This is a genomic window from Pseudomonas sp. ML2-2023-6, assembly GCF_037055265.1.
Taxonomy (GTDB): domain Bacteria; phylum Pseudomonadota; class Gammaproteobacteria; order Pseudomonadales; family Pseudomonadaceae; genus Aquipseudomonas; species Aquipseudomonas kulmbachensis.
In genome coordinates this window covers 2,989,459-3,047,129 of the sequence record NZ_CP146347.1, presented here as the reverse complement: position 1 = coordinate 3,047,129, position 57,671 = coordinate 2,989,459, and the positions used below count along the sequence as shown (strand labels likewise).

The 57,671-nt window shown below is 57.3% G+C and carries 47 protein-coding genes (1 of these 47 running past the window's edge); 26 read left to right on the top strand and 21 right to left on the bottom strand.

Going from position 1 to position 57,671, the window contains the following annotated elements:
- A protein-coding gene (gene dusA / locus V6L79_RS14005) for a tRNA dihydrouridine(20/20a) synthase DusA (protein ID WP_338578992.1) crosses the window boundary here: on the top strand, positions 1-346 show its 3' end. 665 nt of this gene lie to the left of the window's left edge; the window shows 346 of its 1,011 coding nt (coding positions 666-1,011); its start codon lies beyond the left edge, outside the window; the stop codon is at positions 344-346.
- Between the two features lie 69 nt (positions 347-415).
- Here dusA and rssC read toward each other — a convergent pair whose 3' ends face one another.
- The 3 genes from rssC to V6L79_RS13990 all read right to left on the bottom strand — a co-directional run bounded on the left by rssC (position 416) and on the right by V6L79_RS13990 (position 3,111).
- On the bottom strand, positions 416-898 hold the full coding sequence (rssC, locus tag V6L79_RS14000; protein ID WP_010657349.1) for an anti-sigma factor antagonist RssC: 483 nt from the start codon (positions 896-898) through the stop codon (positions 416-418).
- Positions 895-2,079 (bottom strand): two-component system response regulator RssB, encoded by a 1,185-nt coding sequence (rssB, locus tag V6L79_RS13995; protein WP_261742063.1) that lies wholly within the window; start codon positions 2,077-2,079, stop codon positions 895-897. The genes rssC and rssB overlap by 4 nt, the downstream gene beginning before the upstream one ends.
- 342 nt (positions 2,080-2,421) lie before the next feature.
- Entirely contained in the window at positions 2,422-3,111 is a 690-nt protein-coding gene (locus V6L79_RS13990; protein ID WP_261742062.1) for a VacJ family lipoprotein, read from the bottom strand.
- Positions 3,112-3,403: 292 nt separating this feature from the next.
- Here V6L79_RS13990 and V6L79_RS13985 point away from each other — a divergent pair, with 292 nt between their 5' ends.
- Positions 3,404-3,667 (top strand): DUF4404 family protein, encoded by a 264-nt coding sequence (locus tag V6L79_RS13985; RefSeq protein ID WP_261742061.1) that lies wholly within the window; start codon positions 3,404-3,406, stop codon positions 3,665-3,667.
- Between the two features lie 103 nt (positions 3,668-3,770).
- Here V6L79_RS13985 and V6L79_RS13980 read toward each other — a convergent pair whose 3' ends face one another.
- Entirely contained in the window at positions 3,771-8,627 is a 4,857-nt protein-coding gene (locus tag V6L79_RS13980; protein WP_261742060.1) for an NAD-glutamate dehydrogenase, read from the bottom strand.
- Positions 8,628-9,122: 495 nt separating this feature from the next.
- On the opposite strand from V6L79_RS13980, the gene V6L79_RS13975 reads away from it, so the two are divergent.
- Entirely contained in the window at positions 9,123-9,479 is a 357-nt protein-coding gene (locus V6L79_RS13975) for a hypothetical protein (protein ID WP_261742059.1), read from the top strand.
- A 148-nt stretch (positions 9,480-9,627) separates the two neighbouring features.
- On the top strand, positions 9,628-10,371 hold the full coding sequence (locus tag V6L79_RS13970) for an amidohydrolase family protein (protein ID WP_261742058.1): 744 nt from the start codon (positions 9,628-9,630) through the stop codon (positions 10,369-10,371).
- On the opposite strand, the gene V6L79_RS13965 is transcribed toward V6L79_RS13970, so the two are convergent.
- Positions 10,368-11,201, bottom strand: coding sequence for a DMT family transporter (locus V6L79_RS13965; protein ID WP_321836501.1), 834 nt, complete (start codon positions 11,199-11,201; stop codon positions 10,368-10,370). The two genes, V6L79_RS13970 and V6L79_RS13965, sit on opposite strands and share 4 nt — an antisense overlap.
- Before the next feature lie 134 nt (positions 11,202-11,335).
- Between V6L79_RS13965 and V6L79_RS13960 the strand changes: the two genes are divergently transcribed.
- The 10 genes from V6L79_RS13960 (at position 11,336) to V6L79_RS13915 (ending at position 24,966) form a co-directional block, all read left to right on the top strand.
- Complete coding sequence (locus V6L79_RS13960) at positions 11,336-12,214, top strand: LysR family transcriptional regulator (protein WP_261742057.1); 879 nt, start codon at positions 11,336-11,338, stop codon at positions 12,212-12,214.
- Between the two features lie 334 nt (positions 12,215-12,548).
- Positions 12,549-13,508: a MoxR family ATPase gene (locus V6L79_RS13955; RefSeq protein WP_003444726.1), complete on the top strand. Its 960-nt coding sequence runs from the start codon at positions 12,549-12,551 to the stop codon at positions 13,506-13,508.
- A gap of 3 nt (positions 13,509-13,511) precedes the next feature.
- Complete coding sequence (locus V6L79_RS13950; RefSeq protein ID WP_261742056.1) at positions 13,512-14,456, top strand: DUF58 domain-containing protein; 945 nt, start codon at positions 13,512-13,514, stop codon at positions 14,454-14,456.
- Positions 14,453-14,947 carry a DUF4381 domain-containing protein gene (locus V6L79_RS13945; RefSeq protein ID WP_261742055.1) on the top strand — a complete coding sequence of 165 codons (495 nt, stop codon included), beginning with the start codon at positions 14,453-14,455 and terminating at the stop codon, positions 14,945-14,947. The genes V6L79_RS13950 and V6L79_RS13945 overlap by 4 nt, the downstream gene beginning before the upstream one ends.
- A complete protein-coding gene (locus V6L79_RS13940; protein ID WP_338578991.1) occupies positions 14,940-16,013 on the top strand; it encodes a VWA domain-containing protein in 1,074 nt (357 codons plus the stop codon). Before V6L79_RS13945 ends, V6L79_RS13940 begins: the two co-directional genes overlap by 8 nt.
- On the top strand, positions 16,010-17,743 hold the full coding sequence (locus tag V6L79_RS13935) for a VWA domain-containing protein (protein ID WP_338578990.1): 1,734 nt from the start codon (positions 16,010-16,012) through the stop codon (positions 17,741-17,743). Before V6L79_RS13940 ends, V6L79_RS13935 begins: the two co-directional genes overlap by 4 nt.
- Positions 17,740-19,374, top strand: coding sequence for a BatD family protein (locus tag V6L79_RS13930; protein WP_338578989.1), 1,635 nt, complete (start codon positions 17,740-17,742; stop codon positions 19,372-19,374). Before V6L79_RS13935 ends, V6L79_RS13930 begins: the two co-directional genes overlap by 4 nt.
- A gap of 65 nt (positions 19,375-19,439) precedes the next feature.
- Entirely contained in the window at positions 19,440-20,684 is a 1,245-nt protein-coding gene (locus V6L79_RS13925) for an exonuclease SbcCD subunit D C-terminal domain-containing protein (protein ID WP_338578988.1), read from the top strand.
- Positions 20,681-24,322 carry an SbcC/MukB-like Walker B domain-containing protein gene (locus V6L79_RS13920; protein ID WP_338578987.1) on the top strand — a complete coding sequence of 1,214 codons (3,642 nt, stop codon included), beginning with the start codon at positions 20,681-20,683 and terminating at the stop codon, positions 24,320-24,322. The genes V6L79_RS13925 and V6L79_RS13920 overlap by 4 nt, the downstream gene beginning before the upstream one ends.
- Positions 24,319-24,966, top strand: a complete 648-nt coding sequence (locus V6L79_RS13915; RefSeq protein ID WP_338578986.1) for a glutathione S-transferase — start codon at positions 24,319-24,321, stop codon at positions 24,964-24,966. The genes V6L79_RS13920 and V6L79_RS13915 overlap by 4 nt, the downstream gene beginning before the upstream one ends.
- Positions 24,967-25,053: 87 nt before the next feature.
- Here the strand turns inward: V6L79_RS13915 and V6L79_RS13910 are convergent, their stop codons facing one another.
- Together V6L79_RS13910 and V6L79_RS13905 are read right to left on the bottom strand one after the other, a co-directional pair.
- A complete protein-coding gene (locus tag V6L79_RS13910) occupies positions 25,054-25,593 on the bottom strand; it encodes a cytochrome b (protein WP_338578985.1) in 540 nt (179 codons plus the stop codon).
- Entirely contained in the window at positions 25,590-26,672 is a 1,083-nt protein-coding gene (locus V6L79_RS13905; RefSeq protein WP_338578984.1) for a catalase family peroxidase, read from the bottom strand. Before V6L79_RS13905 ends, V6L79_RS13910 begins: the two co-directional genes overlap by 4 nt.
- A 171-nt stretch (positions 26,673-26,843) precedes the next feature.
- On the opposite strand from V6L79_RS13905, the gene V6L79_RS13900 reads away from it, so the two are divergent.
- Together V6L79_RS13900 and V6L79_RS13895 are read left to right on the top strand one after the other, a co-directional pair.
- The gene (locus V6L79_RS13900; RefSeq protein WP_261742046.1) at positions 26,844-27,350 is read left to right on the top strand and encodes an RNA polymerase sigma factor; all 507 of its coding nucleotides are present in this window, start codon (positions 26,844-26,846) and stop codon (positions 27,348-27,350) included.
- Positions 27,347-28,096, top strand: a complete 750-nt coding sequence (locus V6L79_RS13895; RefSeq protein ID WP_321837741.1) for an anti-sigma factor — start codon at positions 27,347-27,349, stop codon at positions 28,094-28,096. Before V6L79_RS13900 ends, V6L79_RS13895 begins: the two co-directional genes overlap by 4 nt.
- Positions 28,097-28,274: 178 nt before the next feature.
- Here V6L79_RS13895 and V6L79_RS13890 read toward each other — a convergent pair whose 3' ends face one another.
- The 6 genes from V6L79_RS13890 to V6L79_RS13865 all read right to left on the bottom strand — a co-directional run bounded on the left by V6L79_RS13890 (position 28,275) and on the right by V6L79_RS13865 (position 34,111).
- Complete coding sequence (locus tag V6L79_RS13890) at positions 28,275-28,448, bottom strand: hypothetical protein (protein WP_321837740.1); 174 nt, start codon at positions 28,446-28,448, stop codon at positions 28,275-28,277.
- Positions 28,449-28,590: 142 nt separating this feature from the next.
- Positions 28,591-29,763, bottom strand: coding sequence for a lactonase family protein (locus V6L79_RS13885; protein ID WP_338578983.1), 1,173 nt, complete (start codon positions 29,761-29,763; stop codon positions 28,591-28,593).
- Positions 29,753-30,052 carry a DUF5629 family protein gene (locus V6L79_RS13880; RefSeq protein WP_261742042.1) on the bottom strand — a complete coding sequence of 100 codons (300 nt, stop codon included), beginning with the start codon at positions 30,050-30,052 and terminating at the stop codon, positions 29,753-29,755. The genes V6L79_RS13885 and V6L79_RS13880 overlap by 11 nt, the downstream gene beginning before the upstream one ends.
- A gap of 135 nt (positions 30,053-30,187) precedes the next feature.
- Positions 30,188-31,711, bottom strand: a complete 1,524-nt coding sequence (locus tag V6L79_RS13875) for an aldehyde dehydrogenase (NADP(+)) (protein WP_395247871.1) — start codon at positions 31,709-31,711, stop codon at positions 30,188-30,190.
- 73 nt (positions 31,712-31,784) lie between these two features.
- On the bottom strand, positions 31,785-32,777 hold the full coding sequence (gene araD1, locus V6L79_RS13870; RefSeq protein WP_338578981.1) for an AraD1 family protein: 993 nt from the start codon (positions 32,775-32,777) through the stop codon (positions 31,785-31,787).
- Positions 32,778-32,788: 11 nt separating this feature from the next.
- A complete protein-coding gene (locus tag V6L79_RS13865; RefSeq protein ID WP_261742039.1) occupies positions 32,789-34,111 on the bottom strand; it encodes an MFS transporter in 1,323 nt (440 codons plus the stop codon).
- Positions 34,112-34,300: 189 nt separating this feature from the next.
- On the opposite strand from V6L79_RS13865, the gene V6L79_RS13860 reads away from it, so the two are divergent.
- Positions 34,301-36,037, top strand: coding sequence for an IlvD/Edd family dehydratase (locus V6L79_RS13860; RefSeq protein ID WP_261742038.1), 1,737 nt, complete (start codon positions 34,301-34,303; stop codon positions 36,035-36,037).
- A 96-nt stretch (positions 36,038-36,133) separates the two neighbouring features.
- Here the strand turns inward: V6L79_RS13860 and metC are convergent, their stop codons facing one another.
- Genes metC through V6L79_RS13830 form a run of 6 tightly spaced genes read right to left on the bottom strand, consistent with a single transcriptional unit; the run spans position 36,134 to position 42,638 of the window.
- Positions 36,134-38,905 (bottom strand): cystathionine beta-lyase, encoded by a 2,772-nt coding sequence (gene metC / locus V6L79_RS13855; protein ID WP_338578980.1) that lies wholly within the window; start codon positions 38,903-38,905, stop codon positions 36,134-36,136.
- Positions 38,906-38,949: 44 nt separating this feature from the next.
- Positions 38,950-39,543 carry a cysteine dioxygenase gene (locus V6L79_RS13850; protein WP_338578978.1) on the bottom strand — a complete coding sequence of 198 codons (594 nt, stop codon included), beginning with the start codon at positions 39,541-39,543 and terminating at the stop codon, positions 38,950-38,952.
- A 17-nt stretch (positions 39,544-39,560) separates the two neighbouring features.
- On the bottom strand, positions 39,561-40,397 hold the full coding sequence (locus tag V6L79_RS13845; RefSeq protein ID WP_338578977.1) for an amino acid ABC transporter ATP-binding protein: 837 nt from the start codon (positions 40,395-40,397) through the stop codon (positions 39,561-39,563).
- On the bottom strand, positions 40,384-41,070 hold the full coding sequence (locus V6L79_RS13840) for an amino acid ABC transporter permease (protein ID WP_261742034.1): 687 nt from the start codon (positions 41,068-41,070) through the stop codon (positions 40,384-40,386). The genes V6L79_RS13845 and V6L79_RS13840 overlap by 14 nt, the downstream gene beginning before the upstream one ends.
- On the bottom strand, positions 41,060-41,794 hold the full coding sequence (locus tag V6L79_RS13835) for an amino acid ABC transporter permease (RefSeq protein ID WP_338578976.1): 735 nt from the start codon (positions 41,792-41,794) through the stop codon (positions 41,060-41,062). Before V6L79_RS13835 ends, V6L79_RS13840 begins: the two co-directional genes overlap by 11 nt.
- A 4-nt stretch (positions 41,795-41,798) precedes the next feature.
- Positions 41,799-42,638 carry a transporter substrate-binding domain-containing protein gene (locus V6L79_RS13830; protein WP_338578975.1) on the bottom strand — a complete coding sequence of 280 codons (840 nt, stop codon included), beginning with the start codon at positions 42,636-42,638 and terminating at the stop codon, positions 41,799-41,801.
- A gap of 250 nt (positions 42,639-42,888) precedes the next feature.
- Here V6L79_RS13830 and V6L79_RS13825 point away from each other — a divergent pair, with 250 nt between their 5' ends.
- Complete coding sequence (locus V6L79_RS13825) at positions 42,889-43,740, top strand: LysR substrate-binding domain-containing protein (protein WP_261742031.1); 852 nt, start codon at positions 42,889-42,891, stop codon at positions 43,738-43,740.
- 7 nt (positions 43,741-43,747) lie between these two features.
- On the opposite strand, the gene V6L79_RS13820 is transcribed toward V6L79_RS13825, so the two are convergent.
- Positions 43,748-44,200 carry a carboxymuconolactone decarboxylase family protein gene (locus tag V6L79_RS13820; RefSeq protein WP_261742030.1) on the bottom strand — a complete coding sequence of 151 codons (453 nt, stop codon included), beginning with the start codon at positions 44,198-44,200 and terminating at the stop codon, positions 43,748-43,750.
- A 132-nt stretch (positions 44,201-44,332) separates the two neighbouring features.
- On the opposite strand from V6L79_RS13820, the gene V6L79_RS13815 reads away from it, so the two are divergent.
- Positions 44,333-45,736, top strand: coding sequence for a PLP-dependent aminotransferase family protein (locus tag V6L79_RS13815; protein ID WP_338578974.1), 1,404 nt, complete (start codon positions 44,333-44,335; stop codon positions 45,734-45,736).
- Positions 45,737-45,899: 163 nt separating this feature from the next.
- Here V6L79_RS13815 and V6L79_RS13810 read toward each other — a convergent pair whose 3' ends face one another.
- Positions 45,900-47,690 carry an EAL domain-containing protein gene (locus tag V6L79_RS13810; protein ID WP_321837730.1) on the bottom strand — a complete coding sequence of 597 codons (1,791 nt, stop codon included), beginning with the start codon at positions 47,688-47,690 and terminating at the stop codon, positions 45,900-45,902.
- Between the two features lie 925 nt (positions 47,691-48,615).
- Here V6L79_RS13810 and V6L79_RS13805 point away from each other — a divergent pair.
- The 7 genes from V6L79_RS13805 (at position 48,616) to V6L79_RS13775 (ending at position 57,626) form a co-directional block, all read left to right on the top strand.
- Positions 48,616-49,056, top strand: coding sequence for a low molecular weight protein-tyrosine-phosphatase (locus V6L79_RS13805; protein WP_338578973.1), 441 nt, complete (start codon positions 48,616-48,618; stop codon positions 49,054-49,056).
- A 39-nt stretch (positions 49,057-49,095) separates the two neighbouring features.
- Positions 49,096-51,324, top strand: a complete 2,229-nt coding sequence (locus V6L79_RS13800; protein WP_338578972.1) for a polysaccharide biosynthesis tyrosine autokinase — start codon at positions 49,096-49,098, stop codon at positions 51,322-51,324.
- Positions 51,325-52,099: 775 nt separating this feature from the next.
- Complete coding sequence (locus tag V6L79_RS13795) at positions 52,100-53,275, top strand: hypothetical protein (protein WP_338578971.1); 1,176 nt, start codon at positions 52,100-52,102, stop codon at positions 53,273-53,275.
- A complete protein-coding gene (locus V6L79_RS13790) occupies positions 53,272-54,432 on the top strand; it encodes a polysaccharide pyruvyl transferase family protein (protein WP_338578970.1) in 1,161 nt (386 codons plus the stop codon). Before V6L79_RS13795 ends, V6L79_RS13790 begins: the two co-directional genes overlap by 4 nt.
- Positions 54,433-54,438: 6 nt before the next feature.
- The gene (locus tag V6L79_RS13785; protein ID WP_338578969.1) at positions 54,439-55,473 is read left to right on the top strand and encodes a hypothetical protein; all 1,035 of its coding nucleotides are present in this window, start codon (positions 54,439-54,441) and stop codon (positions 55,471-55,473) included.
- 141 nt (positions 55,474-55,614) lie between these two features.
- Positions 55,615-56,691: a glycosyltransferase gene (locus V6L79_RS13780; protein ID WP_338578968.1), complete on the top strand. Its 1,077-nt coding sequence runs from the start codon at positions 55,615-55,617 to the stop codon at positions 56,689-56,691.
- A 674-nt stretch (positions 56,692-57,365) separates the two neighbouring features.
- Positions 57,366-57,626 (top strand): hypothetical protein, encoded by a 261-nt coding sequence (locus tag V6L79_RS13775; RefSeq protein WP_338578967.1) that lies wholly within the window; start codon positions 57,366-57,368, stop codon positions 57,624-57,626.
- The last annotated feature ends 45 nt before the right edge of the window (positions 57,627-57,671 follow it).

Genomic DNA, 57,671 nt, shown 5'->3' with positions numbered 1-57,671 from the left:
GACGCTTGAGCAATGCCAGGAGCATTTGCAGGTGTTCGATGGTGTGATGCTGGGCCGTGAGGCCTACCACAACCCGTACATTTTGGCCGAGGTCGATCAACTGTTGTTTGGCAGCACTGCACCTGTGATTTCACGGGCCCAGGCGCTGGCGTTGTTACGGCCCTATATCGCAGCGCATATTGCTGCGGGCGGCTCGATGCATCACATCACGCGGCACATTCTGGGGCTGGGCCAAGGGTTCCCAGGCGCCCGACGCTTCCGCCAGTTGCTGTCGGTGGATATCCATAAGGCCAAGGATCCACTGGCCCTTCTGGATCAAGCTGGGGAGCTGCTGGAAGGCCGCTAAACCGAGCGCAATCAAAAAGGGGCCGTTCCTGCACAGGACGGCCCCTTTTTTTATGCTGCCGCTTTTGGATCAGTGACGCTCGAGCGCATTCACCAGGTCGTGGAACGCTTCACGGTTGGAGTCGTTTAGCCCCATCAGGATCTTGTGGGCTTCAAGCACCTTGACCCGAACCACTTCTTCGGACTGGTCCTGCGAAGGCAAGTCTGTCAGGCACTCAGGGCATGGGATTGGCTTGCCGATGATGTTGAACACCTGATCAAAGCCCATCGATTGCAGCAGACGGGTGATGTCTTCGTGGGTGGTGACCACCGTTGGCAACAGGCCTATTTTTTGACGCGACAAAATCGACAGTTTCGCCAGCAAACCCAGTGTGGTGCTGTCGATACTGCGGGTTTCGGTGAGGTCGATCACGATGGCGTTAAAATTCAGCGCCGTGAAAATCCTCTCGATTGTCGCATCCAGTGCCGAACACAACGTCAGACGCACTTCACCCACAAACTTCAGGACGAAGGTGCCATCCTGTTCGGCGAACTGAATTCTACCGGTACTCATTTAAGATTCCTGCTCAACACCAACAAGGCGATATCATCCGGCATCTCCCCTAGCGTAGCTAATCCAAAAACCTGGCGCAGACCATCCAGGCTGCCGCCTGCTGTTTTCACCAATTGCGGTAAAGCAGCTTCTTTCTCTTTGAGCGTAGGCTCGGTCAAAAGATCCAGTATCCCGTCTGACATCAGCGTAAGGCTGAAGGTTTCAGGCAGTTTCAGCACATGATCCTCGTACGTGGCTTCGTTGAACAAGCCAACGGGCAGCCCTCGCCCTTCGAGATAACTAACGCTGTCAGGAGTGTAGAGCACCGGCAGTGGCAGGTGTCCGCCAATGCTGTAGGTCAGCAAGCCGGTTTCTTCATCAATCACCCCACCCACCATGGTTACGTGCTTGCCCAGCTTGCAGTTGATCAGGCCACGGTTGATGTGCCCAAGCACTTCGGAAGGCTTGAACTCCGGCAGGCTGCCATTGCGCTTGGATTCAAACAGCAGGCGTGTGGTCATGAACTTGAGCAGCACTGTGACAAACGCTGAAGACGCGCCGTGACCGGAAACGTCAGCCAGATAGAACGCTACCCGACGCTCGTCGACTCGGAAGTAGTCAACAAAATCACCGGACAGGTACAGCGACGGAATGATCTGATGAGCGAAGTTGAATTCATCAATGGACCAAGGGCTGACCGGCAGCATGTTCATCTGCACCTGCCTGCCCGCGTTCTGGTCTTCCTGCAGTAAATGCAGGCTGGCCTCGAGCTCGCGGTTGGCAGACTCAAGCTTGTCGCGATAACGCTGATTCTCAAGTACTAAACGCGCACGATCCAGCGCCCGGTGTACGGAGTGCTCCAGAACGGCGAGATCTTCGAGCGGCTTGATCAGATAGTCGGCAGCGCCAAGACGCAACGCCTCGACCACATCACTCATCACACCTGCGCCCGAGATGACGATCACAGGCGTTTGCGACGAGCGCAGGGTGACCTGGCGAATCAGCTCCAGACCACTCATTTGCGGCATGCGCAGGTCACAGATGATTAAATCTGGCTGCTCTAGCTCGAACACCTGAAGGCCTTGCAAGCCATTACTGGCCTGAAGGACGCTGAAGCCGCTGTCTTCCAAGTAGGCCGCCAGGCTGGCGCGCACTACGTCGTCGTCATCAATGATCAGCAGCGTGGCACTGGTTTTTTGCATGTGGGCAAACGGCGCCAGAATTAGGTTGTCGTGGAGGCTCGATTACGTCGAGCTCAGCGACTGAATTGGCTTGTGAACATCCCTGATTCAAATCGACTGTGTTGCTCGATCCTACAAAGGTGCCCGTGTAAGGCGCAGACGGTACTCCCATCCGCGGGGGGTTTCAAGCTCAGGCCGATGGTGGCTTGAGGTGTTCGTCACGTTAAATTCCCGCGGGTTATAAGAACCACCAATACGGCAACTAAAACCAAGGTCAGAAGTGTTCTAAAGCAGATTATTTCTCATCTGCAACAATGCAAAAAACGGCCACCCGGGCCGTTTTTTGCGCACACGCAGAGCGACTTAAAAGTCGTCGACAACCTGCCCGTCCTTGACTTTGAATTCGCGGTTTTGCAGATACGCATTGCGGATAAAGATGTACTTGTCGCCGGTGATCAGTTTTTCGGCCGACAACAAGCTAGCGCGGGTATCGATCAAGTCCATGCCGATGGTCATGTTACGTGCCGGGATATCATTGATGTAGCGGTACGGTTCGGTGAAGGAGTCAGGGTAAATGCCGACCGCATCACGCACGGTGCTCGGGCCCAGTAACGGCAGCACGACGTAAGGACCGCTTTCAACGCCCCAACGGCCCAAGGTCTGACCGAAGTCTTCGCTGTTGCGATGCAGGCCCATTTTGGTGCCCAGGTCAAAGAAACCGGCTACACCCAGGGTGGTATTGAGCAACAAACGAGCGGTGTCTACACCGGCGGCGTGAGGCTTGGCTTGCAAGACATCGTTGGCCAGGTTTCGAATATCACCGATATTGCGGTACATGTTGTGGATGCCATCCTCCAAAAATTGCGGAGTGATGTACTGATAGCCTTGAGCAAGCGGCTTCAAGGCGTAGGTATCAATCGTGTCGTTGAATTTGAAAACCACACGGTTGACCCCTTCCCACGGGTCATCTTCGGAGGCTGCATTGGCAGCAAATGGCAGCATGGCCACACCGGCACAGACACATAATTGAGCAAGACGATCGGTCCAGCGCATAGCAAAACTCCCTGAAGTTACTTGATACTTGGGCGCTATGCCCTGAGTCAGGCCCGTAGTATAACGGTAAATCTGTTTTAGGCAGCCCCCAAGCAAGCCTCAAAACAGACTTGTATTAACGATAGACGTTCCGCCCTCCGCAATTCTTTTATCCCGCTGGGCAATGTACCCAAGTGATTTTGATAGAGATCATGCACTCTGGACACGAGTGGATTAATCTAGAAGTTCACTTGCAGACCTTTTGTTCACTGCCAAGGTCTACATCAGAGCCTATCAATAAAGGATGAATGCTATGCCTGCCCGCGAACTGCAAGAACAACTCGACACCCTGCGCGAGCAACTGGAACAGAATCCACCGCTCACCCAAGAAGAGCGTGATCATTTGAACCAGCTCTCAACCCAAATCCAGGCTCAGATCGACATCGAAAAGGCCACCAACGATTCCAGCCTCGCCGACAGCGTCAACCTCGCGGTAGAACGCTTCGAGGTCGAGCACCCTACCCTGGCCGTGACGCTGCGCAATATCGTGCAAACCCTGGGTAATATCGGGATCTGACCTGCCCGCTACAGCCCATACACTCGCTCCCACAGTTGATCAATTGCAAAAAAGCCCCGACTCACTTCACATGAGCCGGGGCTTCGTTTTGCTACTCAGGCTGTCAGAGCCCTGATTGACCGCTCAACGCCAGGTCAAGCAGCTCGCGGTTGGCCACCGCGTACATCGCGTAGTCGTTGCCGGTTGCAGCCCGCAGATCGACCAGCATCGCGCGCCAGCGCTCAACCATCGAGTTATTCTGCTCAAGCCACAGCGCCAGGCGCGCTTCGATACTTTCGCCAGCATCCGTCATCTGCAATACCGAGACGGTAATTGCACGCTGCTGCCAGTCGATATCGTCGCGGAACGCTTCGCGGGCCAGCGCCTGCCAGTTGTTTTCAACCGGCAAGTTGCTGATCTGCTGCAGGTACCAGGTCAGGTCCAGTGCGCTGCCAACGGCGAAGTACGCCTTGGCCACATCAGCGGCATTTTGACCGGTCACATCCGACGCTTCGATGATCGGCAGCAAGGTGTACAGGTGCGTAGTACCGGCCACCATCCGCGCCAGCAACTCCGGCACGCCAGCCTCGACGTACGCCTGGTAGCGGGTCTGCCAGCCTTCGCGGGTAGGACCTTCCAGCAATTCGTCGAGCTTGAGGCCCAACGCTGCCAGATGCGGACCGAAGTGCGCCACATCGCGCGCCGCGTCCAGTTCGTTGCGACGGCTGCGCAGGAACCAGCGTGTAGCACGGCGGCCCAGACGCATCAGCTCGTCCATCAGCGCCAGCTGGATTTCAGCCGGCACCTGATAGTCCAGCGCTTCGATCTGACGGAACCAGTGCGGGAGGTGGAAAATGTCGCGCACGATCACGTAAGCACCAGCCACGTTGGCTGCACTCATGCCGGTCGACTCTTTCAAGCGTTCGACAAAGGTGATGCCCATGTGGTTGACCAGATCGTTGGCAATCTGGGTGCTGACGATTTCGCGCTTCAGACGGTGACGACGCATGGCTTCGGCAAACTTGCTGACCAGCATCGGCGGGAACGCGGTTTCCATGTCGCGGGTCAGGTAGACGTCGTCAGGCACCTGGGAGTTTAGCAAGGCCTCCTTGAGGTCGATCTTGCTGTACGAGATCAGCACCGACAGCTCGGCACGAGTCAGGCCATGACCGGCCGCGACACGCTCGTTGAGCTGCTCTTCTGACGGCAGGAACTCAATGGCACGGTCCAGCTTGCCACGGGCTTCCAGATCGTTCATCAGGCGCTTGTATTCGGCAATCCGCTCATAGGCACGACGGGCCGCCAGCGAGATGGCCTGGGTCTGCTTGTAGTTGTTGCCCAGCACCAGACCGCCCACTTCGTCGGTCATGCTGCCCAGCAACTGGTTGCGCTGCTTCTCGGTCATATCGCCAGCCTGCACCACTTCATTGAGCAGGATTTTGATATTCACTTCGTGGTCAGAGCAGTCCACGCCGCCAGCGTTGTCGATAAAGTCGGTGTTGGAGCCACCGCCATTAAGGTTGAACTCGACACGACCCAACTGGGTCATGCCCAGGTTGCCGCCCTCGCCCACTACCTTGCAGCGCAATTCGTTGCCATTGACGCGCAACGCATCGTTGGCCTTGTCGCCAACATCGGCGTGGCTTTCGCTGCTGGCTTTGACGTAAGTACCGATACCGCCGTTCCACAGCAGATCTACTGGCGCCTTGAGCAAGGCGTTGAGCAGTTCGGTCGGGGTCAGCTTGTCGGCACTGATTGCGAAGCGCTCTTTCATCTCGGGCGAGATAGCAATGCTTTTCGCGCTACGGGAGAAGATCCCGCCGCCCGCCGACATGATGCTGGTGTCGTAATCCGACCAAGCCGAACGCGGCAGGTCGAACAGGCGCTGACGCTCAACGAAGCTGTTCGCAGGCTCTGGGTTCGGATCGATAAAGATATGCAGATGGTTGAAAGCCGCGACCAGTTGCAGCTTGTCGGACATCAACAAGCCGTTACCGAACACGTCACCGGCCATATCGCCGACACCGACCACGCTGATGCTGTCTTGCTGAACGTTGATCCCGCGCTCTTTGAAGTGGCGCTGCACGCCGACCCAGGCGCCCTTGGCGGTAATGCCCATTTTTTTATGGTCATAACCGGCCGAGCCGCCCGACGCGAACGCATCACCCAGCCAGAAGCCGTAATCGATGGCGATGCCGTTGGCGATGTCGGAGAACGTTGCAGTGCCCTTGTCGGCGGCAACCACCAGGTACGGGTCATCATCGTCGTGACGAACGACGTTCAATGGCGGCACCAGTGCGCCGTCCTTGAGGTTATCGGTGATGTCCAGCAGGCCGGAAATAAAGATCCGGTAGCAGGCAATCGCCTCAGCCTGGATCTCGTCACGGCCGCCACCCAATGGCAGGCGACGCGGCACGAAACCGCCCTTGGCGCCCACCGGCACGATGACCGAGTTCTTCACTTGCTGGGCTTTTACCAGGCCCAGCACTTCGGTACGGAAGTCTTCTTCACGGTCCGACCAGCGCAAGCCGCCACGCGCCACGTTACCGAAACGCAAGTGCACGCCTTCGACCCGAGGCGAGTACACGAAGATTTCAAATTTCGGTACAGGTTTTGGCAGCTCTGGAATCAGGTGCGGATTGAACTTGAAGCTGAAGTACGAACGGTTATGACCGTTGGCATCCGGCTGGTAGAAGTTGGTGCGCAGAGTGGCTTTGATCAGGTCCAGGTAACGACGCAGGATGCGGTCTTCGTTGAGCACCTGAACATCGTCCAGTGCCGTCAGAATCGCCTGTTCCAGACGCAGTTGCTTGTCTTCCAGGTCTTCGGCCGTGAGTTTGCGCGCCAGATAGAAACGGGTCTTGAACAACCGGGTCAACTCGCGGGCGATGTCGGTGTGGTTGTTCAGGGTGCTGGCGATATAACCCAGGTCAAAGCCCAGGCGGATCTGCTTCAGGTAACGGGCGTAAGCACGCAGCAACGCCACATCACGCCACGGCAAACCGGCAGTCAGTACCAGGCGGTTGAAGGCATCGTTCTCGGCGTCGCCGCTGACGATATGCACGAATGCATCCTGCAGCGTGTCGTTGAGTTGCTGGATATCCAGATTCAAGCCTTCGCCAGCAGTAAAGGCGAAGTCATGAATCCAGAACTCACGACCATTGGCATGACGCAGACGGTACGGGAACTCGCCCAGTACGCGCAGGCCAAGATTTTCCAGAATCGGCAGCACGTCCGACAGCGCCAGCGGTGTATCAGCGTGATACAGCTTGCAATGCAGCTCCTGACCGGCACTCTGGCCCAGGGGCTGATAGAAGCTCATAACCAGCGGGTTTTTCTCGCTGAGGCTCATCAGGTGCTGCATGTCGACCACGGCTGAGTGCGCGGCAAAACGCTCGCGGTAACCTGCCGGAAAGCCCTTGGGGAAGTCCGCCAGCACTTTGGTGCCATTGGCCTCGCCGAAGCTTTCAACCACCAGGCTGGCGTAGTCGTCCTGCCAGCTGCGACAGGCCTGGATCACTTCTTTTTCCAGCAACAGCGGGTCGATATCGATCCGGTTTTTCGGATCAACCCGCAGAATCAGCTGCACACGGGCCAGCACCGACTCAGAGAAGAAGGTCCAGAACTCGCAATCCGACGCTTGCAGACGCTCCATCAGCACCTGCTGGATTTTCTGCCGAACTTCGGTGGAGTACACATCACGCGGCACGTAAGCCAGGCAGTAGCAGAAACGGCCATACGGGTCTTTACGCAGGAACACGCGAATCTTGTTGCGCTCCTGGATTTGTACAATCGACATCACGGTGGTGAACAGCTCATCCACAGGTGTCTGGAACAGGTCATCGCGGGGCAGTACTTCAACTACCTGAGCCAGTTCCTTGCCCAGGTGAGCCTTGGGCTGGAAGCCGGAGCGGCGCTCGATTTCTGCAACCTTGCGACGGATATAAGGGATTTCCCGCACGCTTTCGCCGTACACCGAAGAGGTATACAGGCCCATAAAGCGGCATTCCTTGATCACCTTGCCGTCGGCATCGATCTGACGGATCGACACATAGTCAGGGTAAGCCGGGCGATGCACGCGGCTTGGGTGCGCAGCCTTGGCAAACGACAGCAGGGTCGGCATGCGCAGGTAGCTGACGGCGTAATCTTCAATCCGCAAGTCTTCGGCGGTCAGGCCGGAGCGCAGCAGCTTGGTCAGACCGAGGAAAGAGTCGGCGTCATATTCGATATGCCCGCCATCTGCCTCGTCACGTACCACAAATTCTTCGTAGCCCAGGAAGGTGAAGTGGTTACCCACCAGCCATTCCAGGAAGCTCTTGACCTCGGCCTTTTCACCGGCATCAACCACGTACTGGCAGTTGTCGACACTCGCCAGCAACTCCTGAACCTTGGCCTTCATTGGCTCAAAATCAGCCACGGCAATACGCACTTCGCCCAGAACCTGCTCCAGTTCCTTGCTCAGCACATTCAGTTCAGCGGCATTGGCGCAGCGATCGATTTCCAGATACATCAGCGACTCTTGCGAGATGCCTTCACCGGTAGTGCCCTTGGGCAGGATTTCCAGCAACTCGCCCTTGCTGCCACGGCGTACGCTCAATACCGTGGTTTGCAGGGTGTGGATGCTGTAACCGCGACGGTTCAGCTCGGTACGCACCGAGTCCACCAGGAACGGCAGGTCGTGATGCAGTACTTCGACCGCAGTGTGCGTCGACTGCCAGCCGTGACGTTCGTAATCAGGGTTAAAGACCCGCACTTGCGGCTGGGCCGGGTCGAAACGCTCCAGCAAACGCCAGGCCGACAGCGTGCAGCCTGCCAGGTCGGACATCCGACGTTGAGTGAGTTCATCCAGAGAAATGATGCCGAAGAATTGCTCAGCGAACAGCGCCACTTGTGGCAGTGCCTGTTCACTGATGTGCTGCGCCAGTGCTGCTTGCAGTTGATGCTGGAAGTCGGCTTTGCTGGCTGCGGTGAAGAACGCCATCTGTGGTACTCCGCTTGGGCTTGTTATTGAGAGAAGCGTCGCGTGTTATTCCCGCGTGGGGAGCTGCCAATACTGTGCAAGGCCGGACTTGGCAATTCACCTGCAAAACACAGCATGACAGGGAGGTGAAGCTGGCCGTGACCCGCGGGTCACATTCACGTTCCAGGATGGGTATCTACAAAAACGACTGCCGGATAAACAGGCTGTGCCTTTAGAGATAACTATCACCGCGCAGCTTAACGATTGAGCCGTACAGCCTGCTTACGGTGCGGCGACATATTCGGTCATCGGCACGCAACCTCAAGCGCGGTTACTGAACAACCCTAGCATTCACACGCGAAAAACCTTCATAAAAGCCCCGTAGTTTCTGTAGCGCATATTAGAAAAGACTGAGCTTTTAGCCCATTGCACCATTCAAACCAGCACAAATCGGTTCAGGCTGGCAAAATTGGCTTCTGTTCGACCTACCCGCGCCCAGAGCGCCAGGAATTTCCCATGCAAATGACCACCGACCACCTGCTCGCCAACCCGTGCGATGACGAAGAAGACAACATGGCCATGCTGTGCTGCCACACGGATCAGGGCGAAATGTTCCTGATGACCCGTTACCCGGACGAAGACGAGCTGGAAATCACCCTTGAAGACGAGCCCTCGACACTGGACGGGATCAAAGTCACCTTGAGCCCGACCCGCCTGCTGATTGAAATCAGCGCTGGCGATGCTGACGTGCTCAAGGGCGACGACCATCTGGAAATCCTTCACAACACCGCGGCCGCAGACCTGGCCGAAGTCGAAGAGACCTTGCAGAACATCCTCAAAGGCACCGGCACCTATATCAGCGAGCTGAATTAACTCTCGAGCCTTGCAGGGACCATTGTGGGAGCGAGCTTGCTCGCGATGCAGGCGAAGCGGTGTATCTGGCACACTGCACTAATACCATCGCGAGCAAGCCCGCTCCCACAGTTATGCACCTCCACTGAAGCTCACAGGTAGCACCGCCATGCCCCCGATCTTCGATGCCCACTGCCATATTATCGACAGCGCTTACCCGTTGATTCCCAACAATGGCTATCTACCCGACTTTTTCAGTGTCGATGATTACCTGTCGCGGGCAGAACCGCTGGGCATCGTCGGTGGCGCCGTGGTTTCCGGCTCATTTCAAGGCTTTGATCAGACTTACCTGATCGCTGCCTTGAAGCGGCTGGGGCCAGGCTTTGTGGGGGTCACGCAACTTCCTGCCAGTGTCACCGACGCCGAGTTGCAAACCCTGCACCAGCACGGCGTACGCGCCCTGCGTTTTAACCTCAAGCGCGGTGGCTCAGAGCAACTCGATCAACTCGAAACACTGGCCAGGCGCGTATATGAGCAGGTGGGTTGGCACTCGGAGCTGTATATCGATTCACGCGAGCTGGAGGCCATAGAAACCCGCCTGCGACGCTTGCCTGCGTTGAGCATCGACCATCTGGGGTTAAGCCATGAAGGCCTGCCCTGCCTGCTGCGTTTGGCCGAGCACGGCGTACGCGTCAAGGCCTGTGGCTTTGGTCGGGTCGACTTTGCCGTACCGCACGTGTTGCAACAGATCCATAGCGCCAACCCCAACGTCCTGATGTTTGGCACCGACCTGCCGTCAACCCGTGCTCCCCGCCCCTTTGCCGACAACGACATCCCACTGTTGATTGATGCCCTGGGTGAAGACGGCGCGCGCAGGGCCCTGTGGCAGAACGCAAGAGCGTTTTACTTTTAGCCCTTGAGCCGACTCATCACAATCACGCTACCCACCACGATTGCAGCACCCACAACCACCCCGGCCGAGACGGGGCTGCCCAGAACAACCGCCGCCATCACCATGGCCACCGGCGGGATCAGATACATCACCCCTACCGAGCGGCTGACCTCGGTATGCGCCAGCACATAGGCCCACAACAGATACGCCAGGGCACTGGGGAACAGGCCTAGCAGCAATATCGCCCAATTGACTCGAGCCGGAGCATTGCGCACTTCATCTACAAGCCCAGGCCAATAGGCACACAACATCAGCGTCCCGGCCCAGACCATGTAACAGACGATGGTCAGCGGGCTATAGCGATTGCCATAGTGCTTTTGCAAGGCGAAGTAGATGCTCCACGACAGCGCAGCCACTAGCAGCAGTAACCCTTGAGGGCGAAACTCACCAACACCCTTGTCCGCCCAGATCACCAGCACCACACCAACCAGCCCCACCGCCACCCATAGCCAGCGCCAGCGGCTCACCGATTCCTTGAGAAAAATGGCGGCAATTAGTGTGCTGAACAACGGCGCCGTCTGCGCCAGTACACTCGAAGCCCCCGGGCTGACCCAGCGCTGGCCCATATTCAACACCACGTGATGCAACACCACCGCAAAAAAACCCAGCAACATCAGCCATGGCACATCACGCAGCCGGGGCAGGCCAATCCCGGCAAACAGCGCAATTACAGCCATAAAGGCCGATGCAATCAGAAACCGGAGCAAAGCCAGATGCCCCGGCGTATAGCTCTCCAGGCCAATATGAATGCCGATCGGTGAATATGCCCAACACAGCACAACGGCGGCCATGGCCGCGACAAGCTTCAGAGAAAACGACACGTTGACGACCTGTACACCCGAATGAAGTAGCGAGCAGTGTTTATCGCGCTCGCAAGCGGCCACAAGTGAGATATAAAGAGCCCAGAATTCATCAGGAGTGAACAATGGAGCTCAGCCAGTTGCGCATGGTCAAGGCCGTGGCAGAGTGCGGCAGCATTGCACTGGCCGCCCGGCAGTTGCATTGCGTGCCGTCCAACATCACCACCCGTATCAAACAGCTCGAAAGCGAGTTGGGGACTGCGCTGTTTACCCGCGCAGGTCGGGGGCTGTGCATCAGTGCGGCGGGCCAGGTGTTTCTGGGTTACAGCGAACAGATCCTGGCCTTGGTCGATCAGGCCAAACGCGCCGTAACGCCCCACGCCGTGCCCACCGGCAAGCTGCGCATCGGTGCTATCGAGTCTTGCGCCACGGCCCGACTACCACCCTTACTGGCGATATTTCATCAGCGCTACCCGCAGGTATCGCTGGAACTGGTGACAGGCAAGTCGCAGCAATTGCTTGAAGACGTAAAACACCACCGCCTTGACGGCGTACTGGTCGCAGGCCAGATCAACCTGCCCAAACTGTCCAAAACAACGCTGTATCACGAACAACTGGTGTTGATTGCCAGCCCCGAACTTGAGCCTCTCGCACAACTGGGCGATGTGCATCAACACACCGTGTTCATGTGGCCTGTGGGTTGCCCGTACCGTGCGGCACTGGAGAACTGGGTGGCTGAGCACCGTCTGCAAATCAACAGCGTCGATTACGCCAACTGGGGCAGCATTATTGGTTGCGTCAGCGCAGGCGCAGGTCTGGCACTGGTGCCGGAGAGCATCCTGCAGCGCTTTGGCGGGACCGCGCACCTGACTACCTATCGCTTTGCCGAACTGGCGCCCATGCCCAACCTGTTTTTCTGGCACAGCGAAACCGGCCTGCACGGGCCGCGAGATGCCTTTGCGGCGCTGTTGACGGAGCATTTTCAGGCGGACCTGCCTGCGTAGCAGCTGCCGAGGAACGAAGGCTGCGTTCGGCGACGCAGTCGTCGCAAATCAGGCGCCTCGGTGTGTCAGCGATATTGAGTACTCAGGTTTTACGACGACTGCGTCGCCGAACGCAGCCTCGTTCCTTCGGCAGCTGCTACGGGATGCCCGTCAGCTTTCACACCTCCCAAACCCCATGCAGATGAGCACCATTCTCAACAACCCTGCGCATTTCAGATTTTTCCATAAAAAGCCCCCCGCCATTAGTCCGCAGCACCCTCAATGGATTAAAGTAACGCCCCCAGCCCCGGCGTAACTCTTGCGCCGCCGGTGTCCTTTTCAGGAACAGTCATCGATGGAACATCGTGAAGCGCTGCTTGCGCTGCGAACCTTTCTCTCAACGCAGATCCTCGGTCAGGAAAAACTCATCGACCGCTTGCTGATCGCGTTGCTCGCTGACGGCCATATGCTCGTCGAAGGCGCACCCGGTCTGGCCAAGACCAAGGCCATCAAAGAACTGGCTGAAGGCATTGAAGCGCAGTTCCATCGAATTCAGTTCACCCCCGATCTGCTGCCCGCCGACATCACCGGTACCGAGATCTATCGCCCCGAAACCGGCAGCTTCGTGTTTCAGCAAGGCCCAATCTTCCACAACCTGGTGCTGGCGGACGAAATCAACCGTGCCCCGGCCAAGGTCCAATCCGCCTTGCTTGAAGCCATGGCCGAGCGCCAGGTCAGTGTCGGGCGCAGCACGTACGAGCTGTCACCGCTGTTTCTGGTGATGGCCACGCAAAACCCCATCGAGCAGGAAGGCACCTACCCGTTGCCCGAAGCCCAGCTCGACCGCTTTCTGATGCATGTCAAAATCGGCTTCCCGGACGCTGCCGTCGAACGGCGCATCCTGCAACAGGCCCGTGGCGAAGCCCTCAACGGCGAAACCAAGCCAGAGCGCAGGGTCAGCCAGCAGGCGATTTTTGCCGCACGCAAGGAAATCCTCGGGCTGTACATGGCCGATGCCGTGGAGGAATACCTGGTGCAACTGGTGATGGCGACCCGTACCCCAGGCAAGTTCGACCCCGAGATGGCCGACTGGATCGCCTACGGCGCCAGCCCTCGAGGCTCAATTGCGCTGGATCGTTGCGCGCGGGCCCACGCCTGGCTGGCCGGGCGCGACTTCGTCAGCCCCGAAGACATCCAGGCCGTGCTGTTTGATGTGTTGCGTCACCGCATCATCCTGTCGTTCGAAGCCGAAGCCGCCGGTATCGACCAGGACCGCGTGGTGCAGCGCATCCTCGACGTCGTTGCCGTTGCCTGACCGATGAACAACCCTCTGCCCGCCGAACCCGGAATCCGCGTCACCCTCGCCGAGCTGATCGAGATGCGCCATCGGGTGCGCGAAGTGCAACTGTTCTCCTCCCCCAGCCAGCGCAGCCCGCTGGTGGGGTTGCATCACTCGAAATTGCGCGGGCGCGGGGTCGACTTCGACCAGGTACGGGTCTATCAGGCCGGTGACGATGTACGCACCATCGACTGGCGCGTTACGGCACGCACCCAGGAGCCGCACACCAAGATGTTCCATGAGGAACGCGAGCGGCCGATTTTCATCCTCGCAGAACAAAGCCGACGGCTGTTTTTCGGCTCGGGGCTGATGTTCAAATCAGTGCTTGCCGCCCAGGCCGCCAGCCTGATTGGCTGGGCCGCACTGGGGCACAACGACCGCGTCGGCGGGCTGGTGTTTGGCGACCACGAACACTACGAAATCAAACCCAGACGCAGCAAGCAAAGCCTGTTGCAGTTGCTTAACCGGCTGGTGCGGGTCAATCAGTCATTGCACACCGAGGTGCAATCGGACCGCGATGCCTTGGGCATGGCGCTGATCCGCGCCCGCGAAGTACTGCGCCCCGGCAGCCTGGTGATCGTGATCTGCGATGAACGCGCCCTCACCGACGCCGCCGAGCAGCAACTGAGTCTGCTGTCGCGCCACTGCGACCTGATTCTCCTGCCGCTGTCCGACCCGCTGGACCACGCCCTCCCCGCTGCCGGGCTGTTACGCTTTGCCGAGCGCGGCGCCCAGCTGGAACTCGATACGCTCAACTATGATTTGCGTCAGGCCTACCGCGCCCAGGCCGAAGCCCGGATCGCCCGCTGGGAACTGCTGGCGCAAAAACTGCGGGTGTTGCTTATGCCGCTGAGCACCCAAAGTGAAATGATCGAACAACTGCGCGAATACCTGAACGCCAAGCGTCCCGGCAAAGCCTCATGAAAGAACTCGAACAGCTGCAACCCCTGATCACGCCCCCGGCGATTGGCCTGTGGCCACCAGCGCCAGGCTGGTGGGTGCTGCTGATTGTGCTGCCCGCGCTGGGTTGGGGGCTGTGGTGGCTGCGCCGCTACCTGCCCGCCAAACGCCAGCCAGGTCGCACCGAGCAGCCACTGGACCCGGTTCGCCTGGCGGCCCTCGAAGAACTGGCACGCTTTCAAAAGCCCTACGACGGCGCGCCCGCTGGTGCCTGGCTGCAACAGCTTAACGGCCTGCTCAAACGCCTGTGCCGCAACCACTACCCGTACAGCCAGAGCCATACGCTCAATGGCCGCAAGTGGCTGGCCTTCCTCGATAACCGCTGCCCTGCAGCCGGGTTGACCCGCTGGATGGTGCTGGTTGAAGGTGCCTACAAGCCCGAATGCAAGCTCGATGACAAAGCCATCGCCGGGCTTAATCAGGCGGTGGAAACCTGGATTCGCAAACATGTTTGAATTTGCCTGGCCGTGGCTCTTCGCCCTGCTGCCTCTGCCCTGGCTGATGCGCCTGGTGCTGCCGCCTGCCGACAGCGGCGAAGCGGCGCTGCAGGTCAGCTTTCTCGGCGACCTCGAGCAACTGGTGCAACGCAAGGCACGAGCCAGCATGCCCTCCTGGCGCCAGCAAATTCCCTATGTGCTGCTATGGCTACTGCTGTTGACGGCAGCCGCCCGCCCACAGTGGCTGGGTGAGCCGCTGCCGATAGCCGCCAGTGGCCGTGATTTGCTGGTGGCGGTGGATGTATCGGGCTCGATGGACTACCCGGATATGCAATGGCAGGGCGAAGACGTCAGCCGCCTCGACCTGGTCAAAAGCCTGCTCGGGGACTTTCTGGAAAACCGCGAAGGTGACCGCGTCGGGCTGATCCTGTTCGGTAGCCAGGCTTACCTGCAAGCGCCACTGACTTTCGACCGCCACACCGTTCACACCTGGCTCAACGAAGCGCGGATCGGCATTGCCGGTAAAAACACTGCCATCGGCGACGCCATTGGCCTGGCGCTCAAGCGCTTGCGCCAACGCCCGGCACAGAGCCGGGTGCTGATTTTGATCACCGACGGCGCCAACAACGGCGGCCAGATCGACCCGTTGACGGCAGCACGCCTGGCTGGCGATGAAGGCATAAAAATCTATCCGATCGGGATTGGCGCCGACCCGCAGGAAAGCAGCAAGGGCATGTTCAGCATCAACCCAGGGGTCGATCTTGATGAACCGGCCCTCGAAGAAATCGCCAAAATAACCGGTGGCCAATATTTCCGTGCCCGCGATGGCGGTGAACTCTCGGCCATCAAGGACACTCTTGACCAACTTGAGCCCGTGGCCCAGCAGCCGACCCAGGCGCGCCCGGCGCATGCACTCTACAGTTGGCCATTGGCCGTTGCCCTGCTGCTGAGCGTACTGCTGGTGATACGCGAACTGTGGCCCAACAACCCCGTGCAACGCTGGCTGAGCAAGGAGCATTTTTTGCAGCAACACCCTGACTGGCGCGCACGGCTCAAACGCCTGCGCCTGCGTAGACGCCGATGAGCGCACTCTGGCCACACTGGTTTCGTCCCGAATGGCTGCTGGTCCTGCCGCTGCTCGGCTGGCTGCTATGGAAGCGCTGGCACCGGGAAAAGCGCGCAGGTCGCTGGCAGATGATCCTGCCGGTCGCCTTCCATCGCGTACTGCTCAGCGGCGGCAATGGCCGCAACAGCAAGTTGCCGTGGATTGCCCTCGGGCTCGGCTGGCTACTGGCAGTGCTGGCCTTGCTCGGCCCCAGCTGGCAACGGGTTGAGCAGCCCACACAAAAACCCGCCGACCCGCTGGTGGTCATGCTTGAGCTGACCCCCGAGATGCTCGCCACCGACAGCTCGCCCAACCGGCTGGAGCAGGCACGCCGCAAGCTCTACGACCTGCTGCAAAACCGCAGCGATGCGCAAACCGCGGTGATCGTCTACGCCGGTAGCGCCCATACGCTGGTGCCGCTGTCCGATGATCTGGCCACCAGCCGCAACCTGCTTGAGGCCCTCAAGCCATCAATCATGCCGCAACCGGGCCATCGCGCAGACCTGGCGATTACCAAGGCCCTGGCCCTGCTCGATCAGGGCGCCCTGGGCCAGGGTCGTTTGCTGCTGATCACATCTTCGCTCAGCGAACAGGAGCGTAACGGCATTCGCCAGGCGCTGAATGGCCACACCCCGCAGTTGCTGATACTCGGGATTGGCAGTCGCGAGGGAGCGCCGGTGGTTGACGAAAGCGGGCAGTTCCTCAAGGACGATCAGGGCGCCATCCTCCTGCCGCGCCTCGACAGCCCAAGCCTGCGCTCATTTGCCCTGGATGTGGACGGGCGCTATCGCCAGGCACGTCTGGATGACAATGACCTGCGCGGGCTGGGCCTGCTCGACGGCCCTCAACACCTGCGCGATGACGGCCAGACCCTGCATCTGGATACCTGGGCTGACCAGGGTTACTGGCTGTTGCTGCCACTGTTGCTGCTGGTAGCCTGCGCTGGGCGGCGCGGCTGGCTGTTCTGCCTGCCCTTGCTGTTGATACTGGCGCCCCAACCCGGCTATGCCATGAGTTTTACCGATCTGTGGCTGCGCCCTGACCAGCAAGGCATGCGCCTGCTGCAGCAAAAACAGCCGCTGCAAGCCATCGAGCACTTCAGCGACCCGCTCTGGCAAGGTCTGGCGCTCTATCAGGCGGGCGACTACGCCGGTGCCGCGCTGCGTTTTGCCGAGGTCAACAACGCCAGCGCGCACTATAATCGCGGCAATGCACTGGCCATGAATGGCGAGCTGGCCGCGGCCATCGATGCCTATGAACAGGCGCTTGAGCTGCAACCCGAGTTGCAGGCCGCCGCACTGAACAAGGCCTTGGTCGAACAGTTGCTTGAACAGCAGCAAGCCCAGGCCCAGGCTGAGCAAACACCCGAGCCCCCTCCTGCACCTGCCGAGTCTGAAACCCCGCTCAGCACCAGCGCGCAGGGCGCCTCCAGCACCACGGCGCAGAATGAAGACAACAGCTCGGCCAGCAGCTCCACCACCGAGACGCCTGCTAACGAGCAGCCCGCACCGGGAACAGCCCCGAATGCCGAGGCCGAGCCAGGTGAAGAACCGCCCACGCGCCCGCCAGCACCAGCGGCCAACCAGACCGAAGAAGAACAGCGCCAGGCGCTGGAACAATGGCTCAGACAGATTCCCGACAACCCCAGCGAATTGTTGCGACGCAAATTCTGGTACGAACAGCAGCTACATCAGGACACGCCTAAATGAACCGCCTCTGCGTTTTGCTTCTTTTGCTGTGTTGCTGGACCCTCCCCGCACACGCCCTGGGATTGGCCGCCAGCGTTGACCGCGACCAGCTCAACTCCGGTGAAACCGTGGAGCTGACCCTGGAATCCGATGACGTCACGCTGTTCGGCAAGCCGGACCTGACACCGCTGGACGGGCTGTTTGAAGTCCGCGGCACGCGCCAGGTCAACCAACTCAACAGCATCAGCGATGACAACAAGGGCACCACCCGCTGGATCATCACCCTGCAACCCAAACAAACCGGGACGGTGGTTATTCCGGCGCTGCAAATCGGCAATTACCACAGCCAGCCGATCAACCTCAACGTGACCCAAAGCGTGGCCAGTGACAATGAGCTGGCCCCGGTGTTTATTGAAGCCAGCCTCGACCAGCCCAGCGTCTATGTGCAGGCCCAAGCGTTATTGACCCTGCGCATCTACCATTCCGTAGCGCTCTACGACGACAGCAACCTGACCCCCTTGCACCTGGACGACGCCATCGTCGAGCAACTAGGTGAATCGCGCACCTACGAAAAACTGATCAACGGCATACGCCACGGCGTGATTGAGCGCCGCTACGGGATTTACCCGCAACACAGCGGCGAGCTGATGATCCCGGCTCAAACCTTTAGCGCCACCCAGGTCGACAGCCAGCAGGCCACGGCCCCTGCCCCGCTAGGCCCCAAACCTGGAAAAATGGTCCATGTGACCTCGACCGAAATCGCGCTGAATGTCCTGCCCAAGCCTGAATCCTACCCGCCCAATGCTCCATGGCTGCCTGCGCGCAGCTTGAGCATGAGCGAAACCTGGAACCCCGAACCGGACCATACGCTGGTCGGTGAGTCGCTGACCCGCACACTCACCCTCAAGGCCGAGGGCCTGTCCAGCGCCCAGTTGCCGCCACTGCCCGCCACTGACGTCAACGGCTTGCGGCGCTATCCCGATCTGCCGCAGTTGAGCAACCAAGTCACCGAAAGCGGCCTGATCGGCAGCCGCGAAGAGCGCGAAGCACTGGTGCCGACACGGGTCGGACAAATCGAGCTGCCCGCCGTCGAAGTGGTGTGGTGGAACACCCATGAAGACCACCTGGAACGCACTTACCTGCCCGCCCGTACACTAATGGCTGCGGCCAATCCCAACTTGGCCGTGGACACTCCCGCCAGCGGTACGCCGACGGCATTGAGCGAAGAGTCATCGCTGTGGATCTGGCAGCTCAGCACCCTGTTCCTGGCCTGTACCACCCTGGCGAGCCTGGGCCTGTGGTGGCGTGCGCGCTGGCAACCGGCAATATTGCGCGCAGCGCAAACCGGACCCAGCCCGCGCACCCTGCTTGACGACCTGAAACGCGCCAGCCTGGCCAATGACCCGCACGCCACACGCCAGGCACTGGATGCCTGGGCACGGCAACAGCCGGAAACCCTGGCCGACATGGCCGCGCGTTTTGTGTTGCTGTCCGATGCCCTCGATGGCCTCAACGGCGCGCTGTACAGCGAAACCGGCCAATACTGGCAAGGCGAAGAACTGTGGAAGGCGATTCGCAGCATCCCTGCCGCCGAACGCGAGCAAGACACCGCCAGCGAACCGAGCAGCCTGCCACCGCTCTACCCTAAATAATTTCACGGCAACCCGTGCCCGCTTGAGCGAGCGGGTTGCCAGCCCCTTTGAAAACGGATTCTGTTATGCGCTTGTTTCACACTTCCGACTGGCACCTGGGGCAAAACCTCCATGGCCAGGAACGCGACTTCGAACACGCCTGCTTTTTGACATGGTTATTGGCCCAGTTGGCCAGCGAGCAACCTGACGTGCTGCTGATTGCCGGTGATATCTTCGACACCGTCAACCCACCCGTCAAAGCCCAGGAACGGCTCTACGACTTTATCGTCAGCGCCCATGAGCAACAGCCAAAACTGACCATCGTGATGATTGCCGGCAACCACGACTCCGGCTCGCGTATCGAACTGCCCGCGCCCTTGATGCGCCGTTTGCGCACCCATGCATTGGGCCGGGTGCTGTGGCTCGACGACGGCCAGCTCGACGCCGAACGCCTGCTGATTCCCTTGCCCGATGCCAGTGGCGAAATCGCCGCCTGGTGCCTGGCGCTGCCCTTCCTTAGGCCCGCCGAAGTCACCGGCGCGCATCTTGGCGATGACTATTTGCGTGGTATCGGTCAGGTCCATGAATGGCTGATCGAAGCGGCCAACACCAAACGCAAGCCGGGCCAGGCCCTGATCGCCATCAGCCACGCCCATATGGCTGGCGGCTCGATCTCGGAAGATTCCGAACGCAGCCTGATCATCGGCAATGCCGAGGCCCTGCCCGCCAGCCTGTTTGGCCCCAGCATCAGCTATGTCGCCCTCGGCCATTTGCACAAACCGCAACGGGTCAATAACGAAGAGCGGATCCGCTACTGCGGCTCGCCAATCCCGTTGTCCTTCTCGGAGATCGGCTATCAGCACCAGATCCTCGACGTCACACTCAAAGGCGAAACCCTGGTCAGCGTTGAAACGCGCCTGATCCCGCGAGCAGTGAACCTGCAACGCATCGGCCCGTTACCCCTGGCTGAAATCCTCGCGCAGCTTGCTGAGCTGCCGGATATCGATTTGCTGGCCGATATCCAGCGCCAGCCCTGGCTCGAAGTGCGGGTAAAACTCGACGAACCACAGCCCGATCTGCGCCAGCAGATCGAAACTGCGCTGCAAGGCAAGTCCGTGCGCCTGGTCCGCATTGCTGCCGAATATGCCGGTAGCGGCGGCCGCAACGGCGATGACGACGCCACGCGCCTGATCGAACTCGACCAACTGACGCCCCAGGAACTGTTCAGCCGCGCCTGGCAAGAAAACTACGGCAGTGAAGCCGATGAACAGACTCTCAAGGACTTTGCCGTGTTGCTGCAAGAAGTTCAGTTGGAAGGTGAACAACCATGAAAATCCTCGCCATTCGCCTGAAAAACCTCGCCTCGCTGGCCGGGCCCTTTGAGCTGGACTTCACCGCCGAGCCGCTGGCCAGTGCCGGGTTGTTTGCCATCACCGGGCCCACCGGCGCCGGTAAAAGCACTCTGCTCGATGCTCTGTGCCTGGCGCTGTTTGGTGCTGTGCCACGGCTGAACAATACCGGGCGCGATGCCAAGGTGCCGGATGCCGACGGCGAAATCGCCACCGGCGACCCGCGCACTCTGCTGCGCCGTGGTACTGGCGACGGCTATGCCGAAGTCGATTTTGTCGGCATTGACGGGCGCCGTTACCGCGCCCGCTGGGAAGCCAACCGCGCCCGCGAAAAGGCCACCGGCAAGCTGCAAGCCAGTCGCCAGAGCCTGCGCGATCTGGACAGCGACCAACTGCTGGCCAGTCAGAAAGGCGATTACAAAGTCCAGTTGGAAGCACGACTGGGGCTCAACTTCGAGCAATTCACCCGCGCCGTGATGCTGGCCCAAAGCGAGTTCAGCGCCTTTCTCAAGGCCGATGACAACGAGCGCAGCGAGCTGCTGGAAAAACTCACCGATACCGCGCTTTACACCCGCCTGGGCAAGCGTGCATTCGACAAGGCCAAAGAAGCCAAGGACGCGCACAAGCAACTGCAGGACCAGGCCGTCGGCGTCACCCCCCTTGAGCCGCAAGCCCGCGTCGAACTGGACCAGCGCTTCAACGAGGCGCAGCAGCAGCTAAAAGACCAGCAAGGCCAGCTCAAGCAACTTGAACTGCAACACACCTGGCTCAAAACCCTGAGCGACCTGCAAGAGCAACGCCACAGCGCTGCAGAACAACTGCAACAGGCCCAAACCCTGTGGGACAGCCAGACCGAACAGCGCCAGACCCTGCATCTGCTGGAGCAACTGGCGCCACAACGTCATCAATTTGCCCGATTGGCCGAACTGAATGCTCAGCTAAGCCCGTTGACCGAGCAAATTCGTGCCCATCTGCAGCAGCAAACCGAGCTGGGCCAGGCTCAGACCCGACTTGAAGCAGAACTGCAAAGCGCGCAACTGGCGGCAACCCAGGCGCAAACCCACCAACGCGAATGCGCGCCACGGGTCCAACAGGCGCATCTGGAACAGGCCAACCTCAATCGCCTGACCCAGGCCCTGCACACCCAGCAATCTCTGCAACAGCAGGCCGAGCTGGCTTGCAGTCAAGGGCAGCAGGCACTCAACACCCTGCTCGAGCGTCAGCAACAAGGCACCGAACGCCTGGCGCAGATTGCCTCCCAACTCGAGCACAGCAACCAACTGGCGCCACTGGCCAGCGCCTGGGACGCCTATCGCCCAAGGCTGCAGCAGTTGGTGCGCCTGAGCAATAATCTCAGCACCGGGCGCAAGGAATTACCCGGCCTTGAGCAGCGAGCCCAGCAGGCCACGCAACAACTGAGCGAGCTGCGCAACAGCCTTGAAATCCTGTTCCAGGAAGCCGGGGCCGAGCCCCATGCGGTCAACGAACAAATCCACACCCTGGGCAGCCTGCTTAAGGACAACCGCCTGCAACAGCGCGCCTTCGAAGACTTGCAGCGCTTGTGCAGCAGCCAGCAGGTGCTCGATAGCCGCCTGCAAGAGCTGCAACTCAAGCAACACAGCGTGCAACAGGAACGCGACCGCCTGAGCCAGCAAGGCATACAGACCAAGGCCGACCTTGAAGTGGCCGAGCAAACCTTGCAGGTCACCCGCCAATTGCTGGAACGCCAGCGCCTGGCCCGCAGCGCCAGCGTCGAAGAACTGCGCGGGCAGTTGCAGGATGACCAGCCCTGCCCGGTGTGTGGCAGCGCCGAGCATCCGTATCATCAGCCCGAAGCCTTGCTGCAAAGCCTGACCCGCCACGATGAAGAGGAAGAAGCCAGCGCCCGGGCAGTGGTCGACGGGCTCAAGGAAACCCTCGCCCAACTGCGCGAAAAGGTCGGCGGTCTGATCGCCCAGCAGAAAGAATTTCTGCTTCAGCAAGAACGAATCCATCAAGAGCAGCAGGCCCTTGCCCCGAGCCTTCAAGCGCATCCGCTGCATGAGCAATGGCTGGCCCAGGACCCGGCCAAGCGTGAACCCTGGCTGACCCTGCGCCTGAATCAGTTGCAGCACAGCATCACCCAGGACGAACAGCGCCAAAACGTGTTACTCGCCCTGCAAAAAGAAGCTGCCCACCTGCAACAGCAAGTGCAGCGCTGTACCGAAGCCAGCCAGCTCGCGACCCAGCAACTGGCAGAACAGCAATTGCACCTGAATGCCGACAGCCAGCGCCTCGAGGATGAACTTAACGAGTTTGCCAGCGTACTGACGCCAGCAATTCTCGACGCATTGCGCGATAACGCCGCCACCTGTTTTATGGCCCTCGACCAGCAAGTGGCTGATCGTGTGGCGCAACTCGATCAGCAGCGCGACGAACAAGCCGAACAGGCGGAACGGGCGAGCAGCATCGAGCGTGAGCAGTATCAGCAAGCCAGTCGCAGCAAGGAACTGCACAGCCTGCAGCACAGTGTCAGTGAACTGAGCGAGCAGCAACAGGCAAGCCAGCATAGCCTCAAGCAGTTGTTGGGCGACTACAGCAGCGCCGAACAGTGGCAGCAAACGCTGGAGCAGGCCGTCGAACAGACCCGCAGCGCCCAGACCCTGGCCGAGCAAACCGTGCAGGCCACCGCTAACCAGTTGCTGCAGCTCGCAGCCGAACTCAAGTCCGAACAGGAACGCCAGCAGGCCTTGCAACAGGAACACGGCAACCTCAGCGCCCTGCTCGCACAGTGGCGTGCGCAACATGGCGAACTGGATGACCGTCGCTTGCAGCAGTTACTCGGGTATGACGACGCACAGGTGCGCGAACTGCGCCAGCAACTGCAAAACAGCGAAAAAGCCGTCGAACAAACCCGCGTGCTCCTGCAAGAACGCGAGCAGCGTCTGGCCCAACATCAGGCGCAAGCCAATGGCAATCTGGATGCCGAGGCACTCAGCCGCGCACTTGATGAACTGCACGCACAACTGGCGGCCAGCGAACAGCAATGCGCCGAATTGCGCGCTCAGCAAAGTGAAGACCAACGTCGTCAGCAGGCCAATCAGGCCTTGGCCCAGCGCATCGCCCAAGCCTATGAAGAATGGCAGCGCTGGGCGCGACTCAGCGAACTGATCGGTTCGGGGACGGGGGACAAGTTCCGCAAAATCGCCCAGGCCTACAATCTCGACCTGCTGGTGCATCACGCCAACGCGCAACTGCGCCAACTGGTGCGCCGTTATCGCCTCAAGCGCGGCGGTAGCATGCTCGGCCTGCTGGTGATGGACACCGAAATGGGCGACGAACTGCGCTCGGTGCATTCGTTATCCGGCGGTGAAACCTTCCTGGTATCGCTGGCCCTGGCCCTGGGTTTGGCCTCGATGGCCTCCAGCACCCTGAAAATCGAATCGTTGTTTATCGACGAAGGCTTTGGCAGCCTCGATCCCGAATCGCTGCAACTGGCGATGGACGCATTGGACGGTTTACAAGCCCAGGGGCGCAAGGTGGGGGTGATCTCCCACGTTCAGGAAATGCACGAACGCATCCCCGTACAGATCCAGGTACGACGCCAAGGCAACGGTTTGAGTACCGTGGAGGTGAAATGAGCGAACACCTGCTGTATTCCTTCCGCCGCTGCCCCTACGCCATGCGTGCGCGCATGGCCTTGCGCTACAGCGGCGTGCCGCTGTCGATTGTCGAGGTCAGCCTTAAAGCCAAACCGGCCGAAATGCTCGCGGCCTCGCCCAAGGGTACGGTGCCGGTACTGGTGTGTGCCGATGGCCGAGTGATAGAGCAAAGCCTGGACATCATGCACTGGGCGCTGGCCCAGCATGACCCGGACAACTGGTTGCAGGCGAGTGGCGCGCACCTGATCGAAGACAATGACCGCAGGTTCAAGGTGCTGCTGGACCGCTACAAATACGCCATCCGCTACCCGGAATATCCAATGGAATATTACCGGGCGCAGGGTGCCGAGTTTTTGCAGCGGCTCGAAGACGTGTTGACGCACACCCCATACCTGGCCGGGCCCGCATTGAGCTTGGCGGATGTGGCCCTGGCACCTTTTGTGCGCCAGTTCGCCCATGTGGATCGCGAATGGTTTGCGCAGGCACCCTTTCCGCACTTGAATGCCTGGCTGGAACGGTTTTTAGCTTCAGAGTTGTTTACCTCAGTGATGGCTAAAAACACCACCTGTAGATACTCAGTTCCAGGTCAAGCCCCCTGTGGGAGCGAGCCTGCTCGCGAATGATCACTTCGCGAGCAGGCTCGCTCCCACGCTTGAAGTATCTCTGTAGCCGCTGACGAGGTACGAGGCTGCGAATACAGGACTTCACGCTTAATCCTTGCCTTTGAGCATGCTCTCCAGTACCCCATCCCGACGCACCCAACCATGGAACAGCGCCGCCGCCAAGTGCACCAGTACGGTAAAAAACAGCAAATACGCCAAGAACGTATGTGCCTTGCGCAAGACGGCAAAGGTGCTCGGGTTGGCCGGCAATATGGCCGGCAACTGCAATGAACTGCTCAACATCACCGGATCGCCCGCTGCCGATATCATCGCCCACCCCACCAGCGGCAACACAAACATCAAGACATACAGCAACACATGAGACAGCTTGGCCGCCAGCGCCTGAACCGCGGGCAAGTCAGCTGGCAACGGCGGTTGCCGGGTGGCAAAGCGCACAAACAGACGCACCACCACCAACAGCAAAATGGCGATGCCCAACGGCTTGTGCAGATTGAGCAGCCATTCATGGCGCTCGGACACCGAAGCCGCCATACCCGCGCCAATAAACAGCATGGCAATAATCATCAGTGCCATCAGCCAGTGCAGCAGGCGCGCCAAAGGGGCGAAATGCGAGGTGGGTGCGCTCATGGACGGGACTCCTGGGGCAGTTGATCAACTTCACTGGTACGTCGCACATAGGAACTGGCATAGGCCGCCGAACGTGCCGCCAGCAAGGGGTCATCCGAGCCTTCGATGCCACTGGGCAAAATCAGCGGATCGTAGTTGATATCGCGGCACTCACCGGTGTTCTGCGCTTCGGCTTTTTCCAGCACCAGCGTGCCTGCATTCACCACTTTGCGCCCTGCAGGCCAGGTTTTGCTGGCATCCGCCGTGGGGTCGCCCGCTTCGGCCAGGGTCAGGTTGAGCTGCCATTTCAAGGGCCCGGCAGCCAGGCGCTTGGCCAGGTCCTGTTCAAGATAATCGGCATCGTTTGGCGCCGTAGCGCCTGCTGCGTCCTGCCCTAGCGGGATCACCCCCCAGCGCACGGCCTGACGCTGCCCGGCAGCGTTGACCAGATAGAACGCATTGATCCCGTTATAGCTTTCGGTGGCATAGCTGGCCGAAGGTTTCGCGGTTTTGACCCACTGCAAAAACGCCGCTGTTTCGGGATGCGCCGCAAAAAAAATCGGCATCGCACCGGGCGCGGGCTTGCCCGTGGCCGGATCTGGCGCACCGGCTTGCAGCATCTGATAGAACGCCTCGGGCGTACCGACCGGGAACACCGGCATGCTGTTCATCCCCGTTCGCCATTGCTGACCATTGGCTTGGGTGAAGCGCAGCGCAAAACTGCGGATCGGCACACTACTGTCGGGGGCATACGGGTTGCCGCTGGGCAAGGCAAAACGCCCCACCACCGGAGTACGCCCAGCACCGAACACCTGGGCCGTAGACAACGCATGGGCATCACCGCTGCCCTGAAAATAACCCACGACGCACATGCCCTTGGCATGATTGCGCCTGTAGCCGGGGTGTACGCCGTTGTTGTGCTCCAGTGCATTGATAAAGCTTTTGGGCCGCAGGCGCTGCGAGTCCAGAGTGCCGTTGACGTAATAAAACCCGCCGAGGATAACGGCCACTACGCCGCCAATGCCTGCCAGACGCAGCATCACACTGGCAGGACTCAACGGCGTTTTGGCGGGCCTTGCAGGCGGCAATTGATCAACCATAAATAACTCCGGGGCCACGGGCCGTCAGGTAGATAGCCTATGAGACGCAGGCCACCGAGGCTTATTCCCGCAGACGACGTTTTATTTTTTTGACTGTTTTTTTCAAGCCACGGGGAATAACGTCTGATCCCGGGCGTCTTTATGGCACCCACCCAGTCAATTGGCCCCTCCATGACCTCATTTGATGAGCAACTGCGCGAACTCATCCCGCGCCTGCGACGATTTGCATTGTCGTTGACCCGTCATGCCAGCAATGCCGACGACCTGGTGCAAACCTGTCTGGAACGGGCGCTGGGCAGTGTTGCCGGCAAGCGCCCCGAAGGCGATTTGCGGGCCTGGCTGTTCACCATCCTGTATCGCCAGTTTGTCGACAACCATCGGCGTTCCCGACGTTATGCGCGCATGCTCGAATTTTTTACCGGCCGTGATGACACCCAGCCGTCAACCGAACGCACCGTGCTTGCCCAATCAACCCTCGAAGCTTTCGAACAACTGAACCCCGAGCAACGCGCCTTACTGCTGTGGGTATCGGTCGAAGGTTTGAGCTACAAGGAAGTCGCCGAAATACTCGACGTACCCATTGGCACCGTCATGTCGCGCCTGTCCAGGGCGCGCAACGCCTTGCGCCAACTCAGTGAGGGCGAAATCAACCGCCCGGCCCTGCGGAGACTCAAATGATCACCACACCACCCAGTGAGCGCGATCTGCACGCTTACGTCGACCACGCGCTCAGCGATGCAGAACGCCAGCAGGTTGAGCACTACTTGCTGGCCAACCCGCACATCGCCGCGCAGGTACAGGCCTGGCAACGCGACGCTCAAGCCTTGCGCACCGCACTGCATCAAAGCTTGCTGCAACCTGCCAACCCGAACCTCGATCCGGTCGCCATTCGCCAGCGCCAGCACCGCCAAGCCCGGCGCCAATGGGCCAGTGCGGCGGTGCTGCTGATTGCAGTGGGCATTGGTGGCTTGGGTGGCTGGCAGGCCAGGCTTTTGACCCAGGCCAGCAATGTGCTGCCCATGAGTGACGCCCTCGCCGCCCATCGCATGTTTGCTGAACAGGGATTTCTGCCGGCCGACTATAAGGTCCAGCAAAGCAGTGATATGCAGGGTTGGATTGACCGCTATTTTAGTCACGCTGAACGCTTGCCGGATCTGACTGGCGCGGGTTTTAAACCCGTCAGTTGTCGCCTGCTTACCACCGACCAGGGCGGCGCCGCGATGGTGTTGTACGAAGATCAGCAAGGGCGGCAGATCAGCTTCTATATCCGCCCGCCTGGCCCACAAAACAGTTTGCTGCCAAGGGGCAATCGACGGGATGGGGAATTACAGACCCAATACTGGTCTGGCCCCGGCTACAACTACGCGATGGTCGGCCCGGCTGACGCGCCGACAGCAAAGTTGCTGGATACGGTGGGGCTGTAAAGAAACACACAAAACCCGTAGCAGCTGCCGAAGGAACGAGGCTGCGTCCGATTGCGAAGCGATTGTAAAACCTGAGCCCTCGGTTTAGCTGGGATACCGCAAGCTCAGGTTTTACGACGGCTTCGCCGCCGAACGCAGCCTCGTTCCTTCGGCAGCTGCTACGAGGCTTTCGTATTTTTCAGGAGTGGGTTTTGTGATCCAGCGCAGCATAGAAGTTGGCGCTTTGTTGCAGATATTTTTGGGTATAGGCCGAAGACTTTTTGTCGCTGACCACGGTCGTAGCGCTGGCAGGCAGGGCCACGGTGGCGGAGATGGCGGAAGCCGCAATAACGGAAAAAAGATTCAAGTTCATGGCACTAACCCTCGACGATTCAGTTGGCTTGCTTGCCTTTTCAGGCCGTGAAACCAACTTAACGCCAAGGGTTGTCGCGTAGAAATTCATTGCAGCACTAGCGTCTATCAGTACGATTGATACAGGGCTGCACGCCCTTGAATTAAGGGCGGTTGATAAACTTCAGGTCAGACGGTGCATCCATTGCCAGGGTTTGCACGGTCTTGCCCAGCTTGCCGGTTTTGACGTCGCGCTCCAGCACCACGATGGCATTGCTCATCTGGTTGGCGATCAACAGGAACTTGCCATTGGGGCTCAAGGCAAACTCTCGCGGGTGGTCGCCTTCCACCGAGCGGCGCTGGATCTCAGTCAACTGGCCATTGCCCGGGTTAATCGCAAACACCAGGATTTCATTGGCCTTGCCACGGTTGCTGACGTACAAAAACTTGCCGTCTGACGAAGCATGCACGGCACCGGCCGCACGATTTTGCGCGGGCATGCCGTGGGCCAGGTCCAGCGCCTGACGCTGCTTGAGTTGACCATTGGCATAGTCGAACACAAACACCTGCGCACTCATTTCTGTGGTCAGGTAGGCGTGCTTGCCGTCTTTGGAAAACAGCAGATGACGCGGCCCGCTGCCTGCCGGCAATTCAATAAACGCCGGGGCTGCGGCTACCAGCGGATGCTCGGGATTGGCGGCCGGGTCATAGCGATAAACAAAAATCTTGTCTGCCCCCAGATCACTGGCGTAAACAAACTTGCCGTCGGGCGAGGACACCACCGAATGCACATGGGCAGACATCTGCCGCTCGGGGTTGACCCGGCTTGCCGGATGACTGCTCATCTGCGTCACGGGTTGCAGTTGGCCCTGGGCATTGATCGGCAACACCGCCAGGCTACCGCCCGGGTCGGCGTGCACGCCGTAGTTGGCGACAAACAGGTAACGCTGGTCATGGCTCAAGCTGGAATGGGTCGGCTCTTCACCCAGGGTGCTGACCTGATTGACCAGGATCAGCTCGTTGGTCTGGGGGTCGATAGCCAGACTGCTGGCACGGCCGACAACATCGGCCTGGCCCTGACCGTTTTCATTGACTACAAACAGACGCTGTTGATCATCGGACAAGGTCAGCCAGGAAGGGTTGGCCGCTTTGAACACTTGCAGCGGCTCAGGCGTGATACGCCCTTTTTCGCTGTCAAATTGCAGTCGGTAAATACCCTCGCTGGAGCCCTGAGTATAGGAGCCAACCAGCAACTCGACTTCCTGGCTCGACGCGGCCTGAGCCGACATCGCGCCTACGCTCAGCGCCATCAGCACTGGCAGACTCTTAAACTTCATCAGCAACCTCGGCTTCATCGTCATCATTATTTGCACTCAAGGCGCTGAGGCAAACCAGACGGTGTTCACCGGAATCGCCAACGAGTGTCCAGCTTTGCAGGGTGTCGTCAAAAACGCTGGCGTCGATCTGCTCAAGGGTGAACTTCCAGCGTTTTTCGGCACGACCGTCCATGCACTTGATGAGCAATTGCACATCATCCAGAGAAAAGTCCCAGGCATGCAGCCCGTCAATGACCAGCATATCGCTGGTTTCAAGGGCTGCGCGCAAGGTCTGGTTTGAATCGCTCATTCATCAATCACCTGTAGGAAAGGCGTAATGATAGGTCAAATAAGCGATGCAACCCATAACCGTGACAAGTGATTGCACGGTGATGGGTGCGCTCTGCCCTGCGTTTAGTTTATTGACTGATCAATACCGGCCTTTTCAGCCAAGCGCACGGTCAGTAAACTGGCCATCCACCAAGCGCTGAATCCCTAGCGGGTTGGCGTTTTTCAAGGCCTCGGGCAGCAGGCTGTCGGGGTAGTTCTGCAAGCACACCGGGCGCAGAAAACGGTCAATCGCCAAGGTGCCCACCGAGGTGCCACGGGCATCGGAGGTGGCCGGATACGGGCCGCCATGCACCATCGAATCACAAACCTCGACGCCCGTCGGATAACCATTCAGCAAAATGCGCCCGACTTTCTGCTCCAGCAGCCCGGTCAACTCACTGAACTGTGCGAAGTCCGCCTCTTCACCGATCAGGGTGGCAGTAAGTTGACCACGCAAACCGTTGAGCGCGGCATTGAGCTGGGCTTGGTCCGCCACCTCAATCACCACCGTCGTCGGCCCGAAGACCTCTTCCTGCAACACCTCATCCCCTTCCAGCAGCAGGCTGACATCCGCCTTGAACAGCTGCGGTTGGGCCTGATTGCCCAGCTGCGCCTGACCCGCCACATGCGCAATGCGCTCATGCTTGAGCAATGCGTTCAAACCTTTGCCATAGCTGCGCAGAGTCCCGGCGTTGAGCATGGTCTGTGCCGGTTGCTCGCTGATTTGCGCGGCCAGTTGTTGAATAAATGCGCTGAAAGCTGCCGAACGTATACCGACCACCAACCCCGGATTGGTACAGAACTGCCCGCAGCCTTGCACCACCGAAGCGGCCAGTTCACGGGCAATGTTGGCACTGCGCACGGCCAGCGCCTGGGGCAGGATAATCACCGGGTTGATGCTCGACATCTCGGCAAACACCGGAATCGGCTGTGGCCGCGCCGCGGCCATATCACACAGGGCACGCCCACCGTGCAGCGAACCGGTGAAGCCCACCGCCTGAATAGCCGGATGCTTGACCAGTGCTTCGCCCACCCCCGAGCCATAAATCATGTTGAATACACCAGCGGGCATGCCCGTACGCTCGGCAGCGCGAAGCAATGCATCAGCTACCAGCTCAGCGGTTGCCATATGCCCGCTATGGGCCTTGAACACCACCGGGCAACCGGCCGCCAGTGCCGAGGCGGTATCGCCACCGGCCGTTGAAAATGCCAACGGAAAGTTACTCGCGCCAAATACCGCCACCGGCCCCAGACCAATGCGGTACTGGCGCAAGTCAGGGCGAGGCAATGGCGTGCGATCCGGCAACGCCCGATCAATCCGTGCCGCATAAAAATCGCCCCGGCGCAGCACTTTGGCGAACAGGCGCATCTGTGCGCTGGTACGTCCGCGCTCGCCCTGAATGCGACCTGCAGGCAATGCTGTTTCGCGGCACACAATGGCGACAAAGTCATCGCCCAACGCATCCAGTTCATCGGCGATGGCGTCGAGAAATTCGCCGCGGCGCTCGGCGCTCAAGGCGCGAAAGGTCGGGTACGCACTGGCGGCAGCTTTGGCTGCGCGGTCGACTTCGCTGGGAGTGGCCTGGTAAAAATCCGCAGCCAGGTTCTCACCGCTAGTCGCATCGACACTCTTGACGATGATGCTGCCTTCGGCGCTGCGCTGGCCGCCGATATAGTTGTGACCGAGTATCTGAGTCATGCCGAGGTTTCCTTTAAAGAGTGCCAATGGTGCCTGGTTCAAACACCGCACCAACCGGGGCGATACCGTTGATTAATGGCGCGCCGAATTCGGTCTGGCTGATTTCAAAATGGTCACCGGGCTGCGTGCGAACGCCGTCGGCAAACGACAAGGTAGCGGTGCCAAAAAAGTGGATATGCACATCGCCCGGGCGCAAGAACTGGCTGTATTTGAAGTGGTGATATTCGAGGTTTTCCAGGCTGTGGCACATGTTGGCTTCGCCGCTGAGAAACTCGCTCTCCCACAGCACCTTGCCATCGCGCACGATGCGGCTGCTGCCAGCCAGATGCTGCGGCAACTCGCCAACCCGCAGTTCCGGGCCGAATGAGCAACTGCGCAGTTTGGAATGGGCCAGGTACAGGTAGTTTTTGCGCTCCATCACATGGTCGGAAAACTCATTACCCACGGCGAAGCCCAAACGGTAAGGCTTACCATCATGACCAATCACATACAGGCCACCGATTTCCGGTTCTTCACCGGCATCCTCGGCAAACGGTGGCAACGGGAATGCCGCACCGGGGCGCACGACAATGCTGCCATCGCCCTTGTAAAACCATTCCGGTTGCACGCCCGCTTGCCCGGTTGCAGGTTTGCCGCCCTCCACGCCCCATTTGAACATGCGCATGGTGTCGGTCAGGGTGGCTTCGTCACCCGCCTGTTGATGCATTTTGTCCCGCGCCGAAGCGCTACCCAGATGGGTCAGGCCGGTGCCGCTGATCAGCATATGCGCCGGGTCAGGGTGATCCAGTGGCGGCAGAATGCGCAACTCGGCCAACAGCGCCGGGTAGTCGTGGGTGGTGCCCAACCCCTGTAAATCGACTTGCTGGGCCAGGCTCTTGCCCGCTTCAATCGCCGCCAGTGCCAGATCCCGCACACTGGTTGCATCCTGTACTTCACGTACCAGCACGCCATCCACCAGACCAACGCGGCGCTCACCGTTGTTCAATTCAAACTGTACCAAACGCATATTGAGTCTCCTTAAAGATGAGTGGCCGAGCGAGCACTGGCCGCGAATTCATTCGGTTTGAGCACATGCTTGCGCTCAAGCACGCGATACACCACAAAGGTCAGGAACAGTCCGAACACCATCACTGCCGACAAAAAGTACAAGCCCGAAGCCAGGTTGCCGGTGTACTCCTTGAGCGCGCCGATCACGAACGGACCGATATAACCGCCCAGGTTGCCCACCGAGTTGATCAAGGCAATCCCGGCCGCCGCGCTGGCACCAGCAAAAAAGCGCCCCGGCAAGGTCCAGAAAATGGCGGTACAGGAGAACAACGAGAATGCCACCAGGCACAAGGCTGCCAGTTGCAGCACTGGCACCGTCAGCCAGGCACTTAAAAACAGCCCGATCGCGCCCACCACATATAACGCCGCCAAATGGCCGTAGCGGTCATTCAGACGGTCGGAACTGCGCGGGATAATCAACAGGCCGATGATGCCAAAGATGTACGGCACCGAAGACACAAACCCGGTGGTCAGATCGCTGCCGCCAAACTGCTTGATCAGCGTCGGCAGCCACAGGCCCAGACCGTAAATGCTTAGGGTGACTGGCAGATAAAACAGCGCCAGCAGCAGCACGCGCTTGTCTTTCAAGGCATGCAGCGGGTTGCCGTGACGAGTCTGGCCGTAGGCTTGCAGGTCTTTTTCCAACTCACCTACCAGCCAGTCTTTCTCGCCCTGGCTCATCCACTTGACCTGTTGCGGGCCGTCCGGCAGATAACGCAGCACCGGCCAGGTCAGCAAGATGGCAGGCAGGCCGATCACGATAAACAACCACTGCCAGCCGTGCAGGCCAAGCACCCCGTCCATGCCCAGCAGGCCACCGGACACAGGCCCGGTGATCATCATGGCGATAGGTTGCGAGAGGATAAACAGCCCCAGAATCTTGCCGCGATGGCGCACCGGGAACCATTGGGTGATGTAGTACAGAACCCCTGGAAAGAACCCTGCTTCGGCCACACCGAGTAAAAAGCGCATCACATAGAAGCTGTGCGGTCCCTGTACGAACGCCATGCCTATGGTGATGGCGCCCCAGGTAATCATGATCCGGGCAAACCAGCGTCGGGCGCCGAAGCGCTCAAGCATCAGGTTGCTGGGGATCTCCATCAGAAAGTAACCGATAAAGAACAGCCCCGCGCCCAAGCCGTAAGCCGCGTCACCAATGCCCAGGTCTGCGCCCATATGCAGCTTGGCAAAGCCCACCGCAGAGCGGTCCACATAGGCAATCAGATAGAGCAGGATCAGAAACGGAATGAGTTTTAGCGTAATGCGACGAATAAGCCCGAGTTCCTGGCTCATGAGACGGTCTCCCATTGTTTTTGTTATGGCACCTCTGGAGTGGCCTCAGGCGTGAAACGCCAGGATCAGCTCTCAGTTGCATCGACTATATAGTAATACTATTTACCCAACAACTCTTCACCAGCGACTATATATGGGTTATGTTGCATCAATAAAAACCAATTAGTCATACAATAAGAGATGTCCGCCATGTCTGATAAAACCCCTCCACTGCGTTCGGCCCAATGGTTTGGCAGCGCGGATAAAAACGGCTTTATGTACCGCAGCTGGATGAAGAATCAGGGCATCCCCGACCATCAGTTTCAGGGCAAGCCAATCATCGGCATCTGCAATACCTGGTCGGAACTGACCCCGTGCAACGCGCACTTTCGAACCATCGCTGAACACGTCAAACGCGGCGTGATCGAGGCTGGCGGCTGGCCAGTGGAGTTCCCGGTGTTCTCCAACGGCGAATCCAACCTGCGCCCTACCGCCATGCTCACCCGCAACCTGGCGAGCATGGATGTGGAAGAAGCGATCCGGGGCAACCCGATTGACGGCGTGGTGCTGTTGACCGGCTGCGACAAAACCACCCCGGCCCTGCTGATGGGCGCGGCCAGCTGTGACGTGCCCGCCATCGTGGTCACCGGCGGGCCGATGCTTAACGGCAAGCACAAGGGCAAGGATATCGGCGCCGGGACCATCGTCTGGCAAATGCACGAATCCTATAAAGCGGGGAATATCAGCCTCGACGAATTCCTCTCGGCTGAAGCCGGCATGTCGCGCTCCGCAGGCACCTGCAACACCATGGGCACGGCATCGACCATGGCCTGCATGGCCGAAGCGCTGGGTACTTCGCTACCGCATAACGCGGCGATTCCGGCGGTGGATTCGCGTCGCTATGTACTGGCCCACATGTCCGGCATGCGGGCCGTGGAGATGGTGCGCGAAGACCTGCGCCTGTCCAAGGTGCTGACCAAGGAAGCTTTTGAAAACGCGATCCGGGTCAACGCCGCCATCGGTGGTTCGACCAACGCGGTGATTCACCTGAAAGCCATCGCCGGGCGCATCGGTGTAGATCTGGAGCTGGACGACTGGACCCGCATCGGCCGTGGCACCCCTACCCTGGTGGACTTGCAGCCATCGGGACGTTTTCTGATGGAAGAGTTCTACTATGCGGGCGGCCTGCCTGCGGTATTGCGCCGCCTAGGCGAAAACAACCTGATTCCGCATCCGGACGCCTTGACCGTCAACGGCAAAAGCCTATGGGAAAACGTCAAGAACTCGCCGATTTATGGCGACGACGAAGTGATCCGCGCCATTGAAAACCCTTTGGTGGCGGACGGCGGTATTTGCGTATTGCGCGGCAACCTGGCGCCATTGGGCGCGGTACTCAAGCCTTCGGCTGCGACCCCGGCGCTGATGAAACATCGCGGGCAAGCCGTGGTGTTTGAAAACTTCGACATGTACAAAGCGCGGATCAACGACCCGGAGCTGGAGGTCACGGCGGATTCAATTCTGGTGATGAAAAACTGTGGGCCCAAGGGTTATCCGGGTATGGCTGAGGTTGGCAACATGGGCCTGCCGGCCAAACTGCTGGCCCAGGGCGTGACCGATATGGTACGTATTTCGGACGCTCGGATGAGCGGCACCGCGTACGGCACCGTGGTGTTGCACGTAGCGCCGGAAGCGGCTGCGGGCGGACCGTTGGCTGCCGTACAGGAAGGTGACTGGATTGAACTGGACTGCGCCAGCGGGCGCTTGCATCTGGATATCAGCGATGCAGAACTGGCAGCGCGCCTGGCCGATATAGAACCGCCGCAAAAATTGCTGATAGGCGGTTATCGTCAACTGTATATCGACCATGTGATGCAGGCCGACCAGGGCTGCGACTTTGACTTTCTGGTGGGTTGCCGGGGATCAGAAGTACCGCGTCATTCCCATTGATCGCAGCCGCGGTACCGGATTCAACTGGCACACCATAGCGTCTGATTTCACGACGACTTCGTCGCCGAACGCAGCCTCGCCGGGGCTCGACAGCGGCTACATTCTTGTAGCCGCTGTCGAGTGGAACGAGGCTGCGTTCGGCTGCGCAGCCGCAAACCCTCTCTGCAAATCCTCAATCAACGCTCCCACGTCCTCAAGCCCTATATGCAACCGCAGCACCGGGTTCAATGCCCGGTCTTGCGCACTCTCGCGGTCCTTGAGGTCGCCCTTGATCACCAGGCTTTCATAACCCCCCCACGACGCACCCAGCCCAAATAACTGCAACGCATCGATAAAACGCTCGACGTAACGCTCATCAACATCACCCAGCTCAAACGAAAGCAGACCGTTGCTCCCGGTAAAATCCCGCCTCCACAAGGCATGGCCAGGATGCTCGGGCAACGCCGGATGGAAAACCTGTTTCACCTGTGGTTGCGCCTGTAGCCAGCGGGCGATTTGCAGTGCCTGGCGCTCATGCACCTCCAGCCGCGGCGCCAGGGTACGGGCGCCACGCAGTACCAGATAAGCGTCATCCGGGCTGACGGTGGTGCCGCAGGTGTCACTCATCGACATCAGCGGTCGCCAGGCCGATTGCAGGGTACACACGCTGCCCATCATCACGTCGCTATGCCCGCACAGGTATTTGGTCAGAGCCATGATCGAAATATCAGCCCCCAACACCAGCGGCCGATACAAATAACCCGACCCCCAGGTGTTGTCCACGGCCAGCAGGATGCCCCTTGGCTTGCACAGCGCGGCGATGGCTGGCAGGTCGCTGAGTTCGTACAACAACGAACCGGGTACTTCGATGTAGACCATTCTGGTATTGGCTTGCAGCTTGCCATGCAGGTCGTGACCGTCAGGCGCGAAGTAGCTGACCTCGATACCAAACGGCGCCAACAGCTCCAGCGCCAGATGCCGCACGGGGGCGTATACCGCGTCGGTAATCAGCACATGATCGCCGGGACGCAGGTAGGCCAAAAAGGTCTGCGCGATGGCGGCCAGACCGGTGCCGAACAGCCGGGTGCGATAGCCTCCCTCAAGCTCGGTGACCAAATCTTCCAGGGCGAAGGCCGTGGGGTTGCCCCTGGCGCCGTAGCTCAGGACGCGCTCGCTGTCGCGTCGGTTACGGGCGTCGCGCATCTGCGCCATGCTGTCGAACAGCACCGTGCTCACCCGTGTAACCGGCACATTGACCGCTCGACCGCCCGGGCCTTTTTCGGTACGCGCCGCATGTACCAACCGGGTACGTACACCGCTCTGCTGCGCCGGGAGCAGTTTAAAACCGGCAATCTCGGCGGCACTCATCTGCGCCAGCAAACCGGTTTCCCAGGCCAGATACTGACGCGCGGCGTCCTTGTTGCCCGCATGGCGGTCATGGGTGAAGAACAGAAAGTCGATGCACTGCGCATCAGGCAGTGTGCCGGTATCAGCATGCAGACTAAAACCGGCGGCGCGCCAGGCATCGACGCCACCGTCCAGCAGTCGCACCTGCTGACGCTGTGCATCCGGTAACTGCTGAACCGCCAATGCCGCCAGACGCGGCTCATCCGCGATCACCACCAACGGACGCGGCTCAGCTACCAGCAGCGGGCGGGTCGACCAGCGCGAACCGGCAATATGCGCTTTGCGCCAGGCCATGCTCGGACGCAGGTCAATCAGCGCTACTGCGTCATTCTTCAAGGCTTGGGCCAAAGCCTGCGGGCAGATCAATGGCAAGGCCTGCACGATGGGCGCATCCAGCACAGGCAGCACCAGGCCGCTGTTCACCCCACCTGTCAGCACATAAGCCTCATGCCCCAACTGCCGCAACCAACTGGCGACGACAGGTGCGCGGATGCCATCGCTATCGACCAGCACCACCCGCGCCTGACGCACGCCGATATACAAATCGGTGGACTGGATCAACTGCCCGCCCGGTGTGTGTTGCGCACCCGGCAAGCTGCCTGCCGCGAACTCCTCGGCGGTACGCACATCGCACACAAACAGGCTACGCCCGACGTCTGCGACCCACTGTTCAACCTGCGCTGCATTAACGCTGAGCACCCCGGCCCGTTGCGCCAGTTGCTCTGCTGCCAATCGCTGTTCAGGCAAGCGCTGCGCTGATACGGCATCGGTATAACGACGGCTACTGCCGTGCTCAAGTTCAAGGTCTTGCAGAAACCAGCCCTGAGTGCCGTTTTCCAGAGCGTAGATCGGGTTTTTAAGGCCCAGATTGATCAACGTCTGGGCGCCGATGATGCTGCGGGTTCGGCCGGCGCAATTGACCACGATCGGCGTGCTGTCGTCCGGCACCAGATCATGCACCCGATAGCCCAGCTCACCGTTCGGACAGCAGATCGAACCGGGGATGGTCATTTTGCGGTATTCATCGAACGGGCGACCGTCGAGCACCACCAGCGGCGCACCGCCAGCTTGCCAGCGGGCCAGTTCCTGGGCGCTGATATGCGGCGTATGGCTGGTTTCTTCCACCCGTTCGCCAAAGGCCTTGGACGGCACATGCACCCCGGCGAACAGTTGCAGCCCGGCGGCCTGCCAGCCATCGGCGCCACCGTCGAGAATGTGCACCTGCGCATAACCCAGCGCCAGCAAACGCCCCGCGGCAGCGGCGGCCACAGCGCCGCCGTTTTGATCGTAGATCACCAGCCGTACCTGAAGATTGGGCGCCAACCGCCGCGCCTCCAGCTCAAGGCGGCTATAGGGCAGATTAACCCCGTAAAACAGATGAGCTTCGCCATACTGGCCGTGTTCGCGCACGTCAAACAGGGCAATTTCATGCCCGTCGAACAACCACTGCTGCAACTGCCCCGGTGTGAGGGTCTGGCTCATAAATGTCCCGTCTGAAAAATTGAATTATTGACCGTGGTCGGTGTTCAGTAGGCCTTGATCGACGGGGCCATTTGCGAGGCGTTGTAATTGAGAATCCGCCCTTGGGCATCGACGCCATAACGTCCGTTCAGGGACTCCAGCGGCAGGCCGTAAAGATGGAAATGCAAGGTCGCCTGCTCGCCCTCGACCTTGATCCCGTGCAGGTCATCACCCAGAAACGAGATCGAAGTGCCGGGCTGCACGATCACTTCACGCTCCAGATGCAGAGAGGTGAAGCCCGGCTCGTGCCCCTCATCGCTGCGCCAGTAGACGTAGTTTATTTCCTGGCCTTCAACAGCACTGATAATGGCCCAGGTTTCATGGTTGTGCGCCAGCGTGCTTTTGCCCGGCAACAGCGAGTTCAGGTACAGCGTCGGGGTGTCGCCATCGTCATTGAGGCGGTAGCGAAACGCGGTGCTGCCCTGCCCCGGCACGGGTGCCGGGAAATGCTCGAAATTGAACAGGTCACGGCGCTCGGCCAGGTCTTCGAGCAAGGTGACGATGTGTTCCAACGCCTCGCGGTCTACGCCGCGCTGGTTGATAAGGCGGATTTTCTGCAGGAAATCCTCGATGACGACAGCACGGTTATCGGTACTCATAAAGTAGCTCCTCGGTGTTACACGGACAGGCTGTAGCGGCTCAGATTAGTCAACAGATACGGGTCGCTGACGATTGGCCCACGCCGCGCCGGTTCACCCAGGGCGTGACGTAGAAACTCCCGGGTGCGCTCGTTGGCAGGGTGTTCAAAAATCTGTTCGGCGCTGCCGTGCTCGACAATCACGCCATTTTCAGTGAAGTACACGACGTCGCTGATTTCCTCGGCAAAGCGCATTTCATGGGTCACCAGCACACAAGTCATGCCCTCCTGCGTCAGTTCGCGAATCACCGTCAGCACTTCGCCGACGGTCTCGGGGTCAAGGGCTGAGGTGACCTCATCGAACAAGATCAGTTGCGGGCGCATCGTTAACGCCCGGGCAATCGCCACCCGTTGCTGCTGGCCGCCGGACAATTGCCCCGGATACGCATCGACCTTGTGCTCCATGCGCACCTTGGCCAGAAGGGCCCGGGCGTCTTTCTCAGCATCGATACGGTTACGCCCCAGCGCCTTACGCGGCGCAATCATCAGGTTTTGCAGCACCGATAAGTGCGGGAAGAGGTTGTACTGCTGGAACACAAAGCCCACGCGTTTGCGCAACTCAATGCGCTGGGCCTCGCGGGTCAGGGCGTCAACCCGCGTGTCGGCAACCCGGATCTGCCCACGCTGGGGCTGCAACAAGCCGGTGATGCAGCGCAGGATCGTCGACTTGCCCGAGCCCGAAGGACCAATGATCGACACCGCCTGACCTGGATAGACATCAAGATTGATTCCTTTGAGCACCGGGTTACCGGCAAATGCCAGGTGTACATCACGCAGGCTGACCAGAGGCTCGACGACGGATTCAATAGAAGGCATAACGTCGCTCCAGGCGTTGGGTCAGTCGGGAAATCGGATAGCAATACGCAAAGAACAGCACCAGCAGACTCAGGTAAACCAGTACGGTAAACCCGGTCAGGTTGACGGTATTGCTGGCAATTTGTGCGGTGTCGATCACGTCATGTACGCCCACCAGCGACGCCAGCGCCGTACCCATGGTGACGACCGCGTAGAGGTTCATCCACGGCGCCAGCATGCGTTTCAGGCATTGCGGCATAATGATCGAGACAGCAATCTGCCAGCGACTGAAAGCCAGTGAGCGTGCGGCCTCCCACTGTGTACCGGGGATCGAGGCAACAGCCCCGCGCAGGATCTCAGCCACATTGGCGCTCGCCGGCAATGCCAGGCCGATAGTGACCTTGACCCAGTCCGGGAACGGGATGTAAGCGCTGCCAACATGGATTTCGAACGGAAACACATAGGTCGTGAAGTAAATCAGCACTAGCCAGGGCGCATTGCGAAAAACTTGCACCCAGAGCCGCGCAGGCAAGCGCAGCAAACGCCACGGCGATAACGCCAGCATCCCCACCAGTAAGCCCAGCACTGTCCCCAGGCCGATGGCCAGCAGGCTGATCAGAATATTTTGGCCAAAGCCTGCGATCAGCGCGGGCGACCATTGCAGCAAGGCCATGCACACCGACTCAATGGCCATAACCGGGCATCCTCAGGCGCGCTTCAAGGTAGCGCCCCACGCAGTTGACGATAAAGCTCAGCAACCCATAAAAGCCCAGCAACAGAATCATCAGCTCCAGCACGTTATCGCTCTGGGTCCAGATCATGATCGCCGAATAGGTGATGTCCCCCACCGCAATGGCAGAGGCCACAGCTGTCATCTTCACCAGATCGATCAGGTTGTTGATCAACGACGGCAAGGCAAAGCGCAGGGCCAGCGGCAGTTGCACGTTCCACAGCAACTGGCGGTTGCTGAAGGCCAGCGATCTGGCGGCCTCGAGGGTCACGGCCGGCACCGCCTCGATACCGGCGCGCAAGGCTTCTGCATGGAACGCTCCTTTGTGCAGCGAAATCACGATTACCACCCAGGCAAAGGGCGTCAGCGGGTTGGCCGTGCCTACGGCCTGATTGAGCAGCATGTTCAGCACCAAAAAGGCGCAGTACAACTGCACCAGCGTCGGGGTATTGCGCGTGACTTCAATAAACACCCGTGCCGGGACTGCCAGCACGCGCTTGCCCGAGGTCAACAACGCCGCCAGCCCCAACCCCGTCAGCAAGCTGCCGATGATGGTCAGCAGGCACAGCCACAACGTGGTCAGCGCCCCCTGCGCCAAGGTTGAGCGCGGGTATGCATCCAGCAGAAAACCGTAGTTGAGGCCTAGGCTGGAAGCCCAGTGGACGAAAAACTCTAACCAGTGATTCACGATTTCAGGCGCCTCTGGCCTGGAACTTCTGTTGCAACTCCACCAGTGCCGGTGATGCGGGGGTGATGTGGTTACGGGTCTGGGCCTCGATCAGCCAGCCACTGCGATGCAGCTCCTGGACAATGGGGTCGAGCCTGGCCTGGGTGTCGGTTTCTCCACGCCGGGTCCAGATCACTGAAGGCGCCGGGTTCAGCTCGGGGGTCAAGGCACGATAGCCCTGCCATTCGGCAGAGTCGGCAAGCAGCGGATTGATCAGCGTGGCGTCATGCACGGCGGCTACGCAGTTGTTGCCGCGCAGTGCCAACAACGACTCGGATGAGCTTTTGAATGCCTTGATCTGCGCCCCGAATTCGGTCAGCGGCTTGACGTAACTGCTGCCCTGGGAGGTGCACACCGGCTGATCTTTCAAATCTTCCCAACGGGTGATGGGGCTGTCCTTGAGCACCGCTGCGCTCCCGCCAACGCGGTAAAACGGCGTGGGCACGGAGCCGAGGATCTCACCACGCTCAGGTGTCCACTCCATATTGGCGATCAGCAGGTCGACTTTACCCTGCTGCAAGAACTGCACGCGGTTGGCAGGCAACACAGGCACCAGTTGCACCTGCGCCCCCAGTTGGCGCCCCAACTCTTGCGCAAGATCAACATTCAAACCTCGCGGTTTTTGGGTTGCAGGATCGATCCCGCCAAAGGGGCCACCAGAAAGCAGCACACCGACCACCAGCACATGCCGTTGCTCGATTTTGTCCAGCGTCGCATCGGCGTGGGCCGCCGTGGTTCCCGCAAGGGAGATCAGCGCGCCCAGCATGACAGGTAACAAACGGGTAACGGGTGAGCGCTCAAACATGGATATCCCCTTATGGATGATCGGCGTTCCCCGATCTGATAAGCGAGCATCCTAGGTACAGCGCTGAAGCAACGGAAATGCAAATATCTAATATCGTTATAACTCTACGCACTCCAAGGACAGACTAAAAATGCATATCCCCGTATTTATTGGCCATGACTCCATCCTTCCAAAAACACACTCAACAAATACATAAGAATATGTAATCTTTAAGTTCACTCCCTTGATACAAGGCAGCTCAAAAAACGCCATGTCGACCCTTGATCTCGAATTACTGCGCACCTTTATAGCCGTGGTCGATCACCACGGCTTTGCCCAGGCCGGCACCCAACTGGCCCGCACCCAATCCTCAGTCACCCAGCAGATGCAGCGCCTGGAGCAGCAGGTCGGGGTCGGCCTGTTCGAGAAACGCGGGCGACAAAAAACACTCACCGAAGCGGGCCAACAATTACTGCGCCATGCGCGGCAAATGCTAGCCCTCAACGATGATGTTTTGAGCTCCCTGCGCGAAAGCAGTCTCAGTGGCGTGCTGCGCATTGGATCGCCCCACGATATTGCCGACACCATCCTGCCGCCGATCCTCAGCCATATCGCCCGCTCGGCACCGCGCTTGCGTTTGGAGATTGATGTCGGCCGCAGTCCGTTCCTGATGGACGACCTGCACCGGGGTAAGGTCGACATGGTGATTTCCACACGCCAGGGACCGAACCTCGAAGGTTTCCCCCTGCGCACGTCCCCGGTGTGGTGGATCTGCTCGGCGCAATACGCGCACAACCCCGGCGAACCGTTGCCACTGATTCTGGTGGATGAACCGAGCATTTATCGGCGCTATGCTCTGGAGGCCCTGGAGCAGGCTAATATCGCCTGGCGCCAGGCGTACCTGGCATCGAACCTGATAGGTATCAAGGCGGCAATCCGCGCAGGGCTCGGGGTGACCCCAAGAAGCATGGAAATGCTCGGCCCGGACATGCGCGTTCTCGGTGAAAACGATGGCCTGCCCCGCCTGCCGGACGTGACCTACTACCTGTGGATTCGCGCCAATACCGTGAACCCGCTGGTGCGTCGGGCCTATGAGCTGATCAAGAGCAACCGCGGGCTTTAAGCGCAGCTCAAACCCGTGCGGCGGCAGGCTTCAGGCGGAAGGCAACACCAAAACGGTTGTAGGCATTCATCAACCCGATTGCATAGGTCAAATCCGCCAGCTCTTTGTCGTCGAACTCATCTGCAGCGGCCTGGTAATCCGCATCCGGAATCCCGGTTTCAGCAACTCGAGTAACTGTTTCGGCCCAGGCCAGCGCAACCTGCTCACGGGTGGTGAACAGTGCTCCGGCTTCGTGCCATACGGGCACCAGCACCAGCTTTTCGACCGCCAGACCAGCCTTGAGCAAATCCCGCGAATGCAGGTCGATGCAGTACGCGCAGCCATTGATTTGCGAAACCCGTAGGTAAACCAGATCAATCAGCGCCTTGGGAAAACCGCTGTTTTGCAGATATACATGCACGCCACCAAACGCTTTGGAGCCCTCGGGTGACGCCTTGGAATAATCGATACGTTGATTCATGACTGGCCCTTGCATTGGCTGTTTAAGTGACGCCATAGTGCGGTTTCTTGGCCCTGTCCAAAAGAGCCATGATTTACCTTTATCTCCAGGCCATGATCACTCCAACCCAGGGATCAAGAACAAGGCTAGCCAATGACAACCCCCGCATCACGCTTCTCGCCCCTCGACCCGACCTCCAGCGAGCCCATCTACCGGCAACTCTACTGGCGCTTCCGGGATGCCATCGCCAATGGCTTGCTGGCTCCGGGAGAACGCGTACCTGCCGCCCGAGCGCTGGCCAAGGAGCTAGGGCTGGCCAGAGGCACCATCGACACCGCATATTCACTCCTGACCTCGGAGGGCTACCTGCAAGCTCGCGGCCAGGCCGGGACCATCGTGGCGCCGGACATCACGATCAAACCTGCACCAGACACCCGCAGCCCCCAAGCCAGCCCGGTCACCCGGCACCCACCTGCAACCCTGCCCTTTCAAATGGGCCTGCCCGCACTGGATGCCTTCCCGAAAAAAATCTGGGCCCAAATCGGCGCACGCTGCGTACGCAGCACCCGCGCCCAAGACATGGCCAACCCTTCAGGGCCTGGCTTGCAAGCATTGCGCGCAGCCATAGCCAGCTATCTGCAGGTTTCCCGAGGCATTGCCTGCTCGCCTGAACAGGTGTTTATCACCTCGGGCTACCGAGACAGCTTGTCACTTATCACCCACGCGCTACTCAAGCCTGCGGATCGAGTGCTGATTGAAGACCCCGGCTACCCACCTACCCGCCAATTGCTGGAACAACTGCAAATACACACCGTCGCCCTGCCCGTCGACCAGGACGGTATGCGCGGACCATCAGCGGACCTTGTTGCGCAGGCGGCCGTGGTCACCCCCGCTCATCAAAGCCCGCTGTGCGTGTCACTCTCACTGGCGCGCAGGCTGGAACTGCTGGCATGGGCCAATCGGCACAGAGCCTGGATCATCGAAGACGACTACGACGGTGAATACCGCTACATCAGCCGCCCGCTGCCAGCACTGAAAAGCCTGGACCGCGATGGACGAGTGCTCTACAGCGGCACATTCAGCAAAGTACTGTTTCCGGGATTGCGCCTGGCCTACCTGGTGATCCCGCAGGCTCAGATCGAATGCTTTCAACACGCCAGCCAGACCTTGCGCAGCAGCTGCCCGGAGCTCACCCAGGCCATTGTTGCGACCTTTATGAGCGAAGGCCATTTCGCGCGACATATCCAGCGCATGCGCAAACTCTATAGCGAGCGCAGGGCCTTCACCGTAAACGGCTTACAAAAAGTGCTGGGCAACCATGTACACATCGACAGCAATCCGGGCGGCATGCACTTGATCCTGCGCCTTGATGGGCAACAGTCAGACACACAACTGATTGAACGCATGCAACAAGATGGCCTATCTGCAGAAGCTCTGAGCGAGTGGAGCCAGCTGGGCGAAAAAACGTCGGGACTGCTGCTGGGCTTTGCCAATATTGAGTCACAAGCCAGCGCCGAGGCGCTGGGCAAACGGATTTTGGCGCTGCTGCAGGGATAAACCGTGGGCACAGATATCGCGGCGCCTCTGTGGGAGCGAGCCTGCTCGCGAAGGCCAATAACGATACCGCGTGCTTGCTGGATAATCGCGATGCCCTTGATACCTTCGCGAGCAGGCTCACTCCCACAGCAGGGTGGGCAACCGAATCATCGCCCACACAGGCTCAGATAAAGCTGCGCGGATCCCGCAACAAGGCTTCCAGCTCCCGCGCAGGCAGAGGCCGACAAAACAGATAGCCTTGCACCTGATCACAGCCGTTATCCGTCAGGAATGCCAACTGCTCACGAGTCTCTACGCCCTCCGCGATAACCTGCAAGTTGAGGCTATGAGCCAACTCAATAATCGTGCGGGCAATCGCAGCGTCTTGAGGATTGAAGGTAACCTCACGAATAAACGCGATATCGATTTTCAGTTTATCGATGGGAAAACGACTCAGGTACGCAAGGCTTGAGTACCCCGTACCGAAGTCATCAATGGAAATTTTCACCCCAATATCCCGCAGCGTCAGCAGGCTGGCAATCGTATGCGGGGTATTTTCCATCAGCGAGCCTTCTGTCAACTCAACCTCGAGCCATTGCGGCTCGAGCTGATGGGCTTTGAGCGAGCGCTGTATATCGTCAATCAAGTCGCCTTCGCTGATCTGCAGCGCCGAAACATTGACGGCAACTTCCACCGCCCCCAACCCCGTGCTCTGCCAGTGCGCTATCTGGCTGCACACGCGATCGATCACCCACTGCCCCACGCGAGATATGAGCCCAAGGCTCTCGAGCACAGGCACAAAAACCGCCGGGGACACCGCCTCCCCCCCAGGCCGCGGCCAACGCAACAGCGCCTCGACCCCGCAAATACGGCCGTCACTCAGACTGATTTTAGGCTGGTAAAATACCTCGAACGCCTGCTTGCGCACGGCATCACGCAACGCGGTTTCCAGCTCCTGACGCGCCAGAACCTCGACATTCATTTGCGCCGTGTAAAAACGGTAAGTATCCCTGCCCGCCTGCTTGGCCAGCCCCATGGCCGTATTCGCATGCTTGACCAGACGATGCGCGTCGGCGCCATCGTCCGGGTACAGCGCAATACCGATATTCGCCGTCATCGGGATGTCATTGCCCTGCAGCTTGAACGGTTCACGCAATACTTCGCGTATGCGATCCACCATTTGGCGCGGGCCGGCCTGGCCCTTGCGGATCATCAGGATCAATGCCAGCTCGTCACCATCCATCCGACCCAGGGTGTCGCTGACATTCAAGCAGTTGGACAAGCGCTGACTGAACTCACCCAGCACCTGATCCCCCAGCAAATGCCCCCAGGTCAGGTTGATACTCTTGAAATCGTTCAGACCAACCGTGACCACAGCCAATTGCCAACCCCTGAGCGCCGCCTGGGTCAGGCCCATCTGCAACGTGGTGTAAAACAGGTTGCGATTGGGCAACCCGGTCAACGGGTCGTAGTTGGCCATTTTCAGCAAACGCTCATCGGAGCCCATTGCGGAACGGAACCGCTCCAGATCCAGAGTGCGTTTTTGCAGTTGCTGCTCAAGCATCAGGGTATGGACTGCCTGATAGTCACCAAACGCCTTGAGCCGCAACAAGTTGCGCACCCGCAACCATAACTCGTCACTGGCAAACGGCTTGCAGAGGAAATCCTCGGCACCCGCCTCCAACCCCAAAAGTCGGGCACTTTGCTCACCCAGGCCCGAGAGCATGATTATCGGGATATTTGCAGTAGATGCGCTGGCCTTGAGCTGGCGGGCGACTTGATAGCCATTCGTGTCGGGCATCATGGCGTCGAGCAGGATCAAATCCGGTGGCTGCTGGGCAACCAGGGCCAAGGCCTGCTCACCCGTGCTGGCAGTCAACGTGCGATAGCCCTGCTCTTGCAACAGGATTTCCAGCAGATTACGAACTTCGGCATCGTCGTCAACAATCAAGAGTGTGGCAGAGGTATTGGACATGGATAGCGCTCAAATAAGCGGCTGTGAAGGCGGGTTTATGCCCGATCTGCTGCATCCTTGCTCGGCGTTTTTTGTCCATATTAAGAGTGCAGTAAAGCACTGTTACGAGCCCTTCACCACGCCAGATGCAAACACTCCCTCGCTCAAAAACCCCTTACCGCAACACCAGGCGACCATGGGAGGAGCATCGTCGACACCCGCAATGACCACAACGCCCCTGCAAGTCATGCTTTGGTAACAAAACAGTGGTTCAGTCGTAGATACATGCAATAACTAAACGGTTTGAATAATGAGGCGACGGTTATATATGCCCTTATTGAAAAATAATAATCATGGCCTTACCAATAACGGCCATTTGTCGCGACAGATTTATAGAGTCAACTTATTGGCATATATCATATTGCCACCATTACAAAAGACAGCCGAGCACTGGTCGCAAATCCGCACCAGACAGACCCTGCCGAAAAACCACTTTTGCGCCGACAAGGCTCCACCTCGCCACCAGCCCCCCCCCATAACAATCGACCTGACAACCCCAGAAGGAACCCCACCCAGCAGCGCGCAAAGCCCGAGATATCGGCCTTTGGCGAGGGTTATTTTTGGTCAGGAATGGCAAAAATGTTATTTATTGTCGGGCAATATTTATTGAAAAGCATCTATATAGCTCGAATAAAATCATCTGCTGATTTAAAGGTTGATATTGCATTCGCTTCACAGTTAATATTTTAAGTGTTCAACTTCGTACCGACCCTTTATCCGTAATAAAGCGGGAGCATCTGCGCTCCAGCCCAGGCCATAGCCACTCAAACTGATGAGGGCAGCCTTTATTGATAGGCACCGCCATTCCCTGGATAGGGGATATTGGTCGTGACGATTCGTTAAGTGCTCTCGCAGGCTGAGCATGTTTGGCACAAAGGAAGCTGCCTTGTTTAAACGAATCATGATTGTCTGCATTGGCAATATTTGCCGCAGCCCTACCGCCGAACACCTCTTGCGGGTCGCCCTTGCGCCCTCCGACATCGTCGTGAGCTCCGCAGGCCTCAGTGCACTCAAAAACAAGCCCATCGAAGCCACCGCCCGTGCTGTCCTCGAAGAACACGGCAACGTGCTGACCGAGCACAGCGGCAGCCAACTGACGGCTGCATCCATCAATGAGGCCGATCTTATATTGGTCATGGAACAACAGCACATTGGTGGTGTCCTAAGCCTCGCTCCAGAGGCAAGGGGCAAAGTTTTTTTGCTGGGCAAATGGCAAGACAACCGCGAAATCAAAGACCCGTACCGTCAAGGCAAGCCAGCCTTTGAACATGCGTACGCGTTGATTGACGCCGCCGTAAATGCATGGGCCCAGCGCATTAAGCGTTGAGCCCTCCCTCGAATTACCAGTGAAGATAAGAACCGACTTATGCAGCAAGCACCCGTGACAAAGCCCCATGAACAAGATGACGACAACGACCAAATTGACCTTATGGGGCTGGTGGGCACGCTGCTCGACCACAAATGGTTGATTGCCGGGGTTACGGGCGCCTTTATGGTTGCAGGCGTTGCTTACGCGCTGCTGGCTACACCGGTGTACCAGGCGAATGCGCTGATTCAGGTTGAAGCCAAGAAGAATGACCCGCTGGGGTTTTCTGATATCAGCAGCATGCTTGGGAAGGAATCGCCGTCGGCGACAGAAATTGAGCTGATCAAGTCTCGTAGAAATATCGGTGCTGCAGTCGATAACCTTAAACTGAATATTGAAATCGAAAACAACTACTTCCCGCTCATCGGAGAGTATATCGCCCGACGCTTTAAGCCTGACGCGGCTAATACCGTAGCCAGCCCATTGTTTGGTATGAAAAGCTTTGCATGGGGTGGTGAAAAACTGAGGCTTGCTGAACTAGACCTACCACAGGAGCTGCTGGGTAAGGAGCTAACACTGGTAAGCGGTGAAGCCGGCAGCTTTACTCTGCTTGATGAAGGCAACAATCCATTAGTCAAAGGCCAAGTGGGCCAACCCTATAACCAAAACGGTGTAAAGGTGCAGATCGAATCTCTGCAAGCCAACCCCGGCACCACATTTAGCGTAGTCCGTTACCCACGCCTGACCACAATCCTGAATTACCAAAAAGATCTGGATGTGGCCGAGCGCGGCAAAGAGTCAGGCATGGTAGCACTGGCACTCGAAAGCACTGACCCTGTTACGGCCATCCAGACCCTGAATGAAATTGCTCGCTTGTATGTACAGCAAAATATCGAACGAACGTCGGCCGAGGCAGCACAAAGCCTGGGATTCTTAAAAGACCAATTGCCACAAGTGCGTAAAGATCTAGAAAAAGCTGAAGACGCACTGAACAAATTTCAAATTCGTAGTAAGTCGATTGATATCAGCCTTGAAGCCAAAGCCATCCTTGATCAGATCGTAGCGCTGGATACCAGCATCTCGACCCTGAAGCTGCAACAAGCCGAGATGGACCGCAAATTTACGCCACAGCATCCAGCCTATCGTGCATTGATGGGGCAATTGGCCGAGCTAACCAGCAAGCAACAGCGTCTGGCCAAGCAAGTTGAAAACTTACCCTCAACACAGCAAGAACTATTGAGCCTGACTCGAGACCTTAAAGTTAGTACTGAGATTTACACCCAACTACTGAATAAGTCTCAGGAACTAGATGTGATGCGGGCCGGAGCAGTAGGCAACGTACTGCTAATCGACACTGCCGATGTAGACCTGCGGTATCCGGTCAAACCGAAAAAAGCTTTGATAATACTAATCGCCACACTACTAGGTGCATTCTTGGCCATTAGTTATGTGCTGTTTCGAAAAGCACTTAACCGCGGTGTTGAAAACCCGGATGACATCGAAAAACTTGGACTGCCGGTTTATGCTTCGATTCCGTTCAGCTCTCTGCAAAAAGTAGAGGACGATAAAAGCACCCACGGACGTGGCACTTGCGTCACACCATTACTGGCAAGTAGCCATCCAACGGATCTGGCAATTGAAGGCCTACGCAGCCTGCGAACAAGCCTCCACTTTGCAATGCTGGAAGCTAACAATAACCGCCTGATGATTTCTGGCCCAAGCCCCAAGGTCGGAAAGTCCTTCGTTTCTTCTAATCTGGCAGCAGTAATTGCACAATCAGGTCAGCGCGTATTACTGGTCGACGTGGATATGCGCAAGGGCTATATCCATAAAATGTTTGGTATTCCTGTGGAGAACGGCTTGTCAGACTTCCTAGCCAGACGCTGCGACCTTGACACAGCTATCCACAAGACCGAAGTCGAAAATCTTGATGTGATCGGACGGGGGCAAATCCCTCCAAACCCGTCGGAGCTGCTTATGCACAAAAACTTTAGCGAGTTCCTTGAGCAGGTCAGCGCCAGATACGACCAGGTCATTCTTGACACGCCTCCATTCTTGGCCGTGACCGATGCAGCCATAGTCGGCCGCCAATCAGGCACCAATTTGATTGTGACTCGATTTGAACTTAACCCCGCTCGTGAAATTGAATTAACCATGCGTCGTTTCGCGCAAAGTGGCATCGAGCTCAAAGGGGCAATCTTTAATGGTGTAGAAAAACGCGCATCAGCTAAATATGGCTATGGCGCATACGGTTACTACAACTACGAATATAAGTCCGACAGTATTTAACCACTACACTCTCAAATCAACCGCTGTGTGCCCTGATAATTAACGGGCAGGGCACACTTGTAATGCGCAAGTGTTGCAAAATACACAATTCAGACTTAAACCGCTCTCAGGGACTAGCAGAAAATCCTGGGGCGGTAGCGTGCCTGATCCGCACTGGACCAGAGCGTGAAGCACGAATCCAGCAGTTTTAGCAGTTTTAGCAGTTTTAGCAGTTTTAGCAGTTTTAGCAGTTTTAGCAGTTTTAGCAGTTTTCAACATCCTAGTTAGACCTCTGAAATCGCACCAATACTTCAGACATCTTCCCACAGGCACGCAGTATGCCTGAGCGCTCTCAACATCAAGCCCAATACAATAAAACAACAAAAAAGCTTTAAGTACTAATATACGTTAAGCAACATCTTTAAAATACGCAAAACGCTTAGCTTTTCATACAAGGTATGCTTACAAACAACCACAGTAGCTCTGTCGCATACCGACATTGGCAACAACACTGCTTGTACCGAGCAAATAACAGCCACAAATATACGACGCGATATTTACCCAGTACTTGACCCGCTCTTAATTAACATGCCGAGTTCAGGCTAAGCCATCAGAGCCACCCACTAAAACCTACGTTACAGTACGGAAAGTTTCTCCCCCACACTCATCGCTTTTGGGTGCAAACCGCCTCATGCGAACAGTCTTGCTAGGCCTTTAAGCATCCCCCTGATTAACCTATGCGCAGCTCAAACCAATAAGATGCTCGATGAGAACAGGAAATTTAATTAGGATTCCTATGAAAAAAATACTTGGCACATTAGCAGAGCAAGGCGCATATACGGGTGGCTTCTTTCTAACACAGGTGATTGCAGCACGCTTACTAAACCTTAATGACTTCGCTTTATTTTCTGCACTGTATTCCGCAGTAATTCTTCTAAGCATCATTCATGCATGCACAGCAGCTGACATCTTACTGATGTTTGGCAAGCGCGAACAGTCTCTCGAACCGCGAAGCTTATTGAATATACTGTACCCAGTGAGTTCACTGGCGGTAGTTGCTACATGTTACTTCGCATTCACCACAGGCCATACACTAACCATTGTCATAATGCCATTCTTCTTCATGGCGTTTATTATCTACTGGTCCCTGCGTAGTTTAGCCATTCTTAACCACAAGACCGCCAGCCTGTTGCTCCCCCCCCTATTGCAAGTAGCCGCGCTGTCTACGCTCATGTATTACACTAGCGCCTCTCTCGATTTAATCCTAATTATTATTACTCTGTGCCTAGGAATTCCAGCTTTGTTTCTTTGGCGACGCCTGAGTAATGGCAAGCGATATGTAATCGAGCCTCGCGACTGGATCGGCTTTAGCATCAGCAACAGTGTTGCCCAAGTAATGTTGTGGGCCATGACTCATGGAATGGTAATCTTCTTACTAGCGTCCGGCGACACTGCTGGATCGGCTTTTTTCCGCGTTGTCATGACCCTAATCCTACCAGCTCAATACTTTGGCATTGCTCTCTCAAACCATTATCTACCACGACTAATGAAGCTGCACACGAATGACCATCGCGCTTACTATAAACAATGTGCAAAGCTGGCAACTCTCGGAATAGGTGCAAGCGCAATATATGGCGGTCTCTTGGTGCTCGGAGGTGATCGCATTCCAACGTTAATCTTCGGAGAAGCGTTCAGCAACATAGGGCTTTCGCAGCTAGCCATTCTGCCCGTTAGCCTAGCAGTAATCCAATCTGGTCGCACTATTCTTAAATCCTCTGGAATGAACCACTACGTGCTTCTGGCAATGTCACTAGGCCTTGTTAGCTTCACCCTGCACTTCATCAACCATAAGTACACATTGACCACTAGCACAATGCTGCTAGGGGTTAACTTGACGGCGATAACCATTGTGTTGGCCGTGTTACTAACGACTTTGTTGATCCGCTTTAATTTTTCTCAGGAGCGCACATGAATATCGTAATTGGAGGGGTTCCGTTCAGTCAGAACCTAGGCGACGGAATCATTTTTGAAAATATCAAAAGCTTGTATATTGGCACTGAAAAGACCGCAAACGTATTGCCTTTAGATATTGCAGGGCGAAACGACTTCGACACAATCGCAACCTCCTCAGATCTAAAGTTTAGAATTCTTCACTCTATCCCGTCCTTTGGACGCAAGCCATTGCTGGCGCTATTTTTCTATCTGAAATACCAGTGGGTGTGGCGCAAATCTTGGCAAGCAACACTAACCAATGCTGACTTACTAACTGTAGGTGGTGGGCAACTGTTTCTCGATGAGGAGCTCAACTTCCCACTGAAAATATACTTTCTATCGCTAACCGCCAAGAAAATGCCTGGACTGAAAACAGTAATTTCCTTTGTCGGCGTATCACCCACGATCAGCCCCCTGGGGAAACTGCTTTTTCGTCGAGCAATAAAGAATTTTAATCCACAGTCAATCTCTGTCCGCGATGAAGAATCTAGAAAAAATTTCATCAGACTGATAACCCCTCATCTTGACGTCAAAGTCGTTCCAGACCCAGCGGTAAATTCCAAGCAATGCTATCAAGTTGAGAGCGTACCTAGCGATCAACACAAACGAATAGGCATCTGTATATCTAACCCTAAGGGGCTGGATGTACAAGGGCGACTAGGTAAGCCATTCCAAGAACAAACCCCTCAATATTTTAGAAACCTAATAGAGTTGCTCGCCCAGCAGGGATACCACGTATCACTGTTTACTAATGGCGCTAGCGAAGACGAACTATTGAAAGACGAAATCCACAGCGCATGTAGATCATGGGTCGATGTGTGTGAAGACAAACCGAAAACACCATGCGACCTAGTGAACATCATCAACCGTTATGACCTGATCGTGGCGCACCGACTGCACGCAAACATAATTGCTTACTCATTAGGAATCACATCTATTGGCTTACGCTGGGACACCAAGCTTCATTCTTTCTTTAAAAAAATCAATCGCGAACATCTGTTTATTGACACAGTTTTCCCAACAGCTGATCAGACTGTAGCACTGATCGATGAGCACCTGCCTTTCAGCTTGAACAGTCCTGACTCAGTGTTAATTCATGAATTAACGGCAGAAATTGAAAGTCACTTGGCGCAATAATCAATCATGCATAACCGTCAAAATGTATCTCCGGGGGCACGGCTGTTGCTATGCCTATTGTTGTTGGCGTTTGTACTTGCAATCTATATGTTTCAGGACGTATTACTACCTAAAAACTTTTTTACCGATGCTGGCACCATCAGCAACTTGATCAACTATATCGACCTAGACAGCGCCCAGACAGACTCATTCGTAAGCACTGCATGGGTGTTCAACGCACTAGGCTATGAAGGTTCTCAAGCTTTTCTATTGATAGGTGTAGTTTCCGTCGTAATACTAATGTCGTTTCGCTCGCGGAGGTATGAACTAGTTGCTTTCACTTTATTGTTCATGGTGCCATTCACCTTGTTCAATTTAAAGCTCTCGAAAGAAGCGATAGTGATCTTCATGAACCTCGCATGCTGCCTAGTTTGCCTATCACAACGCAGCAAAGTATTCAAAGTGATCTTCGTGACTACACTGTACCTGTTGTATGCATACTTCTTCAGGTTCTATTACGCATTTATTGCTGTAGGCATGGTGTTTATAACCTGTTTTTTTTCCGCCAGTGGACGCTCGCGAACTATTTTATTGTGTCTAGCACTGGTGGTATGCCTGGTACTCCCCGGAGACATCTGGACACAGTTGCAGCTTGCCCGGGATACAGTTAACTCCAGCAGAGAAGGCTTAGGTGATTCAAAAACTATTTTCACAAACTTATTAACCCCCAACGGGATTGTAACCGCTATTCCCAACTCGCTATATGCTGCAATACGGTTTCTATTTGCACCGGCCTTTTCTTTTCGCCCACAAGAGCTTCTGCTCGCTGCAGTACTGTGGAGCGTAATAATACTTATGGTCAGAAACAAAAATTACAGCCACCCGCTGATGGGCTTACTCATGGCTAACTTTCTAATCCAGACCTTTTTCGAACCAGATTTAGGATCTTTCCTCAGGCACATGACAGCGTACGCTTTCTGCCTTTACGCCGTGCCCAGGAAATATAAAGCATCAACTACAAAAATGTCGACTACAGTGCCAACTCTAAACTCAAGACACTAATGCTCATTATTTAAATATCATCTTGGACATTCACACCCAAATTAAGACTTGCAGGCTTGGGTTAAATATTGAAGCTAAAGACTTCACTAACCACACAAAACCAACCTACAATTGAATGCGCTTCACTAAATCCGGGACCATATGAAAATTCTACATGCTGCAGAGACAATAAAGGGCGGGGTTGCAACCATAATAAGACAGCTTATGATTTCTCAAATAAGCTCAGACATAGATTCCACGTGCCTTGTACCAAAAACACAATCCACGGAGCTAATAGGCATATCACGAAAAAATATAGGGACTTACAACTCCTCTGGTCGAAACATACCCTCTTTAATAAAATTCACAATTGCTCTATCTAAAGCCCTGTACGTACATAGACCTGACATCGTTCATCTTCACAGTACTTTTGCTGGTCTTTGCGGGAGAGCTGTACTATTTTTTATGCTTCCTTTTTATAGACCAAAAATTATTTACTGCCCTCATGGATGGGCATTTATAATGGATGGCGGAAGAATCAAAAAACAAACATTCGCACTAATCGAACGACTTCTCATAAAAATCACTGACACTGTCATATGTGTTAGCACATTTGAAAAGGAATCGGCACTTTCACATGGTTTTTCAAAAGAAAAAATAATCGTCATAAACAACTGTGTAGAACCACCACAAGAGATAAAAACTGCCGGCAACATCGACCTTGACACTGTAAATTTGCTCTACGTTGGCCGATTCGACCACGCCAAAGGATTTGATATTTTGGTGGAAGCAATGACACAGCTTGAAGGACTTCCCTTTCGTCTCACGGCAGTTGGCGACACTGTACAGGGAGGCCCGCCACCCAAAAAATTAAATAATATCAATTACGTTGGATGGTTACCTCCTTCTGAGTTAGCAAAATACTTCAGTAGCGCCAACGTGCTAATCATGCCCAGCAGGTGGGAGTCATTCGGATTAGTGGCGGCAGAAGCCCATAGTTATGGCTTGCCCGTAATTGCTAGCAGATGCTGCTCGCTTCCTGAGGTTGTAGAGGAAGGCGTGACCGGCTTTTTGTTCGAGCCAGGCTCATCAAATGAGCTTGTAACTCTTTTAAAAGCAACACCTAATTCAACTTGGAGCGAACTGGGACATAATGCTAGCAAGCGCTACGAAGAGATGTTCAAATCTGAGATTATGTGCGCTGCAGTCTTGCACGCTTATAATAGCAACCCATCATAAAGTAACTTACAGACTACTTAGAACTTGAGACACAAGGCATCTGAATTAGGTTACCAACTCTCGACTAAGCCTTTCAAGAGAGTTTGAGCTGACTAATGATCAATTACTGACAGCAAGAGCTAAAATTTTGAAGTCACTAATACCCCACATTGAGAGAATTACATCATCATTAACAGTGTGCGGCATCAGCTTGAGTTGGACATCGTCATGTAATTTCCAGAACGCTCTATGCTATAGCCGTGCCTGCATGCACCTCCACATCATGCACGCTGCAATAATACCGAATATCATGACCACGAGATACGACTCACGAGCCTGACAAAGCATGGAGTCACCACCCAATCATCAATTTCAAATTTATCGTACTACGTGCCAAGCTACATGGAACTTATAGTAGAGTGAAGGCCCTAACCGCAGACCGGCACGCGAATCGAACGAATATTTTTGGCGTCGTTATAAATCGTCAGCAACCAAAACCGCTCTGTACAGGTATTCTTTAGCCGTCACAGCAAAATAAAATGCCTGTAAAGAAATCAACGGAGTGTCATGTCTTTCGCGCATTGCGCGTTTACACTGCGCGAAGGAAGCTAGCCCAAAGCCACAAATGTGTGATCTTGGTTTCTTACACTCAAGTTCAACCGTCAATACAGACTATTTATCAAAAGGATTTCCCCATGAATAAATTCCTCGTTTCCGCACTCGCCCTAGCCTTGAGCGCCTCTGCAATCGCAGCAGAAGCTCCAGCTCCCGCAGCAGGCGGCTCTCTGAATACTGAGACCGGCGTCCTCGGTGGCGTCAATACCAAAACTGCCGTAGCTGCAGGCGTTGCCGTAGTAGCTGTTGTTGCGGCAGCGGCATCGGGCGGCGGTGGTGGTGGTAGCAACGGCGGCACCACAGGCACCACAGGCACCACAGGTACCACAGGGACTAACTAAGTACCTGCCAGGTCGAAAGGACTAAACCACCTGGAGCTTTCCAGG

Coding starts and splice junctions, on each gene's coding strand:
- rssC (WP_010657349.1), bottom strand. CDS start 898: ATGAGTACCGGTAGAATTCAGTTCGCCGAACAGGATGGCACCTTCGTC.
- rssB (WP_261742063.1), bottom strand. CDS start 2,079: ATGCAAAAAACCAGTGCCACGCTGCTGATCATTGATGACGACGACGTA.
- V6L79_RS13990 (WP_261742062.1), bottom strand. CDS start 3,111: ATGCGCTGGACCGATCGTCTTGCTCAATTATGTGTCTGTGCCGGTGTG.
- V6L79_RS13985 (WP_261742061.1), top strand. CDS start 3,404: ATGCCTGCCCGCGAACTGCAAGAACAACTCGACACCCTGCGCGAGCAA.
- V6L79_RS13980 (WP_261742060.1), bottom strand. CDS start 8,627: ATGGCGTTCTTCACCGCAGCCAGCAAAGCCGACTTCCAGCATCAACTG.
- V6L79_RS13975 (WP_261742059.1), top strand. CDS start 9,123: ATGCAAATGACCACCGACCACCTGCTCGCCAACCCGTGCGATGACGAA.
- V6L79_RS13970 (WP_261742058.1), top strand. CDS start 9,628: ATGCCCCCGATCTTCGATGCCCACTGCCATATTATCGACAGCGCTTAC.
- V6L79_RS13965 (WP_321836501.1), bottom strand. CDS start 11,201: ATGGCCGCCGTTGTGCTGTGTTGGGCATATTCACCGATCGGCATTCAT.
- V6L79_RS13960 (WP_261742057.1), top strand. CDS start 11,336: ATGGAGCTCAGCCAGTTGCGCATGGTCAAGGCCGTGGCAGAGTGCGGC.
- V6L79_RS13955 (WP_003444726.1), top strand. CDS start 12,549: ATGGAACATCGTGAAGCGCTGCTTGCGCTGCGAACCTTTCTCTCAACG.
- V6L79_RS13950 (WP_261742056.1), top strand. CDS start 13,512: ATGAACAACCCTCTGCCCGCCGAACCCGGAATCCGCGTCACCCTCGCC.
- V6L79_RS13945 (WP_261742055.1), top strand. CDS start 14,453: ATGAAAGAACTCGAACAGCTGCAACCCCTGATCACGCCCCCGGCGATT.
- V6L79_RS13940 (WP_338578991.1), top strand. CDS start 14,940: ATGTTTGAATTTGCCTGGCCGTGGCTCTTCGCCCTGCTGCCTCTGCCC.
- V6L79_RS13935 (WP_338578990.1), top strand. CDS start 16,010: ATGAGCGCACTCTGGCCACACTGGTTTCGTCCCGAATGGCTGCTGGTC.
- V6L79_RS13930 (WP_338578989.1), top strand. CDS start 17,740: ATGAACCGCCTCTGCGTTTTGCTTCTTTTGCTGTGTTGCTGGACCCTC.
- V6L79_RS13925 (WP_338578988.1), top strand. CDS start 19,440: ATGCGCTTGTTTCACACTTCCGACTGGCACCTGGGGCAAAACCTCCAT.
- V6L79_RS13920 (WP_338578987.1), top strand. CDS start 20,681: ATGAAAATCCTCGCCATTCGCCTGAAAAACCTCGCCTCGCTGGCCGGG.
- V6L79_RS13915 (WP_338578986.1), top strand. CDS start 24,319: ATGAGCGAACACCTGCTGTATTCCTTCCGCCGCTGCCCCTACGCCATG.
- V6L79_RS13910 (WP_338578985.1), bottom strand. CDS start 25,593: ATGAGCGCACCCACCTCGCATTTCGCCCCTTTGGCGCGCCTGCTGCAC.
- V6L79_RS13905 (WP_338578984.1), bottom strand. CDS start 26,672: ATGGTTGATCAATTGCCGCCTGCAAGGCCCGCCAAAACGCCGTTGAGT.
- V6L79_RS13900 (WP_261742046.1), top strand. CDS start 26,844: ATGACCTCATTTGATGAGCAACTGCGCGAACTCATCCCGCGCCTGCGA.
- V6L79_RS13895 (WP_321837741.1), top strand. CDS start 27,347: ATGATCACCACACCACCCAGTGAGCGCGATCTGCACGCTTACGTCGAC.
- V6L79_RS13890 (WP_321837740.1), bottom strand. CDS start 28,448: ATGAACTTGAATCTTTTTTCCGTTATTGCGGCTTCCGCCATCTCCGCC.
- V6L79_RS13885 (WP_338578983.1), bottom strand. CDS start 29,763: ATGAAGTTTAAGAGTCTGCCAGTGCTGATGGCGCTGAGCGTAGGCGCG.
- V6L79_RS13880 (WP_261742042.1), bottom strand. CDS start 30,052: ATGAGCGATTCAAACCAGACCTTGCGCGCAGCCCTTGAAACCAGCGAT.
- araD1 (WP_338578981.1), bottom strand. CDS start 32,777: ATGCGTTTGGTACAGTTTGAATTGAACAACGGTGAGCGCCGCGTTGGT.
- V6L79_RS13865 (WP_261742039.1), bottom strand. CDS start 34,111: ATGAGCCAGGAACTCGGGCTTATTCGTCGCATTACGCTAAAACTCATT.
- V6L79_RS13860 (WP_261742038.1), top strand. CDS start 34,301: ATGTCTGATAAAACCCCTCCACTGCGTTCGGCCCAATGGTTTGGCAGC.
- metC (WP_338578980.1), bottom strand. CDS start 38,905: ATGAGCCAGACCCTCACACCGGGGCAGTTGCAGCAGTGGTTGTTCGAC.
- V6L79_RS13850 (WP_338578978.1), bottom strand. CDS start 39,543: ATGAGTACCGATAACCGTGCTGTCGTCATCGAGGATTTCCTGCAGAAA.
- V6L79_RS13845 (WP_338578977.1), bottom strand. CDS start 40,397: ATGCCTTCTATTGAATCCGTCGTCGAGCCTCTGGTCAGCCTGCGTGAT.
- V6L79_RS13840 (WP_261742034.1), bottom strand. CDS start 41,070: ATGGCCATTGAGTCGGTGTGCATGGCCTTGCTGCAATGGTCGCCCGCG.
- V6L79_RS13830 (WP_338578975.1), bottom strand. CDS start 42,638: ATGTTTGAGCGCTCACCCGTTACCCGTTTGTTACCTGTCATGCTGGGC.
- V6L79_RS13825 (WP_261742031.1), top strand. CDS start 42,889: ATGTCGACCCTTGATCTCGAATTACTGCGCACCTTTATAGCCGTGGTC.
- V6L79_RS13820 (WP_261742030.1), bottom strand. CDS start 44,200: ATGAATCAACGTATCGATTATTCCAAGGCGTCACCCGAGGGCTCCAAA.
- V6L79_RS13815 (WP_338578974.1), top strand. CDS start 44,333: ATGACAACCCCCGCATCACGCTTCTCGCCCCTCGACCCGACCTCCAGC.
- V6L79_RS13810 (WP_321837730.1), bottom strand. CDS start 47,690: ATGTCCAATACCTCTGCCACACTCTTGATTGTTGACGACGATGCCGAA.
- V6L79_RS13800 (WP_338578972.1), top strand. CDS start 49,096: ATGCAGCAAGCACCCGTGACAAAGCCCCATGAACAAGATGACGACAAC.
- V6L79_RS13795 (WP_338578971.1), top strand. CDS start 52,100: ATGAAAAAAATACTTGGCACATTAGCAGAGCAAGGCGCATATACGGGT.
- V6L79_RS13790 (WP_338578970.1), top strand. CDS start 53,272: ATGAATATCGTAATTGGAGGGGTTCCGTTCAGTCAGAACCTAGGCGAC.
- V6L79_RS13785 (WP_338578969.1), top strand. CDS start 54,439: ATGCATAACCGTCAAAATGTATCTCCGGGGGCACGGCTGTTGCTATGC.
- V6L79_RS13780 (WP_338578968.1), top strand. CDS start 55,615: ATGAAAATTCTACATGCTGCAGAGACAATAAAGGGCGGGGTTGCAACC.
- V6L79_RS13775 (WP_338578967.1), top strand. CDS start 57,366: ATGAATAAATTCCTCGTTTCCGCACTCGCCCTAGCCTTGAGCGCCTCT.